This is a genomic window from Pseudomonas sp. ACN8 (genome assembly GCF_002303925.1).
Classification (GTDB): Bacteria; Pseudomonadota; Gammaproteobacteria; order Pseudomonadales; family Pseudomonadaceae; genus Aquipseudomonas.
Genome location: NZ_MRCS01000034.1, coordinates 1 through 56986, shown reverse-complemented (window position 1 = coordinate 56986; position 56986 = coordinate 1). Strand labels below are relative to the sequence as shown.

The following is a 56986-nucleotide window of genomic DNA, read 5'->3' as shown; positions in this document are numbered from 1 at the left end:
TCCTTAAGCGCAGGCCATCCAAAACAGGGGAGAGCCGGTACACCGGCGCGCGGGTCATCGGGAGTAGCTTTCGGAGTAGTCAGCTCCGGGAGAGTTCTGGGGGGTAAACAGCAATCGCCTGTTCGGTTGCTGCCAGCATCGACTGAGTGATCCGGCGTCGGCTCCACGTATCGAGCGAGGTGACGTCATGAGTATCTTTAGCCACTTCCAACAACGCTTCGAGTCCACACGCCAGGAAGAACTCTCTCTGCAGGAGTATCTGGAACTGTGCAAAAAAGACCGTAGCGCCTACGTTTCCGCCGCCGAGCGTCTACTGCTGGCCATCGGTGAACCGGAACTGCTCGACACCTCGACCAACTCGAGACTGTCGCGCATCTTCTCCAACAAGGTCATCCGCCGCTATCCGGCCTTTGAAGACTTCCACGGGATGGAAGAATGCATCGACCAGATCGTGTCGTATTTCCGCCATGCCGCTCAGGGCCTGGAAGAGAAGAAACAGATCCTTTACCTGCTCGGCCCTGTCGGTGGCGGTAAATCGTCCCTGGCCGAGAAGCTCAAGCAATTGATGGAAAAAGTGCCCTTCTATGCCATCAAGGGCTCGCCGGTTTTCGAGTCGCCCCTGGGCCTGTTCAACTCCACTGAAGATGGAGCGATCCTGGAGGAAGACTTCGGCATTCCACGGCGCTACCTCAACACCATCATGTCGCCATGGGCAACCAAGCGCCTGGCCGAATTCGGCGGCGACATCAGTCAGTTCCGCGTGGTGAAACTCTTCCCGTCGATCCTCAACCAGATCGCCGTGGCCAAGACCGAACCTGGCGACGAAAACAACCAGGACATCTCGGCGCTGGTGGGCAAGGTCGATATCCGCAAACTGGAGGAGTTCCCGCAGAACGACGCTGATGCATACAGCTACTCGGGCGCACTGTGCCGGTCCAACCAGGGCCTGATGGAGTTCGTCGAAATGTTCAAGGCACCAATCAAGGTGCTGCACCCACTGCTGACCGCCACCCAGGAAGGCAACTACAACAGTACCGAAGGTCTCGGCGCGATTCCGTTCACCGGGATCCTGCTGGCGCACTCCAACGAATCGGAGTGGCACACCTTCCGCAACAACAAGAACAACGAGGCCTTCATCGACCGGATCTACATCGTCAAAGTGCCGTATTGCTTGCGGGTCAGTGACGAAGTGAAGATCTACGACAAGCTGCTGTTCAACAGTTCGCTGGCCAAGGCGCATTGCGCGCCGGACACCCTGAAGATGCTGGCCCAGTTCACCGTACTCTCGCGCCTCAAGGAGCCGGAAAACTCCAACATCTACTCGAAGATGCGCGTGTACGACGGCGAGAACCTCAAGGACACCGATCCGAAAGCCAAGTCGATCCAGGAATACCGCGACAATGCGGGCGTCGACGAAGGCATGAACGGTCTTTCGACCCGGTTCGCCTTCAAGATCCTGTCGAAGGTGTTCAACTTCGATCCGCACGAAATCGCCGCCAACCCGGTGCACTTGCTCTACGTGCTGGAGCAACAGATCGAGCAGGAACAGTTCCAGGCCGAGACCCGCGAACGCTATCTGCGCTTCCTCAAGGAGTACCTGGCACCGCGCTACATCGAGTTCATCGGCAAGGAGATCCAGACCGCCTACCTCGAGTCCTACAGCGAGTACGGCCAGAACATCTTCGATCGTTACGTGCTGTACGCCGACTTCTGGATCCAGGACCAGGAATACCGCGACCCGGAAACCGGAGAGATCCTCAACCGCGTAGCGTTGAACGAAGAACTGGAGAAAATCGAAAAACCGGCCGGCATCAGCAATCCGAAGGATTTCCGCAACGAAATCGTCAACTTCGTCCTGCGTGCCCGGGCCAACAACAACGGCAAGAACCCGACCTGGCTCAGCTACGAAAAACTGCGGGTGGTCATCGAGAAGAAAATGTTCTCCAACACCGAGGACCTGCTGCCGGTCATCAGCTTCAATGCCAAGGCCAGCAAAGAGGACCAGCAGAAACACAACGACTTCGTCACACGGATGGTCGAGCGGGGCTACACCGACAAACAGGTACGACTGCTGTCCGAGTGGTACCTGCGGGTCAGAAAATCACAATAACCCGCTGCCGGTCAGACCGGTTGTCGTCAGCCAGAGGCCTGTGTATGCATTTTCTGTTACACAAGCCTCTGGAAGGTGTTCGAAAGTCGGTAGCGAGTTCAGGCAGCATCCAAAGCGCTTGGGGGAGCGTTCAACATCCCTCGGCTCTCGGTTCGATGCTGTATCACCGCTCGCCCCTTTCAGGACAGCTTCTAAGGAGCAGTCATGAGCTATGTGATCGACCGACGTCTCAATGGCAAGAACAAGAGCACGGTGAACCGCCAGCGGTTTCTGCGGCGGTACCGTGATCACATCAAAAAGGCTGTCGAAGAGGCGGTCAGCCGGCGCTCCATTACCGATATGGAACACGGCGAACAAATCAGCATTCCCGGCCGCGACATCGACGAGCCGGTGCTTCACCACGGTCGCGGTGGCAAGCAGACGGTCGTGCACCCGGGCAACAAGGAATTCACCAGCGGCGAACATATCGCCCGTCCACCGGGAGGCGGTGGCGGCCGGGGCCCTGGCAAGGCCGGTAATTCCGGCGAGGGGATGGACGAATTCGTCTTCCAGATCACTCAGGAAGAGTTCCTCGAATTCATGTTCGAGGATCTCGAGCTGCCCAACCTGGTCAAACGCAACCTGACCGGCACGGACACCTTCAAGACCGTGCGGGCCGGGATCAGCAACGAGGGCAACCCGTCGCGGATCAACATCATCCGCACCTTGCGCTCAGCCCACGCCCGGCGAATCGCCCTGTCCGGCAGCAGTCGGGCAAAACTGCGCGAAGCCAAGGAAGAACTCCTGCGACTCAAGCAGGAAGAACCAGACAACTTCGGCGATATTCAGGAAATTGAAGCGGAAATCGAAAAACTCAGCGCGCGCATTCACCGCGTGCCGTTTCTCGACACATTCGACCTCAAGTACAACCTGCTGATCAAACAACCCAACCCCAGCTCCAAGGCCGTGATGTTCTGCCTGATGGACGTGTCCGGCTCGATGACCCAGGCGACCAAGGACATCGCCAAGCGCTTCTTTATCCTGCTGTACCTGTTTCTCAAGCGTAACTACGAAAAGATCGACGTCGTATTCATCCGCCATCACACCAGCGCCCGCGAAGTGGATGAAGAGGAGTTTTTCTACTCCCGGGAAACCGGCGGCACCATCGTCTCCAGCGCCTTGAAACTGATGCAGGAGATCATGGCCGAGCGCTATCCGAGCAACGAGTGGAACATCTACGCCGCCCAGGCCTCCGACGGTGACAACTGGAACGACGACTCCCCGATCTGCCGCGACATCCTGATCAACCAGATCATGCCATTCGTGCAGTACTACACTTACGTTGAGATCACCCCGCGCGAACACCAGGCCCTGTGGTTCGAGTACGAGCGCATCGCCGAAGCCTTTTCCGACACATTTGCCCAGCAACAACTGGTCTCGGCCGGGGATATCTATCCGGTCTTCCGTGAACTCTTCCAGCGCAGGTTAGTGACATGACCGCCAAAGAGCAGAAACGCCAACCCATTTCCACCGGCTCCGAATGGACGTTCGAGCTGATCCAGGCCTACGACCGTGAAATCAGTCGTATTGCGGCCGGTTACGCCCTCGATACGTATCCCAATCAGATCGAAGTGATCACCGCCGAACAGATGATGGACGCCTACGCCTCGGTCGGTATGCCACTGGGTTATCACCACTGGTCCTACGGCAAGCACTTCCTCAGCACAGAAAAGTCCTACACCCGCGGCCAGATGGGGCTGGCGTACGAGATCGTGATCAACTCCGACCCCTGCATCGCCTACCTGATGGAAGAAAACACCATCTGCATGCAGGCGCTGGTGGTGGCCCATGCGTGCTACGGGCACAACAGCTTTTTCAAAGGCAACTACCTGTTCCGCACCTGGACCGACGCCAGTTCGATCATCGATTACCTGGTGTTTGCCAAGCAGTACATCATGCAGTGCGAAGAACGCCACGGCATCGACGCGGTCGAGGACCTGCTCGACTCCTGCCATGCACTGATGAACTATGGTGTCGACCGTTACAAACGCCCTTATCCGATCTCTGCGGAAGAAGAACGTCGCCGGCAAAAGGACCGGGAAGAACATTTACAGAAACAGATCAACGATCTGTGGCGCACCATTCCCAAGGGCGCGGACAAATACAGCGACAAGGACAACGCACGCTTCCCCGCCGAACCTCAGGAAAACATCCTGTACTTCATCGAAAAACACGCGCCGCTGCTGGAACCATGGCAGCGGGAAATCGTACGTATCGTGCGCAAGATCGCCCAGTACTTTTATCCACAGCGTCAGACCCAAGTGATGAACGAGGGTTGGGCCACGTTCTGGCACTACACCCTGATGAACGACCTGTACGACGAAGGCCTGGTCACCGACGGCTTCATGATGGAGTTCCTGACGTCCCACACCAGCGTGGTGTTCCAGCCTGGCTTCGATAGCCCCTACTACAGCGGCATCAACCCCTACGCCCTGGGGTTTGCCATGTACCGCGACATCCGTCGCATGTGTGAAGAACCCACGGAAGAAGATCGCCGCTGGTTCCCGGACATTGCCGGTACCGATTGGCTGGCAGCCATCAAGTTCGCCATGAGCAGCTTCAAGGATGAAAGCTTCATCCTGCAGTACCTGTCGCCCAAGGTGATCCGCGACCTGAAGCTGTTCAGCATTCTCGATGACGACCAGAAGGACGACCTGCTGGTGCCCGCCATTCACGACGAAGGTGGCTACCGCATCATCCGTGAAACCCTCGCGGCACAGTACAACCTGGGCAATCGCGAGCCCAACGTGCAGATCTACAGCATCGACCGCCGTGGCGACCGCTCCCTGACCCTGCGCCACCAGCAGCACGACCGCAAACCACTGGGGGACTCGACTGAAGAAGTGCTCAAACACCTGCACCGCCTCTGGGGCTTCGACATTCACCTGGAAACCCTGCAAGGCGATCAGGTCATGAAAACCCACCATGTGCCGCCCAGAAGCGAGCACAGCGAAGGTGATTACGGACGCCTGGACTTGGCCGTCATCCATCTTTGATACCGTTTGTGCCTCCGAAAGCTCGATGCAACGGTTATCCTGTCGAGCTAACGGAGGTTTTTTATGCGTATTTATAAAGTCGGCGGCGCGGTACGTGATCGCCTGCTGGGCAAACCGGTTACCGATATCGACTGGGTCGTGGTTGGCGCCACCACCGAAGAGATGCTCGCCAAGGGCTTTCGCCCGGTGGGCGCGGATTTCCCGGTGTTCCTACACCCAAAAAGCGGTGAGGAATACGCCCTCGCCCGCACCGAGCGCAAAAGCGGACGCGGTTACGGCGGGTTCACTTTTCACGCCAGCCCCGAAGTCACCCTCGAAGAAGACCTGATCCGTCGCGACCTGACCATCAATGCCATGGCCGAGGACGATCAGCAGAACCTGACCGACCCGTACCACGGCCAGCGCGATCTCGAAGCGCGCCTGCTTCGCCACGTTTCCCCGGCATTTGCCGAAGATCCGCTCCGGGTCCTGCGTGTTGCCCGCTTCGCGGCGCGCTATGCGACCCTGGGCTTTACCGTTGCCCCGGAAACACTGGCACTGATGCGCCAACTCAGCGAGTCAGGCGAGCTTGAAGCACTGACGCCGGAGCGCAGCTGGAAGGAAATCTCCCGCGCCCTGATGGAAGATCAGCCACAGGTGTTTGTTGAGGTTCTACGCGCATGCGACGCACTCAAGGTGCTGATGCCCGAAGTCGACGCGCTGTTTGGCGTACCGCAACCACCCGCCCACCACCCGGAAATCGATACAGGCGCACATACCCTGAGCGTGCTGCAGCAAGCCGCAATACATAAACAGCCACTGACCGTGCGCTGGGCGTGCCTGCTGCACGACCTGGGCAAGGGCCTGACGCCAGAGGAAGAATGGCCGCGACACATTGCCCACGAGTTCAAGGGCCTGAAGCTGATCAAAGCAGTCAATGAACGCTTCAAGGTGCCGAGGGACTGCCAGGAACTGGCGCTGCTGGTGGGCGAATATCACACCCATGGGCATCGCGCCCTTGAGCTGAAGCCATCGACATTGCTGGAACTGCTGCAAAGCTTCGACATTTACCGTCGGCCACAGCGGTTCGAGGAGTTCATCGCGGCATGTGAGATGGATGCGCGTGGGCGCAAAGGGCTGGAAGAACGAAGTTATCCACAGGCGGATTATTTGCGCGGTGCAGCGACTGCCGCTCGTAGTGTGGTGGTCCAGCCATTGCTGGAGAAAGGCTTCAAGGGGCCGGATCTGGGGGAGGCGATCAAGCGTGAGCGGCTAAAAGCCTTGAAAGCCTACAAAGAGACCGCGTCGACCTGAAAAGCTTCGCGAGCAGGTTCGCTCCCACAGACTTACGCTAACCCTGTGGGAGCAAGCCCGCTCGCGAAGACGTCAGTAAGGTCACAACAAATCTGAAGGCGTCAGCTGCTCACCGCGCCATTCGAAAGCCACTGGCGCCAACACTTGATCAATTTGCGCTTGAGCCCACAAGGTCGCAAAACTCTTGCCTGCGCCCGGGTGCACGCGATCCGGCGCTATCAACGACAACGGCCACAGAACGAACGCATTTTTCAGAATTTCTGCCCGCGGCAAGATCAGGCCATCGAAGTTGCCCATCAGGTCACCGAACAACAACACGTCGATATCCAGTGGCAAACCTCGGCGATCCGGTGCGTAACGACCGTTATCAGCCTCAATGAACTTCAGACGACGATCAAGCTCAATCAGTGGCAGATCGGTATACGCCGACACCACGAAATTGAAAAACGGCCCGCTCTTGATGCCCACCGGCTGGCTTTCGAACACCGCCGAACAGCGGATATCGACCAGGAACGCCGCCAAAGCATCGAGCCCCGCCCGCAAATGGGTTTCACGCTCGATATTGCTACCGAGCCCGAGGTACACCTGAGTCAGCGACATCCGCGCTCGATCTCCACGCCCACACCGCCGGTGGCAGCCGGCACGGCGCCGGGCTTGGTCAGCTTCAGGCGCATCCAGGTGATCTTGAATTCGCTCATCAGCACTTCAACCAGGCGCTCTGCAAAGGTTTCCACCAGCTGGAATTGCGCCTGCTCGGCAAACGCCTGGATGCGTGAGGAAACACTGGCGTAGTCGAGCGCCAGGGTCAGGTCATCACCGGCTGCGGCCGGGCGATTATCCCAGGCGAAGCTCAGATCAAGACGCAAGCACTGTCGGATGCCTCGTTCCCAGTCGTAGGCACCAATCACCGTGTCGACTTCCAGGCCCTCGATAAACACTCTGTCCAAGCACTTCTCTCCGCTACACGACAAGGGCGCAATGCGCCGTTAGAATCAGGGCGTCCTCGCCCGGAATAGTTAGCATGTTTTGGTTATTGGCGATCCTCGCCTACCTGCTCGGCTCTCTGTCCTTTGCCATTTTGCTCAGCCGCCTGACCGGTAACCCCGATCCGCGAATGAGTGGCTCGGGCAATGCCGGTGCCACCAACATGTTGCGCCTGGCCGGCAAGAAACTCGCTATCCTGACCCTGCTCGGCGACCTTTGCAAAGGCCTGCTGCCGGTACTGATTGCGCGTCTTGCGGGCCTTTCGCAGCAGGAACAGGCCTGGATCGGCGTTTATGCCGTCATCGGCCATCTGTTTCCGTTGTACTTTCGCTTTCGCGGCGGCAAGGGTGTCGCCACCGCTGCCGGCATGTTGCTGGGACTCTACCCGCCCGCAGCCCTTCTGGCGGTCTGCGCCTGGCTCTTGACGTTCTACCTGACCCGCACCAGCTCCCTGGCCGCCCTCATCGCCACACCGCTGACCCTGCCGTTGCTGGCCTGGCAAGAACCGGCCGCCCTGCTACCCATGAGCGCGCTCACCGGGCTGATCGTCTGGCGTCATCGCGGCAATCTACGCGACCTGTTTGCCGGCCGCGAACGGCATTTTTAGCGGCCGGACACAAGCACCACTCATCAAAGCGCCGACAACTGCTCCATCGGCCAACGCGCCTGCACGCTGATTGCCAGGCTTTCCTGCTGACCGGCCTGCAAGCGCTGGCAACCGGCGAACGCGATCATTGCGCCATTATCGGTGCAGAACTCAGGACGCGCATAAAACACGTCGCCCTTCATGTCGCCGAGCATTTTTTCGAGGGACGCGCGCAACGCCTTGTTGGCACTGACGCCTCCAGCAATCACCAGGCGCTTCATGCCGGCGGCCTTCAGGGCACGCTTGCACTTGATGGTCAAAGTCTCCACCACGGCCTGCTGGAACGCCAGCGAGATGTCGCAACGGGCTTGCTCGCCGTCGTCTCCGGCGCTGACGCACTGCTGCCAGGTGTTCAACGCAAAGGTTTTCAGGCCACTGAAGCTGAAATCCAGGCCCGGGCGGTCGCACATCGGCCGCGGGAAGACGAAACGCCCTGCAACGCCCTGCTCTGCAAGGCGAGCAATCTCAGGCCCACCCGGATAATTGAGCCCCATCATCTTGGCCGTTTTGTCGAAGGCCTCGCCGGCGGCGTCATCCAGGGTCTCACCCAGAAGCGTGTACTGGCCGATTCCGTCGACCTGAACCAGTTGCGTATGACCACCCGACACCAACAAAGCGACGAACGGAAACTCCGGCGGTTGCGACTCCAGCATCGGCGCCAGCAAGTGGCCTTCCATGTGATGCACGCCGAGGGCCGCAATACCCCAGGCAAAGGCCAGCGCCTGAGCGCAGGAAGCCCCTACCAACAAGGCACCGACCAGGCCAGGACCCGCGGTGTAGGCGATCGCGTCGATCTCGGTCGGCACGCAGTCGGCCTCGGCCAACACCTGACGAATCAAGGGCAGCATGCGTTTGACGTGATCGCGCGAAGCCAGCTCCGGCACCACGCCACCATAGGCGCGGTGCAGGTCGATCTGACTGAACAGCGCATCGGCCAGCAGACCGCGCTCACTGTCATACAATGCGACACCGGTTTCGTCGCAGGAGGTTTCTAATCCCAGTACTAGCATGGGTTTGCGCCTTGTTTAGGCTGAATTCGAAGGCGCGCATAATAGTCGTCGCGTGATGCCCCGACCAGCGGTTTTCGATCAGAGGCTTTGCATTCCGAGCGATGAGGGGTTAACATCCGCAACCCTTAAAAACCGACGTCTTCAAGTGCTCTTTTGCCGCGAGGATGTTGACCCCGGTAATGAATGAAGGTAGCTCTGGATGCCAGCCGTCAAAGTAAAAGAGAACGAACCCTTCGACGTAGCTCTGCGTCGTTTCAAGCGCTCCTGCGAAAAAGCCGGTGTACTGGCTGAAGTTCGTAGCCGCGAATTTTACGAGAAGCCAACTTCTGAGCGTAAGCGCAAAGCAGCAGCCGCTGTTAAGCGTCACGCCAAGAAAGTTCAGCGCGAACAGCGCCGCGCCGTTCGTCTGTACTAATACACAGACGATCGTAGCAAGCTTCTGCCAAGCCCGGCCCTCAGCCGGGCTTATGGCATTTGCGTAAAACGCTTGATGCTTCACTGTCAAAGCCGCAGACGCGACCGAGACAAATCTGCTTCATCGCGTCAGACCTGGCTCTTTTGCCAGCGGTGCACGTCTTTTCTGACGAGCCTTTCAAGGCTACTGACGAGCACACCCACTGATTCCTCTCACGACGATCAGCCCAAGGCACCTGCTTGCGTGCCAGATGATGAGCTATCCGGGGCCGATGATTGGCCGCTGCGGATTCAGCGCAACACATTCAAACAGTCGAATACTGATTGGCATTAACGTCAGTGGATTTTCGGCAGATACACTTCCCGACAGCGATTACGCAGACGACACCGGTCGAGCCGCACACTTTGCGCGCCTCAAACAATGACCGCGTTCGGCCGCCGTACGTTTCGGACCCCTTTTCAGCGCAGATGACGAGAACGCCATGGCCGGGCTAATTCCCCAGAGCTTCATTGACGACCTTCTGAACCGCACCGACATCGTCGATGTGGTCAGCTCGCGCCTGCAATTGAAAAAGGCCGGCAAGAACCACACTGCCTGCTGCCCGTTCCACAAGGAAAAGACTCCGTCGTTCAGCGTCAGCCCCGACAAGCAGTTCTATTACTGCTTCGGCTGCGGCGCTGGCGGCAACGCCCTCGGCTTCATCATGGACCACGACAACCTGGATTTCGTCCAGGCTGTCGAAGAACTGGCCAAAGCCGCCGGCATGGAAATCCCCCGCGAAGAAAGCGGTCGCCCGCACAAACCGCGCCAGCCGACCGATTCGCCGCTGTATCCGCTACTGAGCGCCGCTGCCGACTTTTATCGCCAGGCCCTGAAAAGCCATCCATCGCGCAAGGCCGCGGTGGAATACCTGAAAGGTCGCGGGCTGACCGGCGAAATCGCCCGGGACTTCGGCCTGGGTTTTGCCCCACCTGGCTGGGACAACCTGTTCAAGCACCTGAGCAGCGATACCCTGCAACAAAAAGCCATGATCGATGCCGGCCTGCTGATCGAAAACGCCGAAAGCGGTAAACGTTACGACCGCTTCCGCGACCGCGTGATGTTTCCGATCCGCGACAGTCGCGGGCGCGTCATCGCCTTCGGCGGCCGGGTATTGGGCGACGACAAGCCGAAGTACCTGAACTCCCCGGAAACCCCGGTTTTCCATAAAGGCCAGGAACTCTACGGCCTGTACGAAGCGCGCAAGACCAACCGCAACCTCGACGAGATCATCGTCGTCGAGGGCTACATGGACGTCATTGCCCTGGCCCAGCAAGGCCTGCGCAATGCCGTCGCGACCCTGGGCACCGCCACCAGCGAGGAACACCTCAAGCGACTGTTTCGCGTCGTTCCCAGCGTACTATTCTGCTTCGACGGCGACCAGGCCGGCCGCAATGCGGCATGGCGGGCACTGGAGGCGACACTTTCGAGCCTGCAGGACGGTCGTCGCGCACGCTTCCTGTTCTTGCCCGAAGGCGAGGACCCGGACACCCTGGTCCGCTCCGAAGGCACCGATGCCTTCCGCGCACGGATCAACCAGCACGCGCAGCCACTGGCCGATTACTTCTTCCAGCAACTGACGGAAGAAGCCGACCCACGGTCGCTTGAGGGCAAGGCCCACATGGCCACCCTCGCCGCGCCGTTGATCGACAAAGTCCCGGGCGCCAACCTGCGCACCCTGATGCGTCAGCGCCTGAGCGAAATCACCGGCCTGAGCGGCGAAGCGGTGAGTCAATTGGCACAAAGCGCCCCGCAAGAAGCGCCGCCGGCCTACGACCCGGGCATCGATTACGACGCGATGCCCGATTACAGCGACTATCATCAGCCGCAGGCACAGGAAATGTATGTGCCGCAGCAGGAATGGACGCCGAAGAAACCCGGTGCAGGAGGCAAGAAATGGGACAAGAAACCGTGGGACAAGAATGGCAAACGGGGCGGTGATCGCGATCAACCCCGCGCGCCACGGGTGCCCGCCGCCGTAGAACCGCCAACCCTCGCCGCCTTGCGCACGTTGCTGCATCACCCGCAACTGGCCGAAAAAGTCGAGGATGCCGGGCACTTCGCCGCCGAGGATCACACCAACACGCAATTGCTGGTGGCGCTGCTCGAAGCTGTGCAGAAGAATCCCAAGCTAAACTCAATTCAACTGATTGCGCGTTGGCACGGCACAGAACAAGGCCGCTTGCTCAAGGCCCTGGCGGAAAAGGAATGGCTGATTGATGGAGATAACCTTGAACAACAGTTTTTCGACACCATTACTAGCTTGTCAGCCCGCCAACGCGAGCGAAATCTGGAACAACTTCTGCGAAAAGCGCGTCAAAGCGAATTGACCAGCGAAGAGAAAAATCAACTGCGCGACCTCTTGAGTCGCAATGTTTCCGCATCAAACCCGACCTCAACTGGCGCGTGAGGTCATAGCTCAGGTATAATCCTCGGCTTGTTTTTTGCCCGCCAAGACCTTCAGTGGATAGGGTGTTATGTCCGGAAAAGCGCAACAGCAGTCTCGTATCAAAGAGTTGATCACCCTTGGTCGTGAGCAGGGCTACCTGACTTACGCGGAGGTCAACGACCACCTGCCGGAGGATATTTCAGATCCGGAACAGGTGGAAGACATCATCCGCATGATCAATGACATGGGGATCAACGTATTCGAGGTTGCGCCAGATAAGGATTCCCTTATGCTGGCCGACGCCGATACCGACGAAGCCGCAGCCGAAGAGGCCGCTGCAGCGTTGGCTGCGGTCGAGACCGACATTGGTCGCACTACCGACCCGGTGCGCATGTATATGCGCGAAATGGGTACGGTGGAGCTCCTCACGCGTGAAGGCGAAATCGAAATCGCCAAACGTATTGAAGAGGGCATCCGTGAGGTGATGAGCGCAATCGCGCACTTCCCAGGCACGGTTGATCATATTCTCTCCGAGTACACCCGCGTCACCACCGAAGGTGGCCGCCTGTCCGACGTCCTGAGCGGTTATATCGACCCGGACGACGGCATTGCGCCGCCTGCGGCAGAAGTGCCGCCGCCGATTGACGCGAAAGCCGTCAAGGCGGATGACGATTCCGACGACGACGAAGCCGAAGCCTCGGATGACGAGGAAGAAGCCGAAAGCGGTCCGGATCCAATCATCGCCGCACAGCGCTTTGGCGCTGTGGCCGATCAGATGGAAATCACCCGCAAGGCGCTGAAAAAGCACGGTCGCAACAATAAGGCAACGATTGCCGAGTTGTTGGCCCTGGCCGAACTGTTCATGCCGATCAAACTGGTGCCGAAGCAATTCGAAGGCCTGGTCGAGCGTGTTCGCAGTGCCCTGGATCGCCTGCGTCAGCAAGAGCGCGCAATCATGCAGCTCTGCGTTCGTGATGCACGCATGCCGCGTGCCGACTTCCTGCGCCAGTTCCCGGGCAACGAAGTCGACGAAAGCTGGAGTGACGCCCTGGCCAAAGGCAAAGGCAAGTACGCTGAAGCCATTGGTCGTCTGCAGCCGGACATCATCCGTTGCCAGCAGAAGCTGACCGCGCTGGAAACCGAAACCGGTTTGACCATCGCTGAAATCAAGGACATCAACCGTCGCATGTCGATCGGTGAGGCCAAGGCCCGCCGCGCGAAGAAAGAGATGGTTGAAGCCAACTTGCGTCTGGTGATCTCGATCGCCAAGAAGTACACCAACCGTGGCCTGCAATTCCTCGATCTGATCCAGGAAGGCAACATCGGCTTGATGAAAGCGGTAGACAAGTTCGAATACCGTCGCGGCTACAAGTTCTCGACTTATGCCACCTGGTGGATCCGTCAGGCGATCACTCGCTCGATCGCCGACCAGGCCCGCACCATCCGTATTCCGGTGCACATGATCGAGACGATCAACAAGCTCAACCGCATTTCCCGCCAGATGCTGCAGGAAATGGGTCGCGAACCGACCCCGGAAGAGCTGGGCGAACGCATGGAAATGCCTGAGGACAAGATCCGCAAGGTATTGAAGATCGCTAAAGAGCCGATCTCCATGGAAACCCCGATCGGTGATGACGAAGACTCCCATCTGGGTGACTTCATCGAAGACTCGACCATGCAGTCGCCAATCGATGTTGCAACCGTTGAGAGCCTTAAGGAAGCGACTCGCGAAGTGCTGTCCGGCCTCACTGCCCGTGAAGCCAAGGTACTGCGCATGCGCTTCGGTATCGACATGAATACCGACCACACTCTCGAAGAGGTTGGTAAGCAGTTCGACGTGACCCGTGAGCGGATTCGTCAGATCGAAGCCAAGGCGCTGCGCAAGCTGCGCCACCCGACGAGAAGCGAGCATCTGCGCTCCTTCCTCGACGAGTGATACCAGACCCCCCGGCCCAGGCCGGGGGTTTTGTTTTATGGCAGATTAATATCTCCGCACCCCACCCTCCGCCCCGTAGCCCGTCTACACTCGAAACATCCCCAGAGCCATAACGAGACCGTTATGCCCAGACTGCCGACCGTGCTTTTTTTGCTGTCGCTGATGACCTGGACCGCAACGGCTGGCGCGCTGACTCTAACCGACGAAGAACGTAGCTGGCTGGCGGCTCACCCGGAATTGCGCCTGGGTGTCGATGCGTCGTGGCCGCCCTTCGAGTTTCGTGACGATGAGGGCCGCTACCAGGGCCTTGCCGCGGATTACATCGAGGTCATCCGCAAAAGGCTGGCAACCCGACTCACGCCCATCGAGCCGGTGAGTTGGACCGCCGTCCTGGAACAGGCCAAAAAGGGCAAACTGGACCTGCTGCCGGGCATCATGTCGACCCCGGAACGCCAGAGATACCTGTCGTTCACCCGTCCTTATCTGGATTTTCCGATTGTCATCCTGGCCCATGTCGGGGGTCCCCAGCCACATAATCTGAAAGACCTGTACGGCCTGAAAATCGCCGTGGTGGAAAACTACGCCCCCCACGAACTGCTGCGCAGCCACCACCCCGACTTGAATCTGGTGGCGATGCCCAACGTCAGTTCGGCTCTGCAGGCGCTGGCCACCGACGAAGTGGACGCCGTGGTAGGCGATCTGGCTTCCAGCGTCTGGAGCCTGCGCCAACTCAAGCTCGATGGGTTGTATGTCAGCGGTGAAACGCCCTATCGCTATCAACTGGCCATGGGTGTGCCCCGCGACAACAAGGTGCTGGCCGGCATTCTCGATAAAGTCCTGGCGGACATGAGCCCCGCAGAAATCAGCGCCATCCAGGAGCATTGGGTCGGCAACGTCCTCGATCATCGAACTTTCTGGAACGACCTGCTGGTGTATGGCCTGCCCGGATTGCTGCTGCTGACTGTCGTGCTGGCGGTGGTTATCCGCATCAACCGCCGCTTGAGCTCGGAAATTGCCCGCCGGGTAGACCTTGAACAGGAACTGCGCAGCAGCGAATACCACTACCGTGGCCTGGTGGAGAGCCTGTCGGCCATCGCCTGGGAAGCAAAAGTCACCGACTTCACCTACAGCTACGTATCGCCCCACGCCGAAGACCTTCTCGGTTATCCCCTGTCCCATTGGCTGATTCCGGGCTTCTGGCGCAACATCATTCACCCCGCCGACCTGACCCGCGCCCAGACCTTCTGCGACCACGAAGTGCTGGCCGGGCGCGACCACCGCCTCGATTACCGGGTGATCACCGCCGACGGCCGCTGCCTGTGGGTGCGCGACATTGTCAGCCTGATCGAACACGGGCATGAACCGGTGTTGCGCGGGTTGATGATCGACATCACCGACGCCAAGCGCACCGAAGAAGCACTGCGCCTGTCGGAGCAGAAATTCGCTTCCGTGTTCCAGCAATGCCCGGACATTCTGGTAATCGCGCGCCTGAGCGACGGTTGCCTGCTGGAAGTCAACGAAGCGTTCGAAGAGCAGATCGGCCTCAAGGCCGAGGAGGTCATTGGCCAGACCGCCACCAACCTGAACATCTGGGGGATCCCCGGTGTCGGGCCGGGCCTGCTGCAACGCTTGCAGGCCGGCAGCATCCGCAACCTGGAAATGCCCTTTCGTCGCAGCAACGGCCAAGTGTTTACCGGCCTGATTTCTGCCGAACCGTTCGACCTCGACATGACACCGGCGCTGGTGGTCGTGGTGCGGGACATCACCCAACTCAAGGAAACCCAGCAACAGCTGCAAACGTCCGAAGAAAAATTCGCCAAGGCCTTCCATGCTTCCCCCGACGGCTTGCTGCTGTCGCGACAAAGCGATGGCTTGCTGTTGGAGGTCAACGACGGTTTCAGCCGCATCACCGGCTTCAACAGCGCCATGTCGGTGGATCGTTCGGCGCTGGACCTGGGGATCTGGGTCAACCTCAATGAACGCAAGCAAATGCTCGACCTGCTGCACCGCGACGGCTTTGTCCGCGACTTCAGCTGCCATATCCGCCGCAGCGACGGGCAGATCCGCCTCTGTGAAGTGTCCAGCCGTCCGCTGCCGATTGGCGATGAAGACTGCATGCTGACCATCGCCCGGGACATCACCGAGCGGCACCTGATGCAGGAAAAACTGCAACAGGCCGCCACCGTGTTCGAAAGCACCGCCGAAGGCGTATTGATCACCGACACCCAACAGCACATCAGCGCGGTCAACCGCGCGTTCACCGAAATCACCGGTTACAGCGAAAGTGAAGCCCTGGGCCACACGCCACGCCTGCTCGCCTCGGGCCTGCATGACAGCGCGTTCTATGCGGCCATGTGGCACCAATTGACCGCCGAAGGCCACTGGCAAGGCGAGATTTCCAACCGGCGCAAGAATGGCGAGCTGTACCCCAGTTGGCTGACCATCAGTGCCGTGCGCAACCGGGAGAAGTTCATCACCCACTTTGTCGCGGTGTTCGCCGACATTTCCAGCCTCAAGCATGCCCAGGCCAAACTCGACTACCAGGCGCACCACGACCCGCTGACCGGCCTGCCGAACCGCACGCTGTTCGAAAGCCGCCTGCTGACGGCGCTCAACAACCAACAGGAAAACGGCGGTCAGGGCGCGGTGCTGTTCCTCGACCTCGACCGCTTCAAGCACATCAACGACAGCCTCGGCCACCCGGTCGGCGACCTGCTGCTCAAGGGCATCGCCGTACGCCTCAAGGAGCAGCTGCGTGACATCGACACCGTGGCGCGCCTGGGGGGTGACGAGTTCATCATCCTGCTGCCGGGCCTGCAACAATCCAGCGATGCCGACCACATCGCCACCAAACTGCTCAATTGTTTCGCCGCACCGTTCCAGGCCGGCGAACACGAGTTCTTCATCAGCGCCAGCATCGGCACCAGCCTCTATCCGAAGGATGGCTGCGACGTTGCCACACTGATCAAGAACGCCGACGCCGCGATGTACCGCTCCAAGGCCAAGGGCCGCAACCGTGTCGAAAGCTACACCCGCGACCTCACCGCCCAGGCCAGCGAACGCGTCGCACTGGAACACGAACTGCGCCGCGCCATCGAACGCAACGAGTTGCACCTGTGCTACCAACCGAAAATCAGCCTCGAAGACTACAGCCTGGTCGGCGCCGAAGCCCTGATCCGCTGGCACCATCCGACCTTTGGCGACGTGCCCCGGGAACACTTCATCCCGCTGGCCGAAGAAAACGGCATGATCCTGCAAATCGGCGACTGGGTCCTGGAAACCGCCTGCCGGCAGATGGCCGAATGGCACCGGCTGTACGACAGTCCCGGCCCGCTGTCGGTCAACCTGGCCGGCGCCCAACTGCGCCAACCCAACCTGCTGGGCCGCATCGAACAGTTGCTCAAGGACAACGGCCTCAACCCCGGCTTCCTGCAACTGGAAATCACCGAAAACTTCATCATGAGCCAGGCCGAAGAAGCGCTGGCGGTGCTGCATCAACTCAAACAACTGGGCGTGCAACTGGCCATCGACGACTTCGGCACCGGCTACTCGTCCTTGAGTTACCTCAAGCGCCTGCCGCTGGACATCCTCAAGATCGACCAGTCCTTCGTCCGCGGTCTACCGGACGATCCCCACGACGCCGCCATCGTCCGCGCCATCATCGCCCTCGGACGCAGCATGCAATTCACCGTGATTGCCGAAGGGGTCGAGACCCGGGCACAACAGCAATTCCTCGCCGCCGAAGGCTGTGAACAAATCCAGGGCTACATCGTCAGCCTGCCCCTGCCCCCCGACGAATTTGCCGCGACATTTCTTCGTACAACCGTAAAGGCTTTTTCGGATAGCACAGTCGCCAAACCGTCGCTATAATCCGCGACCTACTGAGGGCCTATAGCTCAGTTGGTTAGAGCAGAGGACTCATAATCCTTTGGTCCACGGTTCAAGTCCGTGTGGGCCCACCAAACAAGAAAGCCGCGCAATGCGCGGCTTTCGTGTTTCTGCCAGTCAGAAAAATCTAAACAATCGAACCTGTAATTTTTTGAACCGTCCACAAATCGTCCACACCGGCCGAAGATCTTCAAATACCTATGGTGTTAGGACGGTACAGCCAGCCTTCGGTTTCCTCCTCGCAAACCTCAACAATCACATGAATCCATCTATCGTGGTCTGCCGAAAGCACTTCAACTCTTGTCCCAAGCTTCAAGCGCCCAAGCTCACGTGATCGTTTGTCTGGCTCACACCTCAGGATCGCACCCTCCCTGATTATGAAACGATGCTCCGACAGCAAATCTTTGTATTCATGAGGAAGCTCTTTAACTACCTGATGAACCTGACTTGAGTCTGTGACTCCGCTAAGCTTCGAGTCCACCCACTCTATTTTTTGACACACATCGATTGCGTAATATGTAAAAACAAGAATAGTCACCATCCACTTCCAGTATTTAACCAGGTACTCTTGGGCCTTACTGGACAAGTCAGATACGCGGCTACCCGCCTCTAAACTAGTTACAATTTCATTCTCAAGGGCCGGTTCAGTCCATTCACTTACACCGACACCCCCAGCGAAATCTACTATGTTTGCATCGAATTCCACACGAGAGAGATTCGACGCTTCAGCTTCATCGAGTGAACCTGCAGAAAGAAACTGAAATAGAACCGAACTCTTTTGTTGCTCCAGCCAGCCAGAGTTAAACCCTTGAAGCTCTTTTAGTTTTGACCAGTAACTGCCGCTTGAAAACGCTAGAAGCGCAGGATTCATGGCACTCTGCATTGCCTCAGCGACTTTCGCAGCCTCACCCTGCGACTGCGCTATCGACGCTGCAAGCTGGACAAGTGGTCCTTGAGCCTGCTTTACCGCTTCAGAGATCTGGCGAGCAGCTTCCAAGACGTGCTGATTCTGAGTGGACGAAATGCTCAACAATTGCTTTATCGATTCAGACGCAGTAACTGGAAAAAAAGCAGATATATGTTTAGATACGTCCATAGCTGAGTGCCAAGCTTCAAGTTCAGCCCTTCCAAACCTCGTAAAACCTGATGCACTTTCGACATAACGAAGCGCGTCATTAATTTTTTTCAAGCGATCTTCAGCGTCCGACATTCACACTACCCCGTCTAAAACTATTGATTTAGAATCAAGCTTGGCAAGTGGATTAAGACTTACAACCTCAACCATATGCCTCGGACTAAAATGCGCATATTTTTGGGTCATAGCTAATGTTGCATGCCCAAGTGCTCGCTGTAGCGTCAGAATATCCCCACCATTCATCATGTAATGACTGGCAAAAGTATGCCTAAGTACATGGGTCATTTGCCCTTCAGGCAATTCCAGACCGATCGTTTCAACTGAGCGCCGAAAGGTGTTGTACGCCGGTGTGAATGGCAGCTTCCCTTTAAGCCGTTTCTCAAGGTCCTCAGCGATAGGCACGGAGCGATTTTTGCTCGACTTCGTTTTGCTGTAGTGGATCAGGCCATGGCGTACCTGGCGAACCTGCAAACTCTCTGCTTCGCCCCATCTCGCTCCAGTCGCCAAACACACCTGAGCAATCAACCCCGCGTCAGATTCGCGCTGTGACAAATCCTCTAACAGGTCCTCGATCTGTTCGGCCAACAGGTAGACCATCTCGGTTTCATCGAATTTAAGCTTTCGGACCTTAGCCAGCGGGTTGTCTCCTTCCCACTCCCCCAGACGCCCCAGCTCATTGAACACTGCCCGCAAGTACGCCAGTTCGTGGTTCAACATATTTGCGCTGATGGGTTTGGAATCCTTCCCCTCCTTGGCGAAACCTCTACCCGGTGTTTTCCGCGAGTGTTTCCCTTCGGCACGTTCTGCACGGTACTGGGCAAAGTCAGCGGCGCTGAAGGTCGCAACCTTGGGATTACCCATGCGTTCAATCATGTTGCGCAGTAGGGCCAGACGTTGCTCCCCCGTTTTCAGACTTCGCCCATGAACTACATACCAACGCTCAGCCAAATCCAATAGCTTGCGCGTATCGTGTTTAGGGGCCTTCTCGAACACACCGGTAGCGCCCTCCCCCATCACACGGTTGTGATATTTCTGTGCTTCGTTTTTGGTCGGAAATATCTTGCGTGTACGAACGCCGTATCGCCCGTCGGGACGACAATCCACTTCGTAGCGACCGTCCCCCAGTTTCTTTATGGCCACAGGCTTACACAGGCCAGCTCTGCCCCGCCTCCGGAATCTTTTGGACTTTCACTGGATCGTTGTTTTTCAGCGAGCCTCATATGGCAATAACCGGGCTTATTTGACCAACCTCGGGTGCGACTTCATCAGTTACCAACCACAGCGCATAGCGCTTAAATCGAGGGTGTTTAGTGATCTTCAGCAGCTCTACGGAGCTGACCGACGCCCGCCGCCCGTACTCATATCCCTTCCATGTTTCGAGTTTGATTCCCGCGATCTCGCAGATTTCCGCCTGAGTTAGACGCTCAGTCAGCCGCACTTCCTTGAGTTTTTGACCTAATTCCAACGAACACCCTCCTCTTGACATGTGCGTATGCACATCACAATATGTGCATATGCCACTTTATTCGGCATATATACACACGGAGCTTAGCAAATGCAGATCACCATAGACACGCCCTACACAACCGTTCGCGAGCTGGCACGCCGATCCGGCCAATCAGAACGAGCGATTCGGAATGACATCGAGCGTGGGCGAATCCTGGTACGAGCAAAAACTGAAGGTTCGAAAGAAGCACTGCTGGTCAACATGGTTGCGCTGGCCATAGAAGCGGCCGAGCAGGCCGAACGCGTCTCCCAGCGCTGAGGGTCGGCAAATGCAATTCGAAGACATTTACCGCTTAGAAGTGGTCGCCGCTCTAGAGCATGACCACGAACTGGATTTTAAGGACATTGGCAGCACCTACTTCCAAAAGGGAGTCTGCCCAGGCTGTAGCGAACGCACGCTGTACATCGCCCGCAAACAGCCATATCAGCTCAAATGCAATCGTCTGAACCAGTGTCAGTACGAAGAGAAAACCCGCGAGCGTTACAGCTACCTATTCGAAAACCTCAGTGAGCGGTTTCCGCGTACCGAGGTCAACCCGAACGCCACTGCTGATGCCTACCTACAGCGCAATCGCGGTTTCGACATCAGCAAAATGAAGGGCTGGTACGAGCAAAGCCGACGCAAAATGAAGGATGGCCAATGGGCAGACACCGTTCGTTTCCCACTCTGCGATGGCTACTGGGAACGAATCATTGACGCGACGATGGTCACGGCCAATGGCGGGGACAAAGCCGGCATTAAGTACAAAATGTCATACAAGGGGGGCGGTTGGGTTCCGCCTGGTATGTCCATCGAGCAAGGAGACACCGTCTACGTTGTAGAGGGCATCTTCCATGCAATCGCTTTGATCTTGGCCGGCTACAAAGCTATCGCGGCCATCTCAGCCAACAACTTTCCTTGGGATACCGTAGAGGCACACAAGTGCCTGAAAGTACGCTGGATCATCGCCTTGGACGACGACAAGGCCGGCCACTCGGTTATTCCGAAGTACCGCAGCCAATTGCTTGCTCGTGATGAGCTGGCATGGGTGGCCCTTGCTGGCACCGACCGCGATTGGGACGACGTGTACAGCAGCGCGTCGACGCCGATGGCAACTGGCTGCGCCAGACCGATGGCCAGATCCATGATCAGGCCAGCGAGCGCCGTGTAGAGGCGCTGGAAAACACTGAGCACTACCAGCGCCACAGCGTGACCGTGGATGACCATAGCATCGAGTCAGTGGGTGGCATCAAAAAGATCGAGGCCCTGGGCTCACTCAAGCTGCTTTCGGGCGGCTCCGCCAGCCTGGCGGCCGTGGACGACCTGCATCAAGCCACCGGGCGCGACCTGAATCTGGTCGTGGGGCAGAAGCTCAATGCTTCGGTGGGTGGCGATATGGAAGAGCGCATCACCGGCCTACGGCGCAGCGTGGCGGAAAAGACCTGGATGGGATCGGAAGGGGTGAACGTGCTGCAGGTCCTGTGTGACCTGCTCGATCTGGTGACGGCGATGAACACGCAACTGGCCGGCCATACGCATGTACCTGGACCGGAGCCGAGCCCAAGTGATGCAGGAACATTCAATGCGAGCGCAGGAAAAGCCAGCACATTGGCTGAACAGATGAAGTCAATAACACAGCAGTGATTTAGGTTCAGGGGCAAGAAGACTTGCCCCCTCTGCCTCAGGAAAAAAATCGTTCTATAAGCCAGCATGCAAAAAACACGAGGACTCGTAGATCGATTTCCACCTGTACAGCCTTTGTGCTCAGCTTAAACATGGCAAAAGCCCTGTTAAGTGCTGGCAGCGCTGCCAACTTTTAAGGGTTGGCATTTATATAGCGCCTTGCCGGGCGCTTGCTCTTGGCTTACCGCGAATGGCCGTGAGCTTCAGCTCAAGTGCATTGGATTATCCGATTGGGCACAGCCCAGGAACGGGTCCGATACACCATCACCTTTAGCGGCTTGATAGGCCGCAATCAGGGGCATCACCCCCTGAAACCTCAATTCAATATCTCTTTGTAGCACACACTTCAGCAGGAGTCTGCGGACCCGCCGGGAGTGGCCCCAGTTCGACTTCGGCCCCCTGCGCCCGCATGGTGGCCACGACACGGGCCAATTCCTCTTCACTCAGCGTCAGCAATGCCGCCATGTAGAAGTGCATGTGCATACCCATTACGCGGTCCTCAGTGCGGCCCGTGTACTTACGCCACTGCGACCCTTTCCCCAATCCGGCCAGATCCGCCATCTGTGGACTGGTGAACCCCAGTTCGATTTTCAGGCGCGCCAAATCTTCCGCCGTGGGCGGTCCATAATGCTGAATTCGTTTCATTGAAAGTCCGAAAGCCCCAGCACACTGGGGCAAAATCTGGAAAAGGTCGGTTACAGGTGCGAGATATACGTGTAAGCCATGAACACCACACCGGCGCAGGCGGCACCGATTAAGAACGGCACGAAGCCGTAGGTGGGCTTTTTGCTCAGGAGCTTGTCCAGGGCGGCGATCTCATCGGCCATCGGCTTGATCGGCGTCTTGTGGCTGTGGTTCATCGTTCATCCTCGTAAGGGGCTGGCGGGCGCGCCTATCGCGGCCCTTTTGGGTAATTTGGACCGATTCCCGGTAAAGCTCAAGGCCGAGAGGGTTGGCCCCGATGTTCGGGGCCGGTGACTCAGGGTTTGTTTAGCAGGTTGATCAGGGAAACTACCGCGGTAATCAGGGCCGCTCCAACCAGTAGGGGGTAAAACATTCCCTCCCGTCTCAACTTCTGTTCTTCGGCGATTAGCTTGCGGGTCTCAGCGAATAACTTCCGATTTTCTAGCTGGAGCTTATCCAGTTCGAGGTAGGCTTTTTCATCTAGGTCCATTTGGCTTCCTTGGTCTGGGCGGCGCCTACTGCGTCCCCCTTGGAAGCTATATTGACCCTTTAAGGGTCACTGCACAAGGCCGTTTTCTGCCAATATTTCGCCGATTTTTTTGATTGGTCTGGTGACGGCGATGAACACCCAATAGGCCAGCCATACGCATGTACCAGGGCCGGCGCCGAGTTCGAGCGATGCGGGGCATTCACCGATAACGCGGCACAAGCCACCTCTCTGGTCGGTCAGTTAAAGCCCATAACCCGTTGACTCATAGGCTTTTGGCCGTAGCTCAAGCAGAGCTAGCGCTCCACGATGAACCGCCGGTCCGCTACGGAAGGCGGGGAACGATATCTCTAAAAAACCGTCTATCCTGTGAGTACCGGACCTTGGCGGAACGCAACGAGCCTCCGAGGAAGACAAAGGAGGCCCTGTTGACCGGCACGAAGCCAGTACTATATAAAGCGCACTCAAATTAGCGAATTCGCTAATAGAACAGAGATGAGGGATGAATATGAACGTATTGTCCGCACTAGCCTACGAAGAGTACGAAGGCTTCTAAACCGCTACTTACAGCTTCCAAATGGAGACCATCGGTCTCCATTTTTTATGGGTAGAATCAAAGAAATGGATATTTGTACGTCGGTTACCTCACAGCTTGCATCCGAGGCCTTTAGAAATTTGCTGCTCATGTCCGGCGTACTGGTCGCCATCATTTCGGTCATCAAAGTGCAGTCGACGGCCAAGAAGAAACAAACAGCCGACCTGATGTTTGGATGCCGCATGGATGACCAATTGCGCCTAGGCAATGAGATGGTCGCGACGATGCATGACCCCGCCGGATCAATCAAAGATCTACTCAAGCCTGACAGAGCGGATGGTGATGAGGCCCGTGCGGTGAAATACGTCCTGAACCATTGGGAGCGTATCTGCGTTGGAATCAACGAGGGCATTTATCATGAAGAAATGCTTCGCCAGGCGAACCGGACGAACGTCGTAAATCTGTACCGGAAGGCCAAGCCCTTTATCGAGGCTGTTCGACACCAGACCGGGAAAAAGACCTTTTACAAGGATTTTGAAAAACTGGCGCTGAAGTGGGAAAAGAAACCTCTCAAAGTTTGACAAAACCTTACTGAAAAGCCCCCACACCTACCGGAAGTGTGGGGGCTTTTTTTGAGCGGCATTCTGACTAAAAGCGCAATCAGCGGCTATTGGCCAAAGCCCGCCCCAACGATTCAGCGGCGGCACCGCGTTCCTCTGACGTCCGGCCCTCAGCTAATGTCGAACTCAACGCTACGACAGCTTCCTCACCACCGATAAATCCAAGACCGCGAGCAGCAGCAGCGCGTTCTTCAGCTGTTCTCCCATCCTTCAGCACACCAATCAACATCGCGATATACCCTTTTTCTTCAATCATCGTCACGTCCTCATGTGTGGTTCACAGATGCTACGGCATTCACCAGCTGCGCCGCAAAGACCACTGCGCACTGAAAAAATCACGCCCCGAGAAAATCGAGGGACAGAATGCACTTTTCCCCCTCCCGCCGACGGGCTTTGCACAGTTTTCTTGTGAAATACTCTGAGCGATGAAGATAACCTTCCAGCGTAGGCAGACCGTGCCCTTTGGCCGTTTTTAACGTTTTTCACCCTGGGAAAGGCATTGCAAAAAAACGAAAGGAATTTTGTACGTGAACAACACCGCGTGGTGACTTGGCGGACCGGTGAAACGCCCAACCCAGGGCGGCATATACAAAAAAACACGCCATTGGGCGTGTTTTCTTTTTGAATCCTCCATGATTTACGCTTTAGCATCGGCTCTCCTTCGGAGAGTGAAAGCGGCTCAGAAGGTTATAAAAGCTAGGTGATGATGCCTAAGACACGCTTCATTGATTTTCACGTAGGTTTTTTTACCAGGTCCAATATTTTCTTTAAATCTTCAATACTGATTTTTTCGAGCAACTGGTAGACAGGCGGTTTTTCCGCGTGCTTGCCGTCCAGTGTATTGGAGGCGTTGAAGGCGATCGCATCAATGGCTTTTGCAATCAGTTCTTTTTGCAGAACATCCTCGTCTACCTGAAGTGCCTCAAGCTGCTTTTTGTAGCTTTCATATGAAGAGGCAAAAGCCTCTTTATGGGCATACTCTTGTTGAAGCCGCTCATACTGGCTACGACGAGTTGCTGAGAATATCGCGACCCAAACCACTGGTAGGATAATCGGCATTCGCGTAAGAAGCGTGCGTAGCATTTCCTCCCAGCCGGCTGTTTTTACGAACTCAAGGCGGAATGGTTCCAGAGAAATGTGGTCTGTTACCAGAGCCAATCCGCCAAGAAATAAAATCAACATTGAGCCGTAAAAAGCACGGGTGTACCGAATGATAGGCGTTTTAAAGTGGTCCTTGAGTGTCGTATAGGCTGAGGCCAGACCTGCACTTGTCGCTCCAGGCAACAAGGATTCTATGCTTTTGAATAATGCTTCCTGACGAGTTTTTTGTTCCGTTTCGTGCTTGCCTAGCTGCTCAAGTCGAGCGTCGAGCTCCTGCTTTAATCCATCCTCAGGCACTTCGTCATCGTCACCCTTCCGATAACCAAAGATTCGCTCGTAGAAGCGCTCCAGTTCCTTGGTTCTTGATGTGGCTGAATCCAATAACTCGTCAAGTGCGTCGCGTTGCTGATGAATTTCTTTGGAAAAGGTCGAGATTTTCTCGGATGTTGATTCAGGTCCATCGAGAAGCTTCTGATGCAGAGCTGCCACCTCTTTTTGGCTAACCTCCACGTCGGAAACCATCTCTTGGATGTACGTCTCCGCTGGTTTGTTTCCTTCGACACCTACGTACAAATAGTTATCGAATTGCTGTGCACGCAGCTCTATGGCCCCGATTTCCTTCTGTTGCCTGACGGCCTCTGCTGCAACATTCTCAAGATCAACCTGAACGCTTTTGGCTTTCTTTTCGAAGGCACCCACGTACTGCGTGATCTGATCGGAAAATTTCCGTACAGCATCCCCGTACGCCTTCAGAGCATGTTCTGGAGCGACCATGTATGGACGGACGTACGTGAGGAGATTATCGGCGTGTTCGTTTGCCTGAACGAGATGCGCTGCGTTCCGGTTTGAGGTGTACGCTCGTACCTGTAGTAAACAGGCCTCGGTTTGGCCGTGGCAATTTTGCCAAATGGATTTTGGGGTAAGCTCGATATCCGAGTTAGCGATAATGCCATCGACGAACGCGAGCGCCTTTTTTAATCGAGCCAGCTCTTCCACCGTTGTCGATACTGTTTGGTCGTCGACATCTAGCGGTTCAACTTCCTCCAACAGGGTGGTCCAAGAGCTCTTAAACGGGAGCTGATCGAATTCCTGAATCCATCTCGTCATCTGGCTTTCCTTCTAATTTTTGCCACATGTTACCAGCGGCGTGAAGCAAGCACGAAAGCAAGCAGCCGACAGCCACGCACTTTCTTTTCAACAGAATTGAATGGGTCAGTACTGCCACCAATTGCCGTCCACATTGCGTCCACAGCATTCGCAAAAATATCCGGCATATAGGTACATAAAATCAGATAAAGCCAGTGATTTATGACCATACTCCCTATCTGCGGGACCATTTTTAGGGCTCATAATCCTTTGGTCCACGGTTCAAGTCCGTGTGGGCCCACCAAACAAGAAAGCCGCGCAATGCGCGGCTTTTGCGTATTTGAATAGCCCAAAACAGTTGAGCCATTTTTTAATCGTTCAGTTGGCAAAGTTTTCGATCTTTACCTGGCCCTCGGGGAAAGTGGCGATGATTTCCAACTCGCCACCCATGGCGCGGATGTAGTTGCGCAAAGTACTGATGTACATGTCCGTTCGCCGCTCCATCTTGGAGATCGCCGCCTGGTTGACATGCAGTGTCCTGGCCAGTGTGTCCTGACTCAACGCTTGCGCCTGGCGCAATTCGTGAAGCGGCATTTGTGCTCGTAGCTTCTGATGCAAGGCCTCAACACGCGCTTGAGACTCTGGAGAGCGACGTGCCACCAAATCAGCAAATTTTTTAGCCATTGTCATAGCCCTCTTTCTTCAATGCTTCCAAATGCTCGTCGTAGAGACGTTCGGCCAGTGGCACCTGTTCCGAATACCAACGCTCCTGGCCGGTTTTATCACCGCCAATCAGCAGAATCGCGCTGCGCCGTGGATCAAACGCGTACAGCACACGGTAAGGCCTGCCAGCGTGCTGCACCCTTAACTCACGAAGGTTGCCATGCCGTGAACCCTTGATATCGCTGGTATGTGGAAAACCCAAGTGTGGGCCATCCTCGCCCAGCAACATCACCGTGGCCTGAACCGAGTCCTGTTCGGCCTCGTTCAGGTGATCCCACCAGGCCTCAAATTCATCCGTGCATTCGACGTCCCATTTCATACAAATATGCCACCAAAGGAATATAACCTCAAAGGAATAAATGTATGAGTTTCAGAGGTGCCCAACCATCCTGATTTCTCTGTCAATTGTTAACGATGGTTGCTGGCAGAGAGTTTGCCGTTTTGCCAATTGCTTCAGTGCCCTCACGACAACACGGGAACCGGGCGTTTGGCTCAACTACTCAGAGGATGCACCGGCCTGGAAAGTCGCTCGTTGCGCCAGTCTTCGTTTACAGAGGGTGTCGCAATATCGGATGACGTCCGTAAACCTTGTAGGCAAACTCCGAACCTTGCTTTTGGGCACTTTGCCGCCTTGTTGCGCTTTTCTTCGACGGGATAGTCTCTGGACGTCGCTGACCAATCAGTGATCGGGCTTGGAAACCCGTCGAAATTGGACGCAACAGTTTGCCCACCTGAATTTTGAGTTATGGCAGCTGTGCGCGGGACGTCTTCGGGCGTGCCGGTTTCCTAATTTCCCGGTTTTCCAACCTGCGCGCAGCTGCCACCCATTCGCTTGGAAACGAATGTGACAGCGCCTTAAAAAATTAGGAGTTTGAATATGAACACATCCACACCTTCAGAACTAAAAACCGTCGGTTTCACCCCTTTCCTGTATCTCTCGGATCAACCTCTGTTCCACGTCTGTCGCAACGTCCCCATCGCCGACGCCCTGGCCCAAGCCTCCGACCTGCTATTCCTCGCCAAGTCCCTGACCGTCGATGCCGCCTACACCCAAGACTCCGACCGCCACGCCTGGGCCGCGCATTACCTGACGACGATGAGCAAAGCGGTGATTGATGATGTGGTGAAAGTGCTGACGCGAAGGCCTGTTCAATCAAGAGCGGATGCAGATCAATAGAACACTGTTCACAGGACCGGAAAACTCCCAAAAAGGGACTGGGCGTTCCCTTTTTGGAACTGATAGAGCCGGCCTCTTCGACCCTTCGTTATTTGCAGTGCTGGACGACATCACTGCAACTGTCAGTCCAAACACGTAACGAAGGGATGGTCTGCACTGCCCGCAACCGCTCCAGCATCGGCCCCGTCAACACAACCTCATACGTATCCGCCGCCCGCCCCCACTGCTCCACAATGACCATCCCGTCCACCAGCGCCCCGGCCAATTCGGCAATCGTCCCGGCCTGATCCTCGATGATTTGTTGCGTCCGATCCCACACGCGATCAGTCATCGCTTTGAGCTGCGCAGTTATGCGTTCAGACGACGCTGGATCGGTATCGGGGTAGAGGATATTACGCAGCAGGTGCTGTAGCTCCCTGACTTTTGCGTAATCCTGTTCCGCCCCCTGCTCGCCTTTGAGGATGGCTGTCGCTTGCCGCTTATCGACGCGTTTTGCGGCTGAAGGTTTTGAAGGCAGTGTTTGCGCCATTGCGCCAGCCAGGAGCACCATCATCCGGGCTTCCAGATGTTCCTTCATGGCTTCCATCGACGAAATTGGGCGCACCAGGGTAATGGAGGCCCCTCCCTGGTGCCGCAGATCCTTGGTCACTGTCAGGCTCACCCCACCCGTTTCAAATCCCAGGGCGCGGGCCACCACGTAGTGCCCCATTTCGTGATGGGCGATCTGCAATGCACGGTCCCGTACAGCGGCAGGCAGCTTCGTTGTCATATCCCTGGCCTCTCACCCTCGACAGCATCAATCTTAGTCGATTGCCTACTCTCTTTCGGCCACAAGCGTCGCGTCGAACGAGCCTGTAACATGCTGGACCATTGATTCACGCCTCTGGAGCCACGCCGTTGCCCGACACTCGCCCCCCTGTTCTCGATGAAATCGACCGCCAATTGATTGCCGCCCTGCAGATCAACGCCCGCGAAAGCGTGGCCATGCTCGCCCGGCAACTGGGCATCGCCCGCACCACGGTCACTTCGCGCCTGGCGCGGCTGGAAAAGGCCAAGGTGATCACCGGTTACGGCGTGCGCCTTGGACAGCGGGTGGTGGATGGCGGGTTGCAGGCGTATGTGGGGATCACCGTGCAACCGCGTTCCGGCAAGGAAGTGTTGCGACGCCTGAGCGCGATGGCGCAGGTGCAGCAGTTGTGTGCGGTGAGTGGCGAATTTGATTATGTGGCGTGGTTGCGCACCGATTCGCCGGAGCAACTCGATCAGTTGCTGGATCAGATTGGCAGTGTGGATGGGGTGGAGAAGACCACGACGTCGATCATCTTGAGCAGCAAGATTGATCGGGGGCAGCCGGTTTGACATTCCAATTCAGGTTTCATGGGTGTCTGAGCTGACGCTATCGCGAGCAGGCTCGCTCCTACAGTGGGCAGTGTGTATCGATAGATCGTCATATTGATCGTTGAATTGGCAAAACGACGACACTTTGCGTCTTATTAACGTGCTCCGTGCTCTCTAGAATGGCTGGCATCTTTTCCTATACTCAGATGCGCATTCCGCGTCGGGTCGCCAGCAAGGTCAGCCATGAACAAGAACAATCGCCATCCTGCAGACGGTAAAAAGCCAATTACCATTTTTGGCCCGGACTTTCCTTTCGCCTTCGACGACTGGATCGAACACCCGGCCGGGCTGGGCAGCATTCCCGAGCACAATCACGGTGCCGAAGTGGCGATTGTCGGCGGCGGGATTGCCGGCCTGGTGGCGGCGTATGAGCTGATGAAGCTGGGCCTGAAACCGGTCGTCTACGAAGCCTCGAAAATGGGCGGCCGCCTGCGCTCCCAGGCGTTCAATGGCGCCGAAGGCATCATTGCCGAACTGGGCGGGATGCGCTTCCCGGTGTCGTCCACCGCGTTCTATCACTACGTCGACAAACTGGGTCTGGAAACCAAACCTTTCCCTAACCCGCTGACACCCGCGTCGGGCAGCACAGTGATCGACCTCGAAGGTCAGACCCATTACGCACAGAAGCTGTCGGATCTTCCTGCATTGTTCCAGGAAGTGGCTGACGCCTGGGCCGATGCCCTGGAAGCCGGCTCGCAGTTCGCCGATATCCAGCAAGCCATTCGCGACCGCGACGTGCCGCGCCTCAAGGAACTGTGGAACACCCTGGTGCCGCTGTGGGACGACCGCACCTTCTACGATTTCGTCGCCACCTCCAAGGCCTTCGCCAAGCTCTCGTTCCATCACCGCGAAGTGTTCGGCCAGGTCGGTTTCGGCACCGGCGGCTGGGATTCGGACTTCCCGAACTCGATGCTGGAAATCTTCCGCGTCGTCATGACCAACTGCGACGATCACCAGCACCTGGTGGTTGGCGGTGTGGAGCAGGTGCCACAGGGCATCTGGCGCCATGTGCCGGAGCGTTGCGCGCACTGGCCGGCCGGCACCAGCCTCAGCTCGCTGCACAACGGCGCACCGCGCACCGGCGTGAAGAAAATTGCCCACGCGCCGGGCGGCCGTTTCGCCGTCACCGACAACTGGGGCGACACCCGCGAATACGCGGCCGTGCTGACCACCTGCCAGAGCTGGCTGCTGACCACCCAGATCGAATGCGACGAAAGCCTGTTCTCGCAAAAAATGTGGATGGCTTTGGACCGTACCCGCTACATGCAGTCGTCTAAAACTTTCGTGATGGTCGACCGCCCGTTCTGGAAGGACAAGGATCCGGAAACCGGCCGCGACCTGATGAGCATGACCCTCACCGATCGCCTGACCCGTGGCACTTATCTGTTCGACAACGGCGACGACAAGCCGGGAGTGATCTGCCTGTCGTACTCGTGGATGAGCGACGCGCTGAAAATGCTCCCGCAGCCGGTGGAAAAACGCGTGAAACTGGCCTTGGATGCGTTGAAGAAGATCTACCCGAAAGTCGACATCGCCGCGCGGATCATCGGCGATCCGATCACCGTTTCGTGGGAAGCCGACCCGCATTTCCTCGGCGCGTTCAAAGGTGCGCTACCCGGCCACTACCGCTACAACCAGCGCATGTATGCGCACTTCATGCAAGACGACATGCCAGTCGAGCAGCGCGGGATTTTCATCGCCGGTGACGACGTTTCGTGGACGCCGGCCTGGGTTGAGGGCGCGGTACAAACTTCGCTCAACGCGGTGTGGGGCATCATGAAACACTTCGGCGGTGCAACTCACGCCGAGAATCCGGGTCCAGGAGATGTATTCAACGAGATCGGACCGATCGCCCTGCCCGAGTAAGAGGATTCCGAAATGCGCGTAGCCCTTTACCAATGTCCACCGCTGCCCCTGGATGTCGCCGGCAACCTGCAACGCCTGCATCAGTTGGCGCTGGAAGCCAAAGGCGCCGATCTGCTGGTGCTGCCGGAGATGTTCCTGACCGGCTATAACATCGGTGTCGATGCCGTCAGCGTGCTGGCGGAGGTGCATAACGGTGAATCGGCGCAGCAGATTGCGCGCATTGCCAAGGCTGCCGGGATCGCCATTTTGTATGGCTATCCCGAGCGCACCGAGGACGGGCAGATCTACAACGCCGTGCAGTTGATCGACGCTACTGGCGAGCGCATCTGCAACTATCGCAAGACCCATCTGTTCGGCGATCTGGATCACTCGATGTTCAGCGCAGGTGCCGATGAGTTTCCCGTCGTTGAACTCAACGGCTGGAAACTCGGTTTCCTGATCTGCTACGACCTGGAGTTTCCGGAGAACGCCCGACGTCTGGCCTTGGCCGGTGCCGAGCTGATTCTGGTGCCGACCGCGAACATGATTCCGTTCGATTTCGTCGCCGATGTCACCGTGCGCTCCCGCGCCTTCGAAAACCAATGCTATGTGGCCTACGCCAACTACTGCGGCCATGAAGGCGACATCCACTACTGCGGCCAGAGCAGCATCGCCGCACCGGATGGCAGCCGTATCGCCCAGGCAGGCCTGGATGAAGCATTGATCGTCGGTGAGCTGGATCGTCAGTTGATGGTTGATTCCCGCGCCGCCAATCGCTACCTGATCGATCGTCGTCCCGAGCTTTACGGCGACTTGAACAAGCGCTGACTCACTCTAATCCGCTAGCATTGGCACTTCACTGTTCTGGAAGTGCCCATGCCCGCGCTGAATCCCCTTCACCCCCACACTGAAACCCTGGCCAACGGCTTGCGGGTGACGCTGCGTCACGTCCCGAATTTGAAGCGCTGCGCAGCAGCGTTGCGGGTCGCCGCGGGCAGCCATGATGTGCCGCTGGCGTGGCCTGGCCTTGCGCATTTTCTTGAGCATCTGCTGTTTCTGGGGACTGAGCGTTTTCCTGCCGAGAAAGGGTTGATGGCCTACGTCCAGAGTCATGGCGGCCAGGTAAACGCGCGGACCAGCGAACGCACCACGGACTACTTTTTCGAATTGCCGCCTCAAGCATTCGTTGGTGGAATGGAGCGTCTATCAGACATGCTCGCCCATCCGCGTATGAATCCGGACGATCAACTGCGGGAACGGGAAGTGCTGCACGCGGAATATGTCGCGTGGTCGCAGGATCCGACAGCGCAGCAGCAGTTTGCGTTGTTCAATGGCCTGGCTGAGGCTCATCCGCTACGAGGTTTTCATGCCGGCAATCGCGACAGCCTGCCGGTAGAGCAAACTGAGTTTCAGCAGGCGTTGCAGGATTTTCATCAGCACTTTTACCAGACCGGGCAAATGGCCCTGAGCCTGGTCGGACCGCAGAGCCTCAATGAGTTGAAGGCAATCGCCGAAGCCTTTGGCAGCGTCATCGCCACAGGCGAAACAGTCACGCAACAAGCGCCGATATCGCTGATGGATACGCCGGATAAAAGTTATCAACTGGCTGGCGAACGACGTCTGGAGCTGCTGTTTGCTCTCGAAGCACTGCCCGACCGTTCTGCAGAAGCGTTGGCGTTCCTGTGCCACTGGCTGAACCAGGCTAAACCCGGGGGCTTGCTGGTGGACCTGCGCGAGCGCGGGCTGGCCGATCACTTGAAAGCCCAACCGCTGTACCAGTTCGCCGGGCAAGCTTTGCTGCATATCGAATTCACCCTGCCCGCCGCCGACTCGGCAACAGGCATCCGCGAACGCCTGCTGGACTGGCTCAGGTTCTTTGCCAAGCAAGACTGGGACCGATTGCGCGCAGAGTACGCCTCCCTGCTCCAGCGCCAGCAGCAAGTCAGCAGCGCCATGCAACTGGCTCGACTGGACAGCGAACAACGCGAAGTCGGGTTATCCGAGCCGGGTGTTACAGCCCTCACGCAAATTCTCCAACAAATCGGCACGGTGGATAACTTCAGCGGCCCATGGCAATTGCCGGCACTCAACCCTTTCCTGCACTCCGAAGCACCAACAGCCAACGCCGGATTGATTCGCGGCCAGACCAGCGCCCACCGCGGCCTGCGCACTTTTGCCCAGGATCGCTCGCGCAGCCGTCGTGAACGTTCGCCAATGCACTTCAGCCAGGCATGGCCGGACAACGGTGCTGAAGGTGCGATTTATCTGCGCTGGCGTCTGGACTCGACTCCCGGCAGCCACCTTCAATCACGGCTGGAAAACCACCTGCAACCGTTGCGCGAAGACGCGCGTCAGGCCGGTGTGGATTTTTCCTTCAGTGCGTCGGGCAACGAATGGCTGCTCAAACTGAACGGGCTACAGGAGCCGATGCCCAGCGTCCTCGAGCATGTGCTGAAAGAACTGACAAAACCTGATGCCGCCGTCTCACAAGCCGAATCGACCAGCGTTGCGTTGATACCGATTCGACAACTGCTCAAGGCATTGCCCGATCACTGCCTCGGGCACGCCGCGAACTCGGACGATGTGCAGCAACTCTGGTCGAGTGCGCGATGGGATGGGCTGGCCATCGGGTTATCGGCTCAGACTCAAGCAGCCATGGGCCTGGCCTTGAGCCGCATACCCGGCGCGCCGGACAATCAACTGACGCCGCCCTCGTCGATCCTTACACAGCATCTATGGAGCACTGTCGATACCGCTTCCAGCGAACACGCCTTGCTGCTGTTCTGTCCGACAGCCACCCAGGAAATGGCCGACGAAGCCGCGTGGCGTTTGCTCGCGCATGTCTGCCAGCCCCCCTTCTACCAACGCCTGCGGGTGGAACTGCAACTCGGCTATGCGGTGTTCAGCGCCCTACGGCAGATTCACGGGCAAACCGGGCTGCTGTTCGGTGTGCAATCGCCAAACATTGCGCCGGTGGAGTTGCTGCAACACATCGAGCAATTCCTGAATCGATTGCCGGAACTGATCAACGCACTCGACGACACCGCTTTCAACGTTCAACGCCAAGCCCTGGCGGATCAGTTTTCCAGCGCTGCGCTCACCACGGGTCAAGCGGCCGAATTGCTCTGGCAGGGCAAGCTGGCCGGCCGTTCGTCGGATTATCTGACGCAATTGCCCGAGGCCATTTTGTGCATTGACCGGACCGCTCTACTGGCTGCGGCCCGACGCCTGAATCAGGCCGAGGGTGGCTGGCTGTGTCTTGCCAACAGCGCAGCCCCAGGCGCGCCATGGCAAGCGGCAAAATGATCATTACCGAGGCTGCAAGGAGCTTTCTCAAAGTTTCACGGGCAACTTCTTTGAAATTTTGAGTAACATAGCCGCCTAACTAGCCTAACTATCTGGAACATCTCTGATTTGAGGTGGACTATACCTATAGATAGCGCTGTCCCACCCCACTTGAAGGAGTTCAACTTATGGCCTGGACCAAACCTGCCTACACCGACCTGCGTATCGGCTTTGAAGTCACCATGTACTTCGCCAGCCGCTAATCTGCTTAGGCAGACTGCAGCTAACGCCTCGGTTATCCGAGGCGTTTTATTTTCAGCGTTGAAATGATGGAGCGTCCATGTTTGTCCAGATTCTAGGTTCCGCTGCCGGCGGCGGCTTCCCCCAGTGGAACTGCAACTGCGTGAACTGCGCGGGCTTTCGCAACGGCAGCCTGCGGGCCAAGGCACGGACGCAATCGTCCATCGCGATTTCCGACGATGGCGTGAACTGGGTGCTGTGCAACACCTCCCCGGACATCCGCGCCCAACTCCAGAGCTTCGCCCCGATGCAACCGGGCCGCGCCCTGCGCGATACCGGGATCGGCGCGATCATCCTGATGGACAGCCAGATCGACCACACCACCGGCCTGCTCATGCTGCGCGAAGGCTGCCCGCATCAGGTCTGGTGCACCGACATGGTCCACGAAGACCTGAGCACCGGTTTTCCGCTGTTCACCATGCTCAACCACTGGAATGGCGGGCTGACCTGGAATCGCATCGAACTCGACCAGAGCTTCAGCGTACCGACATGCCCGAACCTGCGCTTCACCCCGCTGCCTTTGCGCAGTGCCGCGCCGCCCTACTCACCGCATCGCTTCGACCCGCATCCGGGCGACAACATCGGCCTGATCGTCGAAGACCTCAACACCGGCGGCAAACTGTTCTACGCACCGGGCCTGGGCAAGGTGGATGATGCGCTTCTGGAAATCATGGCCGGCAGCGATTGCCTGCTGGTGGATGGAACCTTGTGGGATGACGATGAAATGCGGCGGCGCGGCGTCGGTACTCGTACTGGGCGCGAGATGGGACACCTGGCGCAGAACGGTCTCGGTGGGATGCTTGAAGTGCTGGAGCAACTGCCCAACCAGCGCAAAGTACTTATCCACATCAACAACACCAACCCGATTCTTGATGAGGATTCGCCGGAGCGCGCAGAACTGGATCGGCGCCAGGTGGAAGTTGCGTATGACGGCATGAGTATTGTGTTGTAAGTAGCCGAGACCGCTGTGCGGTCTATCGCTAGCAGGCTAGCTCCCACAGAGGTATGCGTTTCAACTGTGGGAGCTAGCCTGCTAGCGATAAGGCCAGCTCAGGCACCAAAGACTTCAACGGTTGTACACCGGAGAACCGCCATGACCGACACCCCGATGTCCCCCGCCGAATTCGAAGCGGCCCTGCGCGCCAAGGGCGCCTACTACCATATCCATCACCCCTATCACGTGGCGATGTACGAAGGCCGGGCCACCCGCGAACAGATCCAGGGTTGGGTCGCCAACCGCTTTTACTATCAGGTGAACATCCCCCTGAAGGACGCGGCGATCCTCGCTAACTGCCCGGACCGCGAGATCCGCCGCGAGTGGATTCAGCGCCTGCTCGACCACGACGGTGCGCCCGGTGAAGATGGCGGCATCGAAGCCTGGCTGCGCCTGGGCCAGGCCGTGGGCCTCGACCCGGATCAATTGCGTTCCCAGGAGCTGGTGCTGCCCGGCGTACGCTTCGCCGTGGACGCCTATGTAAATTTCGCCCGCCGCGCCAGTTGGCAGGAAGCCGCGAGCAGCTCGCTGACCGAACTGTTTGCCCCGCAGATCCACCAATCGCGCCTGGACAGTTGGCCCCAGCATTACGCGTGGATCGACCCGGCCGGCTACGAGTATTTCCGCACGCGCCTGGGCCAGGCACGGCGTGATGTCGAGCACGGTCTGGCGATCACGTTACAGCACTACACCACCCGTGAAGGCCAGGAACGCATGCTGGAAATTCTCCAGTTCAAACTGGACATTCTTTGGAGCATGCTCGATGCCATGAGCATGGCCTACGAACTGAAACGCCCGCCGTATCACAGCGTGACCGGGGAACGGGTCTGGCACAAAGGAATCACCTTATGAGTTTCGATCGCAGCAAGACCCCGACCTGGCGTCCCGGCTACCGCTTCCAGTACGAACCGGTGCAGAAAGGCCACGTGCTGCTGTATCCGGAAGGCATGATTAAACTGAATGAAAGCGCTGCATTGATCGGTGGCTTGATTGACGGTGAGCGGGATGTCGCGGCCATCATCAATGAGCTCGACCGACAGTTCCCCGGCGTGCCCGAGCTCGGTGACGACATCGAGCAATTCATGGAGGTTGCCCGTGCGCAGCACTGGATCGAACTTGCCTGATTCATCGGTGCAAGTACCGCCCAAACCCGAGGTCGGCCTGCCGCTGTGGCTGCTCGCCGAGCTGACCTATCGCTGTCCGCTGCAATGCCCGTACTGCTCCAATCCGCTGGATTTCGCCGAGCAAGGCAAAGAGCTGAGCACCGAACAGTGGATCAAGGTGTTTCGCGAAGCACGAGAGATGGGCGCGGCGCAGCTCGGCTTTTCCGGTGGCGAGCCGCTGGTGCGCCAGGACCTCGCCGAACTGATTGCCGAGGCCCGCAAACTGGGTTTCTATACCAACCTGATCACCTCCGGCATCGGCCTCACCGAGCAGAAAATCAGCGACTTCAAGAAGGCCGGTCTCGATCACATCCAGATCAGTTTCCAGGCCAGCGACGAGCAGGTGAACAACCTGCTGGCCGGTTCGAAAAAGGCCTTTGCGCAGAAACTGGAAATGGCCCGGGCAGTGAAGGACCACGGTTATCCGATGGTGCTGAACTTCGTCACCCATCGGCACAATATCGACCAGATCGACCGCATCATCGAGCTGTGCATCGCCCTGGAGGCGGACTTCGTCGAACTCGCTACGTGCCAGTTCTACGGCTGGGCACAACTCAATCGCATCGGGCTTTTGCCAACCAAAGAGCAACTGGTGCGCGCCGAACGCATCACCAATGAATACCGAGCCAAACTGGAAGCCGAAGGGCATCCGTGCAAGCTGATTTTCGTCACGCCGGACTATTACGAAGAACGCCCGAAAGCCTGCATGAACGGCTGGGGCAGTATTTTTCTGACGGTCACGCCAGACGGAACCGCCCTGCCCTGTCACGGTGCCCGACAGATGCCGGTGCAGTTTCCCAACGTGCGCGATCACAGCATGCAGCACATCTGGTATGACTCGTTCGGCTTCAACCGCTTTCGTGGCTACGACTGGATGCCCGAGCCGTGCCGCTCCTGTGACGAGAAAGAAAAAGACTTCGGTGGCTGCCGCTGCCAGGCGTTCATGCTCACCGGTGATGCCAGCAACGCCGACCCGGTGTGCAGCAAGTCGCCACAACACGGCGTGATCCTCAAGGCCCGCGAAGAAGCCGAGAACGCCACTCAGACCATCGACCAACTGGCCTTTCGCAATGAACGAAACTCACGCCTCATCGCCAAAAGCTGAACCTTTCAGCGCTGCCAAAGCCGTGGCCGCCGGTATCGACTTTGCCGAACTGCAGGTCGGTCGGCAGGGCCTGTTCTGGAACGAGTACCGCCCCGAAGACGCGGCGTGCCGGATCTGGCATTGGCGCGACGGTGCAGCGAAATGCCTGACGCCATCGGGGTTCAGCGTGCGCAGTCGGGTGTACGAATATGGCGGCGGCGCGTTTTGTCTGACGGATGACGGCATCGTTTTCGTCAACGAGGCCGACCAGCAGTTGTATCGACAATCCTTGCAAGGCGAAGCGCCCGAAAGGCTGACGTCCGGGGCATGCCGTTTTGGCGATCTGCAGTTCGCCAACGGCCAGGTGCTGGCGGTCGAGGAACATCGCGATCAACACCGACTGGTGGCGATCGATCTGTTCGATGGCGCACGTCACCTGCTGGTCGAAGGTGCTGATTTCTACGCGGCACCGACACTGAGCCCTGATGCCCGGCGTCTGGCCTGGATCGAATGGAGTCGCCCGGATCAGCCATGGACAGCGACCCGCTTGATGGTTGCCGAACGCCTCGCCAACGGCGGCTTTGCCGAGGCTCGTTGTGTGGCGGGCGACGGCGTTCAAGAGTCAGTGCAACAACCGCGGTTTGATGCCAGCGGGTGCTTGTATTGCCTGACGGATCGCGCGGGTTACTGGCAGCCATGGAAAGAATCTGAAAAAGGCTTGAGCCCATTGCCAAGTGCGACCGCCGACCATGGCCCCGCGCCCTGGCAACTCGGCGGCAGCACCTGGTTGCCGCTGAGCGACGACAATTATCTGGCCAGTTGGACCGAAGGCGGGTTTGGCCGATTGGGCATCGGCGGCGATTCCAGCGCCGACTTCACCGGCGACTACAGCCGCTTCCGCCATCTCGCCGTGGATGAGCGGTTCATCTATTGCATCGCGGTATCGCCCGTCAGTTCAACCGCCGTGATCGCCATCGACCGCCAGAGCCGGCAAGTACAAGTGCTGGCCGGCGGCATCGTGCCGCTTGCTCCCGAACAGATCAGCCGCCCGCAAACCTTGTGCTACCCAAGCGGCTCCGGCGAAGCCCACGGCTTCTTCTACTCGGCGATGACCGGCGAGGCGAAACCACCATTGGTGGTGTTCGTCCATGGTGGCCCGACTTCTGCGTGTTACCCGATATTAGATCCGCGTATCCAGTACTGGGCACAGCGGGGCTTCGCCGTGGCCGACCTCAACTATCGCGGCAGCAGCGGTTATGGCCGGGCCTATCGTCAGGCATTGCATTTGAGCTGGGGTGATGTGGATGTCGAAGACGCTTGTGCGGTGGTCAGCCATCTCGCCGAGCGTGGTTTGATCGATGGCACTAAAGCGTTCATCCGCGGCGGCAGCGCCGGCGGCTACACCACCCTCTGCGCCTTGGCCTTTCACAACGTGTTCCGCGCCGGCGCCAGTCTGTATGGGGTCAGCGACCCGGTGGCGCTGGGCCGCGCGACCCACAAATTCGAAAGCGACTATCTGGACTGGCTGATCGGCGATCCGCAGCTGGATGCCGAACGCTACGCCGCCCGCACACCACTGTTGCATGCCGGCAACATCCGCGTGCCGATGATCTTCTTTCAAGGAGAACTGGATGCCGTGGTCGTCCCGCAACAGACCCGCGACATGGTCACGGCATTGCAGGACAACGGCATCCTGGTCGAAGCGCATTACTACGCCGATGAACGCCATGGCTTTCGCAAGGCCGGCAATCAGGCCCATGCGCTGGAACAGGAGTGGTTGTTTTATCGGCGGGTGATGGATTCAATGGACTGAAGCCCGCGCTCATTGCCGAAACGGTGGCGCCTCAATCGCGAGCAGGCTCGCTCCCACAATTAATCGCGTTCCTTTGGGAGAACTCGGTCGAATGTGGGAGTGACGGTGCGGCGATCCGACCTGCTCGCGAAGACGATCTACCTGCCGACACTCCTCTCAGCGCTTGGCGATGATGTACACCGCATGCACGATCCCCGGAATGTAACCGCACAACGTCAGCAGAATATTCAGCCAGAACGCCCCGCCGAATCCTACTTGCAGAAACACACCCAGTGGCGGCAACAGGATGGCGATGATGATGCGAATAAAGTCCATGGAGCAGCTCCTGATTGGGGTGAATTCGTTCGAGCCTACAGCTAATCGACCTGCGCCGTTTGTCAGGGTTCAGCCCGATTCCTCAGGCCAGTATCTCCAGGCCGTGTTTGCGCACGATACTCAGCAATTTCAACGCCATGCCACTGGGGTGCTTATCCCCGGCTTCCCATTGTTTGACCGTGGAAGCGCTGGTGTTCAGGTAGCGTGCGAACACCGGTTGGCTGACATTGTTGCGCTCACGCAATGCCTTGATCTCTTGCGCGGGAATTGCATCCGGTACCGTTGCAAGACAAGACTCATCGAACTCACGCATGGTCGCCTTGCTGATTGCACCGATGGCGTACAAGGCACTGGCCGATTCGTGGATCGATTCCGATAGCTCACTTTTGAATTTTTTACTCATTTGGTATCTCCACAAACTCCTTTGCATCCAGCAAGCGCTGAATTTCCATTTCGGTCAGTCCACCATATGTCTTGGCCAACTCTCGCAAGTCGAGCAAATGCCTGGGACTGATATTGCTCTGATCTTTCTTTGCGTACAGGAACTGATAGACCCAATGAGCACCGCCCTTCGCCAGGATAATCGAGCGATGGCGGTTGGCATTCAAACGCTTCTTCCAGACCCCACCGCCCAAATTGTCAGCCTGACCATTGAGCATTTCGGTGAATGCCTCCCGGAGTTCGTCATCACCGATCCAGGCCTTGGCAGCCTGCATTGCGAAGCGCTTTGTCTTGAACAGCCTTGGTGACATCGGCATCCCTTCCATAAAACATACCACTCAGTGGTACAGAAATCAAAACCAACGCGACAGCAATACCGTTTCGCTGGCACCGGCACTCCCTGCCGATGCACGCTAGAAAGCCATTGATGTGCTAACCGCTCAAGCCGAAATTGCCTTTGGAAAAGACCAGCCACAAAAAAACGCCCCACGCCAAAAGTGTCGGGCGTGAGGCGTGCGTATTACCGCGAGACGGTTCTGGAATGTGTGCAGGGCGCGTCTGATCAGACGGCAATCCCTTTGCGGCACTGCAACTGCGCGGTGCGTACTCGGGAGAAGGCCCGCGTCAGGCGCAGGAGCATTTCATCGATGTTGGCGTTGCTGACATTGAGCGCAGGGGTAAAGCGCAGGCAGTCGGGTTGTGGGGCATTGAGCAGCAACCCTTCGTACTGAGCGGCCTTGACCACCGCGTCAGCGGAGTCGTCCGACAGCGTCAGCCCCCAAAGCAGCCCTTGTCCGCGCAACTCGCCGTGACCGTAACGATGGGCCAAACGCCCCAAGCCTTCACGCAGGTGTTGCCCGGCTTGTGCGACGTGTTTGAGGAAAGCCTTGTCCTGCACGGTATCGAGCACCGAAAGTCCCGCCGCGGTCATCAACGCATTACCGTGATGAGTGCCTGTCACCTCGCCAATATCGAAACAGCAAGCCTTGCCCCGCGCCAGCAGCGCGGCCAATGGCACGCCGCCGCCCAAGCCTTTGCCGAGCACGACGATATCCGCCGTGACGGCGCAAGACTGTTCCGCGAGCAAGGTGCCACAACGGCCGATGCCGGTTTGCACTTCGTCGAGGATCAGCAAAATGCCGAGTTCACGGCACAAGCGTTCGACGCCCTTGAGGTAGTGCGCGGTGGCCGGAATCACGCCGGCTTCGCTCTGGATCGGCTCGAGCATGATCGCCACGGTCCGTTCATCCACGGCCGCATGCAACGCTGGCAGGTCATTGAACGGAACACGACTGAAGCCTGGCAGTTGCGGCTCGAATCGGTTGATCAATGTCGAACTGTCCGACGCTGAAATCGTCCCCAGGCTCCGGCCGTGGCAACTGTTGTTGGCCACAATGATTCGCGACGCACCGCCACGATGCCGTTGACCCCATTTGCGCGCCAGTTTGATCGCCGCCTCACAGGCTTCGCTGCCGGTATTGAGCAGGTAGGCCTGATCACTGCCGGTGCTGGCACACAGATGTTCGGCGAGGCTGAGCATGCCGCGGTTGTGCAGGCTGAAACCCGGGTTGATCAGCGATTGAGCCTGGGCAGTGATTGCGTTGACCAGAACCGAAGGGCTATGACCAAGGCTATTGGTCCCGCCGCCCTGGGAAAAATCCAGGTACGCACGGTCATCGCTGTCCCACAACCATGAACCCTGGCCACGCACAAACACCTGTTTCGGCCGTTCGACACTGGGCATCAAGTACTCGCTGGAAAGGTTAACGCCTTGGGATGGCCGGGAGGCGTCCATGACCAGATCATCAAGACTGGGAGGACTGCGGCGCAGACTGAACAGACTCATCTGACAAAACCTCTGATGAGGTTTTTTGCCTTACCTATGTAAATACCATCGAAGCAAAGGGTATTCATCGCGCTCTGTGGCCCTGTAAGCCCTGTGAATGCGGTTAGACTAGGCTCAGGCGAGGCGTTCAGCCATTTCGATTTCCCAGCAATTTCGATAAGCATTACTTATGGATTTCAAGCAACTGCGTTATTTCGTCGCGGTCTATGAAGAAGGTCACGTGGGCCGGGCCGCCGAGCGCCTGTCCATCTCCCAGCCGGCGCTGTCCCAGCAAATCCGCCACCTCGAACAAAACCTCGATGTGCGCCTGTTCGAGCGCAGCAGCAAACGCCTGTTGCCGACCCTCGCGGCTCATACGCTGTACAACCACGCTCTGCCATTGCTCGATGGCCTGCAGCGGGCACGGGAAGCGCTCGGCAACTTCAAGGGTCAGGCGCTGCGCACCCTGGCCATCGGTGTATTGCAGACCGTGCACACCAGCCTCGTCCCGCAGATGCTCGAACGAGTGCGCAAGGCGCAGCCGCATCTGGTGGTGCAGATCTACGAACTGACCGGGCTGGAAATCGAGCGGCGACTGCTCAACGGTTCTCTGGATATCGGCATCGGCTACCTGCCGCCCCGCCAGCCTGGCTTGCATGGTGTGATGCTGTACGAAGATGAACTGACCCTGGTCATCCCCGCAGAGCATCCGCTGCGTGAATTCAAGAAAGTGTCCATGAGTCAGGCCGCCGAACTGCCGATGTTGCTGCTGGGCGAGGAATTTCAGATCAGGCAGATCTGGCAGGCACAGCTGACAAGCCTGGGACGTCGCCCACAGGTGCAAGCCGAAGTGAACAACATGGCCGGCATCCTCGACAGCCTGCCCCACACGCGCCTGGCAACGGTATTGCCCGGTCGCTCGCAAAAGACCCATGGCAACCACGAACTGCTGTGGAAACCCCTGAGCGAACCCCGAGTGCCGCTGAAAGTCGGTTTGGTGTGTCGGGATGTGCAGCGGCAGCAGGCCTCGCTGGCATTGCTGCGGACATTGCTGGAGGAAGTGATAAACGGCCCGGATGAACGCTTGAACAGCGCGCAGACTTTGGATGGGCTGGGCTAGCAACTTTTCTTTGGGCAAAAGAAAACCCCGCCGAAGCGGGGCTTTGCAGACTGTTTCCCTGACATCCATTTCACTCCGCCGTCCTGGCAGAATCCTACGTGTCCCTGTTGTTGCTTTGCGCTTCCTGCGCTACGTCCATGTAAAGTAGATTAGCTGTGGATCCAATTTGCATCTATGGGAGAACAGCAGCACGTTATGTAAGAGAATGCTTACAAAATGCTACTTCATCAGAATTGTCCCGCATCCAGCAGGAACAACGATTCGCTACCGGCCTTCACTGACGCGCTCAACGAGTGAATGCGCGGCAGCAGACGGGCAAAATAGAACCGCGCCGTGCCCAGTTTGCTGGCGTAGAAATCGTCTTGCGCTTCCTTGCCAAAAGCCGCCTTGGCCATCAGGGCCCACATGTAGGCGTAGGCCACATAGCCGAATACTTGCAGATACTCGACCGACGCCGCGCCGATTTCGTTCGGATTGCTCTTCGCACGGTCCAGCAACCACGCGGTCAATTCATCGAGGGTGGTCACTGCGTCGTTCAGTGGCTTGGTGAATTCGGCGAGGTCCGCGCTGGCAGTCGCCGTGAAGTGGCGAATCTCGTCGGCGAACAGGTTGTAGAACGCCCCGCCGCTACCCACGATCTTGCGCCCGACCAGGTCCAGCGCCTGAATACCGTTGGTGCCTTCGTAGATCTGGGTGATGCGCACGTCACGCACCAGTTGCTCCTGGCCCCACTCACGGATGTAACCGTGGCCGCCGAAAACCTGTTGGCCGTGTACGGTGGTTTCCAGGCCGAGGTCGGTCAGGAACGCCTTGGCCACCGGGGTCAGCAACGCCACCAGGTCTTCCGCGCGCTTGCGGGTGACGGCGTCTTCGCTGAACTTGGCGGTGTCCAGTTGCATCGCCACGTAGGTGGAGAACGCACGGCCACCTTCGTTCGAGGCTTTCATGGTCAGCAGCATGCGACGCACGTCCGGGTGGACGATGATCGGATCAGCCACTTTGTCCTTGTACTGCGCGCCGGTCGGCGAACGGCTTTGCAGACGGTCACGGGCGTATTCCACAGCGTTCTGGTACGAGCGCTCGCCCGTGGCCAGGCCCTGGATACCAACACCCAGGCGCTCGTAGTTCATCATGGTGAACATGGCCGCCAGGCCTTTGTTCGGCTCACCGACCAGGTAACCCACGGCTTCATCGAAGTTCATCACGCAGGTCGCGGACGCCTGGATGCCCATCTTGTGTTCGATCGAGCCGCAGTTGGCCGGGTTGCGTGCGCCCAGGCTGCCATCGGCATTGACCATGAACTTCGGCACCAGGAACAGCGAAATGCCTTTCGGCCCCGCCGGTGCATCTGGCAGCTTGGCCAGCACCAGGTGGATGATGTTTTCGGTCAGGTCGTGTTCGCCACCGGTGATGAAGATCTTGGTGCCACTGACCTTGTAGGAACCGTCGGCCTGAGGCTCGGCCTTGGTGCGGATGATCCCCAGGTCCGTACCGGCGTGTGGCTCGGTCAGGCACATGGAACCGGCCCAGATGCCGGCATACATGTTCGGCAGGTACGCGGCTTTCAGCTCTTCGCTGGCGTGGGCGTTGATCGACAGGCAAGCGCCGGCGGTAAGCATCGGGTACAGGCCGAACGACAGGCTGGCGGAGTTGACCATTTCTTCGACCTGGGCCGAAACGGCTTTGGGCATGCCCATGCCGCCGTAGGACGGATCGCCACCGACACCGACCCAACCGCCTTCAGCGTAGGTCTGATAAGCCTGTGGGAAACCTGCTGGAGTGGTGACGGCACCGTCCGCCCAATGGCAACCTTCTTCGTCAGCGGCACGGCTCAGCGGTGCGATGCTTTTGCTGGTGACTTTGCCGGCTTCTTCCAGGATGGCTTCGACCGTTTCTGCATCCACAGTCTCGGCCAGTGCAGGCAGTTCGGCCCAGAGTTTGGCGACCTCGAAAACTTCATTGAGGACGAAGCGCATATCGCGCAGGGGCGCTTTGTAGTCAGCCATGGCAAACCTCGCAAGATCTATACAGGTGATTCACAGGAAGAGTGTTTTCGTTGGGTCGGAGTGTACCCCAACAACTTTTGCGACACATAGGGTCAGCTCATGACCATTTTGTTATTTTTAGTCACCAACAAAAAGCCCGCACAAGGCGAGCTTCTTTGTAACGGACTTTTATGACTAAAGCGCAAACAACTCCGCCGGCAGTTGCATCAGGCAATCGCTACCCGCTTCAATGGCCGCCCGATGAGCGGCAGTGCGTGGCAACAGACGCTTGAAGTAAAACTCGTTGGTCGCCAGCTTGCCCCGGCAGAAGTCGCCTTCGCCGCTGCCGGCATCGAGCTGCGCCTGAGCCACCAGCGCCATGCGCAACCACAGGTAGCCGAGGATGATGTAACCGCTGTACATCAGGTAATCCACCGACGCGGCACCGACTTCATCCGGATTTTTCATCGCAGCCATGCCGACCCTGGTGGTCAATTCACCCCACTGCTGGTTCAGTTGATTGAGCTGTGCCACATACCCGGCCAGTTGTGGATGCTCGGCGTTCGCCGCGCAGAACTTGTGGACGATTTTGGTGAAGCCGCGCAGCAGCTTGCCCTGGCTGCCGAGTACCTTGCGCCCGAGCAAGTCCAGCGCCTGAATGCCGTTGGTGCCCTCATAGATCGGCGCGATCCGGCAGTCACGGACCAGCTGCTCCATGCCCCACTCGCGAATGAAGCCGTGACCGCCAAACACCTGCATGCCGTGGTTGGTCACCTCCAGCCCGGTGTCGGTCATGAAGGCTTTGCAGATCGGCGTGAGGAACGCCAACAAGTCTTCGGCGTCCTGGCGCGCCGTTTCATCCGGGCTCAGGTGGGCAACGTCGAGCAACTGCGCGGTGAAGTAGGTCAGCGCGCGGTTGCCTTCGTTGAAGGCTTTCATGGTCAGCAACATCCGCCGCACATCAGGGTGCACGATGATCGGGTCGGCGGCTTTTTCCGGCGCTTTCGGGCCGGTCAGCGAGCGCATCTGCAAACGGTCGTTGGCGTATTTGATCGCGCCCTGGAAGCTCGCCTCCCCCAGACACAGCCCTTGCATGCCGGTGCCCAGCCGCGCGTGGTTCATCATGGTGAACATGCAGTTGAGGCCCTTGTTCGGCTCGCCGATCAGAAAACCCTTGGCCTCGTCGAAGTTCAGCACGCAGGTGGCCGAGGCCTTGATGCCCATTTTGTGTTCGATCGAGCCGCAGGACACGCCATTGCGCTCGCCCGCTTCGCCCGTCGCATCGGGCAGGAACTTAGGCACGATGAACAGCGAAATGCCCTTGGTCCCGGCCGGTGCGTCCGGCAATTTGGCCAGCACCAGGTGAATGATGTTGGCGCTCATGTCGTGCTCACCGGCCGAGATGAAGATCTTGCTGCCGGAGATCGCGTAGCTGCCATCGGCCGCAGGTACGGCGCGGGTCTTGATGATGCCCAGGTCGGTGCCGCAATGGGCTTCGGTCAGGCACATGGTGCCGGTCCATTGGCCAGCGGTAAGCTTCTTCAAATAGGTCTGCTTCTGCGCCTCGGTGCCATGGGCGTGGATCGCCGACATGGCTCCGTGGGTCAGGCCGGGGTACATGCCCCATGAGGTGTTGCTGGAGCCCACCATCTCGCTGATCACCAGGCCCAGAGAGATCGGCAACCCTTGACCGCCGTAAACCGGATCCGCCGCCAGGCCATGCCAGCCGCCCTCGACATATTGGGCGAATGCCTGCTTGAAGCCCGCGGGCGTGGTGACCACGCCGTTGTCGAAATGGCAGCCTTCTTCATCGCCACTGCGGTTGAGCGGCGACAGCACGTTTTCGCAGAATTTCGCCCCTTCTTCAAGGATCGCATTGACCATGTCCGGGCTGGCATCGGTGGCCCCCAGCGCGGCGTAGTTGCGGTGAAAGTCGAAGACGTGGTCGATCAGAAAGCGCATGTCGCGCAAGGGAGCTTTGTACTCGGGCATGGTCATTCTCCGTCGGCAGATTTCTCCAACCTACTGCTGCCGACCACGCCTCACAATCACTTTGCGCTCGCTGAATGCGCCATCATCACTCAACCGTAGCGGCGTCCATGCGCACGGCGCCACGGCGGTTCTGCCCGAACGCCATCACGCAGTTGCGCCCCGCGCCCTTGGCGCTGTAGAGCGCCTGGTCGGCGGACTTGAGCACTTCTTCCGGGGTGCGTTGATCGACCCGTTCGGCAACGCCGATACTGACCGTCACCGACACACTCGACGCTGCGGAACCGGCACGCCGCTGGCGCCCCTGACTATCGTCCTGCGGGCGGTTTTCCTGATTGCGCAATTGAATATTGTAAGTGGCGATGGACTCGCGGATGACTTCCAGGTGCGGCATGCATTCCTCGAGGGTCTTGCCTGCAAACACCAGGGCAAATTCCTCGCCGCCATAGCGATACGCCTTACCGCCACCGCCGATTTTCGACAGCTTGCTGGCCACCAGCCGCAGCACCTGGTCGCCGACGTCGTGGCCGTGGGTATCGTTGAATTTCTTGAAGTGGTCGACGTCGCTCATGGCCAACACATAGTTGCGTCCCAAGCGCTGCATGCGTTCATTCAGCGCACGACGCCCCGGCAGCCCGGTCAGCTCGTCGCGGAAGGCCATTTGATAGGCTTCGTGGGCAACGGCAGCGGCGATCATCAGCATCGCCTGGCTGCACATGATGTTCAGCGTGAACGGCAGGATGAAGGTTTTCGGCAACATCCAGAACAACCCGAGCAGCCCCACCAGTTGCGCGGCATGCAGCGGTCGCGGGTTGCGCCAGTACTGCCAGGCCAGCAGCAAAAACGCGGCAATGAACACCGGATAGGACAACTGGATCAGGCTCATCCAGGCGCCATGCAAGGCAGGCCACCGAATCTCCGACAGCCAGATCAGCAGCGCATGTGGATAACTTTGCTCAAGCCCCAGCGCCACGCTGCCGACTGCGAGCAAGACCGCGAAACGCGCCACCATGTCCTGGAACAGATGGGTACGTTCCTGCCACGCCGCGAACACGCCAAACAGCAGCGGCAGCAGCAGGCAACACAAATGAAAGACCACCGCGGCATCGTCACGCACCTTACCGTTGTCGCGGTAATAGTCGGTCTGGGTGTCGAGCAGGAAATAGGCGATGTACACCGTGACCATCAGAAACAGTTCACGCTGGCGTCGGTACACCGCGCAATAGGCGCCACCGAGCAACAACACCAGGGTGGGCAGCACGTTGAACAGCGACGTGAAAAAGACGTTCAGATCCTTGATGTAAGCAGCCGCAAGCCCCGCCACCAACAGCACTAATGACGGCAGGAAATGACTGAAACGTACAGCAGATGAGCGCGGCAAGGGTAAAGCTCCGACCCGTCAGATCAATAGATGGCAATGTGCCCACTACTGTAACGGCAGGAAGCCCGAGTTACTGAGTGAATTACTGAGGTATTTTTCAAAGGGCGTTACAGACATTTTTCCGCCGGTAATCTTCAAAGCAAAAAAGCCGCTGGTCCCGAAGGAGCAGCGGCTTTTTCAAGTGCTTCGTTAAGGCTTAGTAGCCCAGGTCGAAGTTCTCTTCTTTCATGTCCATCAGGTTGTTGGCGCCCGACAGCATGGTTACGACGTGAGTGCGGGTACGCGGCAGGATACGCTGGAAGTAGAAGCGCGCAGTCTGCAGCTTGGCGGTGTAGAACGCCTCTTCGGAAGTGCCGGCAGCCAGTTTCTCGGCAGCCAGGCGCGCCATGTCAGCCCAGAAGTAGGCCAGGCAGGCGTAACCGGAATACATCAGGTAGTCCACGGAGGCCGCGCCGACTTCTTCGCGATCTTTCATGGCAGCCATACCGACCTTCATGGTCAGCTCGCCCCATTCCTTGTTCAGTGCAGCCAGCGGAGCGACGAACTCTTGAACCGCTTCGTTGCCTTCGTTGGTCTGGCAGAACTTGTGGACGATCTTGGTGAAGCCTTTCAGAGCCTCGCCTTGGGTCATCAACACTTTGCGGCCCAGCAGGTCGAGCGCCTGGATACCGGTGGTGCCTTCGTACAGCATCGAGATGCGGCTGTCGCGGACGTTCTGCTCCATGCCCCACTCAGCGATGAAGCCGTGGCCGCCGTAGATCTGCACGCCGTGGTTGGCCGATTCGAAACCGACTTCGGTCATGAAGGCTTTGGCGATCGGAGTCATGAAGGCCAGCAGTGCGTCGGCTTTCTTCTTCTCCTCTTCGTCCACGCCGTATTTGACGATGTCGACTTGCTTGGCAGTGAAGTAAACCATCGCACGGTTGCCTTCGGCGAATGCCTTCATGGTCAACAGCATGCGGCGTACGTCAGGGTGCACGATGATCGGGTCAGCGGCTTTGTCCGGCGCTTTCGGGCCAGTCAACGAACGCATTTGCAGACGGTCACGAGCGTATTTCAGGCCGCCCTGGAAGCCGACCTCGGCGTGGGCCAGGCCTTGCAGCGCGGTACCCAGGCGTGCGGTGTTCATGAAGGTGAACATGCAGTTCAGGCCTTTGTTCGCCGGGCCGATCAGGAAACCGGTGGCACCGTCGAAGTTCATCACGCAGGTGGCGTTGCCGTGGATGCCCATCTTGTGTTCCAGGGAACCGCAAGACACAGCGTTACGCGCGCCAACCGAGCCATCGGCGTTCGGCATGAACTTCGGCACGATGAACAGGGAGATGCCTTTGGTGCCAGCCGGTGCATCCGGCAGGCGGGCCAGTACGATGTGGACGATGTTGTCGGCCATGTCGTGTTCACCGGCCGAGATGAAGATCTTGGTGCCGGAAACCTTGTAGGAACCGTCGGCCTGAGGCTCGGCCTTGGTGCGCAGCATGCCAAGGTCGGTGCCGCAGTGCGGTTCGGTCAGGCACATGGTGCCGGTCCACTCGCCGGAAACCAGCTTGGTCAGGTAAGCCTCTTGCTGCTCAGGGGTGCCGTGCTCGGAGATGGTGTTCATCGCACCGTGCGACAGGCCTGGGTACATGCCCCACGACCAGTTGGACTCGCCAACCATTTCGCTGATGGCCAGACCCAGGGACTCCGGCAGGCCTTGGCCGCCGTGCTCTACGTCGTGAGCCAGACTCGGCCAGCCACCTTCAACGAATTGCTTGTAGGCTTCCTTGAAGCCGGTCGGGGTCTTAACGCCAGACTCGCTCCAGGTGCAGCCTTCGAGATCGCCCACGCGGTTCAGCGGAGCCAGTACCTGCTCACAAAACTTGGCGCCTTCCTCAAGAATGGCGTCAACCATGTCCGGAGTTGCGTCGGCACAAGCCGGAAGGCTCTGATAGTGCGCTTCGTAGCCGAGCAGCTCGTCACGAACGAAGCGAATATCACGCAAGGGGGCCTTGTAGTCAGGCATAGCGATAAACCTCTGCTGATGTAACCGGGAATGAACGACCGCATGGATTCGTTGTTGCGATCAAACAGTTGTTTGAAACATACGTTTACGCCCAAATCTTGTCAAGCGTCGATCTTTTGCCGTTCGTCATCGCTAAAACCGGCAATGAACAGGGCCACAGGAAACTGGCCTGATTGACACTGAAAATGGCCAATAAAGCCTATCGTTCTGGTAGTTCTTACAGGTTCACGAAACAGCGAAAAGACGCCTACTGACTATAGGCTCTCGTGGGGTCAATGGTGACCTTCCCGAGGATCGTCTATGGAGGGGATTTGAGATGGACAATCAACCAGATACTGACTTGCGACTACCCGGTAATCTTGACCCGAATTTTGGCAGCAATGGCGTGGTACGCCCCAGTGAAGCACCTGGAGTGACACATACCATCGTCTCTGATGAGCATGGACGCTTGACCCACGCATCAAGAATCGGGAAAGAGTTTCTTCTCGCTCGTCTGCTGATGGATGGTCAGGTAGACGAGGGGTTCACGCCCACCAAGAGTCAGTTCGACGCAGGCGACCAATCCATTCCGATGCGACTGCTAATGCAAAAAGACGGAAAAACCGTCCTGATCGGTGAATCGCAAAAAGACAACGTTCGCCGACCTGGCGTACGACGCTTTAACGCCAATGGCAGCCCTGACCTTGTTTTTGGCAACCGGATCGTCACGGGACCGGTTAATTCATATGCGCCAGCGGTTCCCCACAAGTTCGTTGACGGCTGCCTGCAAGACGATCAAAAGATACTCATCGTCGCTTACTATCACGTCAACTACCCCATCGGAACGCTCGTGAGTCGCCTGTCCCGCCTGCAAAGCAACGGAGAACCGGATACCGGGTTCGGCAATGGCCAAGGCTTCATTGATATCAAGTTCAAGCAAATGGACAGCTTTGCCCAAATGGTTCACGTACAGAGCGACGGCAAGATTATCGTCACAGGCCTCTACTTTGATGCGCAAAGAAAAAGAACCGGGGCGGTCGCGCGTTACGACGAACAAGGAAAGCTGGATGAAACTTTCGGAACGGATGGCTTCAGCGATATTCCGCTGGAGGTGGCAGGTTCGTCCATCGCCAGCGACTTTATCTTTAGCGATGCACTCAGTCGCCTGCAGTCGGACGACAAGATCATTTTCGCAACCTGGACGAAAGGGGCTGACGACAGGGTTCGGGGTCTACTGACCAGACTCAATGCTGACGGCAGCAACGACAAACAATTCAATACAGGCTCGCCAGTAATCACCTCTCGCGATGATGGCGATGTGCACTGGCGTGCAGCGGCAGTGCAAGCGGACGGAAAAGTTGTCCTCGTGGGCTACGTACGCTGGGCGACTCCAGGCAGCGAATTTTTCATAGCCAAACAACGATTTTCTCCAGAGGGACAACCGGAGGATTTCACCTGGGATAACAGCCCCGGCGACTACTGGGATGTGGTAATCCAATCAAGTCAACGGATCGTCGTGTCGGGTAGTAGCGGGGGATATTCGACAGGAGAGCCCAGGGTAATCGGATTATTGGCCGAATGAGCGCGTTTTTCATTTCCAGCAAAGGATGTTTGCCCGACTTTTTTCAGTCAGGCAAACAGAATCAGGCGTAGGTATCGATCAACGTCCCGAGCACTCCGTCGGCTGCCTTGGCGACTTTCACACCCAGCTCCGCCTGAATCTTGCCTTGGGCCATTTCGACCACGTTGCTGGCCAGGTCCGATTGCCGGCTGCGGTCGACCGAACGCAAGCGATCGACCTGCGCCTCGGAGGACTGGCTGGTAACCGAACGCTCAATAGTGGTGTTGGCGATCTGCCCGGCGGCTTGATCGACACGGCTCTGCCCTGTCTGAAGAGTGCTCCAACCTGCATAAAAAGCGGTGCTTCCTGATATTTCCATGGGAGAACTCGTCCTTTCAAAGGATCAACAGCGGCCATTGAAGCAGAGTGACCGGCAAAACACTCGACAAAAACACTAATGGCACAGTGCCTTGTCATAGGCAAAGCCCGCATGCGACAAACCTCAGTCCAACAGGTCCAGTTGCAAGTGCTCCGCCACTGCCTCGGCCGTAACGGCCTTGAGTTTAGGCACACGCCCCAGGCACGGTGCCGGGATGCGCTCGGCAAGAGTGGCCAGGTTTTCTTCCAGCCGCGAGGTCTTGGGGTCGATGATGTTGGCCACCCAGCCCGCCAGTTGCAAACCGTCCCGGGCAATCGCCTCAGCGGTCAGCAAGGCATGGCTGATACACCCCAGGCGTACACCGACCACCAGGATCACCGGCAGCTTCAATGCGATGGCCAGGTCCGACAGATTGTCCTGATCCGCCAAGGGTACGCGCCAGCCGCCAGCGCCCTCGATCAGGGTGAAGTCCGCCTGCATGCCCAGAATCTGCCGCATCGGCGTCAGCAACGACTGCACCGTCAGCGCCACGCCCGCCTCTCGCGCCGCCAGATGCGGGGCAATGGCCGGTTCAAACGCCATCGGATTGACCTGTGTATAGGTCAGCGGCAGTGAACACTCCGCCAGCAAGGCCAGCGCATCGGCATTACGCAAGCCTTTGGGCGTCACGTCGCAACCTGACGCGACCGGCTTACCCGCCGCCGTACTCAAACCCGCCGAACGCGCCGCATGCAGCAACCCGGCAGCGACCGTGGTTTTACCGACATCGGTATCCGTGCCGGCGATGAAATAGGCTGCGCTCATAAGGGTTTCTCCAAAACGGCGTACACCACTTGATAAGTCGCCGGCAGTCCCTGGGCCTGACGAAACTGTTCGTAAGCCTCGATCAGCCCCAGAATCCGCGCCCGGCCGGTCAAGCCACCCGGCCGCCCGGGATTGAGATTGTGCGCACCCAACGCCTTGAGTTCATGGGTCAGGCTGCGCACATCCGGGTAATGCAGCACGTGCGCAAGGTTTTGCAGACTGACCGTTCTCAAGCCGCTCGCCGCACACAACTGCTGATAAACACCAAACTCCCGGAAACGATTGACGTGCACCATGCCGTCAACTTCGCGCCAGCTGTCACGCAATTCAAACAACGTTCCTACACACAGACTAGCAAACGCGAAGATGCCGCCCGGTTTCAGCACCCGAAAGGCTTCACTGAGCACCGAGTCGAAGTCTGCGCACCACTGCACCGCCAGGCTGGAGAAGATCAGGTCGCAGGTCGAATCCTGCAGTGGCAAACGCTCGGCATCGCCGGCCACGAAGTGTGTGGCACCGCCCAATGGCCGGGCGTGGTTGAGCATGCCTTCGGCGATGTCCAGCGCCACCCCGTGACTGCCCGGAAACTGCTCATCCAGGGCGCGACTGAAATGCCCGGTGCCACAGCCCAGGTCTAGCCAACGCTGCGGTACGAAGTCCTGCGGCAGACGCCCGAGCAATTGGCTGCCGACATCGCGCTGCAACTCGGCCACGCTGTCATAGCTGGCCGCCGCGCGGGAGAATGAAGCGGCTACCTGGCGCTTGTCGGGCAAGGTGCCGGGCAGGTTGGGAAGGGATAAATCAGTCATCGCCGGACTCATGCAAAAAGGCCTGGATCGCCCCCGCCACACCATGGGGATCCTCCAGGAGAAACCCGTGGCTGGCCTGTTCAATCAGACCGATTTCGACATCCGGCAGCAATGCCAGCAACTCGCCCGCCGCTTGCGCCGGCACCAGCCCGTCGAGGCCGGCGAACAGATGCAGTTGCGGACCGCGGAACGATTGCAGCGCCTGTCGTGTATCCAGTTGCGCGAGCACTTGCAGACCACTGAGCAGCACTGGCGCGGAGGTATTCGGGGCGCCACCGAGCAACAACCGCGACAATCCGCGTGGGTCTTCGGCGCCTTGGGCGCAGAGCAGTGAAAAGCGTTTCAAGGTCGCGCGCGGATCGGCTTCACAGCCCGCCAGAAACGCATCGAAGGTTTCCCCAGGCATGGCGCTTGACCATTGATCATGGGCGACAAAAGAAGCGTTGCTGGCCAAGGTGAACACGCCACAGCAGCGATCGCCACGCCGGGCCGCCAACTCGCAGGCGAGCATGCCGCCCAATGACCAACCGCCTAGCCAGACGTCTTGCGGCAAGGTCGAATCAAGCTCTTCGAGCCACTCTTCAAGATCGCTCGACTCCAGCTCCGGCAACGGTTCGATCTCGACGTGCAGGTGCTCATCCAGGCCTCGCAAGGCCGCCGCCAGAGGCTCCAGCGGTGAAACGCCAAGACCCCAGCCAGGCAGCAGAATCAGACGATCACGCATGGCTTGGCTCCGGCTTCAGTAGCTGAAAACAATCGGCCAGTCCACTTAACAATAGCTGTACCTGGGCCTCACTGTGGGCAGCCGTCAGCGTGACCCGCAGTCGGGCGCTGCCGGCGGGTACGGTCGGCGGGCGAATCGCGGTCACCATCAACCCGCGATCACGCAGCATCTGCGAAAGACGCACCGCGCGCCCCGCGTCACCGATCATGATCGGCTGGATTGGCGTGAAGCTGTCCATGAGCTCCAGGCCAATCTGTTCGGCACCCTGGCGAAACTGGCGGATCAGCACCTGCAAATGCTCGCGGCGCCAGTGTTCGCTGCGCAGCAGTTCCAGGCTTTTCAACGTGGCGCAGGCCAGCGCAGGCGGCTGGCTGGTGGTGTAGATATAGGGGCGGGCGAACTGGATCAGGCTTTCGATCAGCTCTTCGCTGCCAGCCACAAAGGCACCCGCCGTGCCGAACGCCTTGCCGAGGGTGCCGACCAGCACCGGAACGTCATCCTGGCTCAAGCCGAAGTGTTCGACGATGCCGCCACCGTTGGCTCCCAGCGGTCCGAAACCATGGGCATCGTCGACCATCAACCAGGCACCTTTGGCCTTGGCTTCCCGGGCCAGCGCCGGCAGGTCGGCGATATCACCGTCCATGCTGAACACGCCATCGGTGACCACCAGCGTATTGCCGGTGGCTTTTTCCAGGCGTTTGGCGAGGCTCGCCGGGTCGTTGTGCAGGTAGCGATTGAACCGCGCGCCGGACAGCAGCCCCGCGTCGAGCAGCGACGCATGATTGAGACGGTCTTCGAGCACCGTATCACCCTGCCCCACCAGCGCCGTGACCGCGCCGAGGTTGGCCATATAACCGGTGGTGAACAGCAACGCGCGCGGACGACCGGTCAGGTCGGCCAACGCTTCTTCCAGGGCATGGTGCGGGGAACTATGACCGATGACCAGATGGGATGCCCCTCCGCCCACCCCCCACTTCGACGCGCCGGCACGCCAGGCTTCGATCACTTGCGGATGATTGGCCAGGCCCAGGTAGTCGTTGTTACAGAACGCCAGCAACGGCTGGCCATCGACCACCACTTGCGGCCCCTGCGGGCTTTCGAGCAGCGGGCGCTGGCGGTAGAGGTTTTCGGCACGACGGGCGGCAAGGCGTGCGGCGAGATCGAAAGACATGCAGGCCTCGACTATCAAATGACACATGTCCCCTGTGGGAGCGAGCCTGCTCGCGAATGCGGACTGACATTCAACATTGATGTTGGCTGACACGACGCCTTCGCGAGCAGGCTCGCTCCCACAGGGGACATGTGTCATTTGATAGTCGAGGCCTGCA

At 58.3% G+C, this 56986-nt stretch carries 52 protein-coding genes, 1 tRNA gene and 1 pseudogene; 27 read left to right on the top strand and 27 right to left on the bottom strand.

Annotated elements, in window-relative coordinates; translation table 11 throughout:
- Positions 1–187 precede the first annotated feature (187 nt).
- From BSF44_RS19240 to BSF44_RS19225, 4 genes are all read left to right on the top strand, one after another.
- Positions 188–2110, top strand: coding sequence for a PrkA family serine protein kinase (locus BSF44_RS19240; protein ID WP_095944858.1), 1923 nt, complete (start codon positions 188–190; stop codon positions 2108–2110).
- A 204-nt stretch (positions 2111–2314) separates the two neighbouring features.
- On the top strand, positions 2315–3586 hold the full coding sequence (locus BSF44_RS19235; RefSeq protein WP_008051610.1) for a YeaH/YhbH family protein: 1272 nt from the start codon (positions 2315–2317) through the stop codon (positions 3584–3586).
- Positions 3583–5145 (top strand): SpoVR family protein, encoded by a 1563-nt coding sequence (locus BSF44_RS19230; RefSeq protein WP_057713067.1) that lies wholly within the window; start codon positions 3583–3585, stop codon positions 5143–5145. The genes BSF44_RS19235 and BSF44_RS19230 overlap by 4 nt, the downstream gene beginning before the upstream one ends.
- A 63-nt stretch (positions 5146–5208) precedes the next feature.
- Positions 5209–6438, top strand: a complete 1230-nt coding sequence (locus tag BSF44_RS19225; RefSeq protein WP_095944857.1) for a multifunctional CCA addition/repair protein — start codon at positions 5209–5211, stop codon at positions 6436–6438.
- Positions 6439–6519: 81 nt separating this feature from the next.
- Here the strand turns inward: BSF44_RS19225 and folK are convergent, their stop codons facing one another.
- Together folK and folB are read right to left on the bottom strand one after the other, a co-directional pair.
- Complete coding sequence (gene folK, locus BSF44_RS19220) at positions 6520–7038, bottom strand: 2-amino-4-hydroxy-6-hydroxymethyldihydropteridine diphosphokinase (protein WP_095944856.1); 519 nt, start codon at positions 7036–7038, stop codon at positions 6520–6522.
- Positions 7029–7385 (bottom strand): dihydroneopterin aldolase, encoded by a 357-nt coding sequence (gene folB / locus BSF44_RS19215; protein WP_008051601.1) that lies wholly within the window; start codon positions 7383–7385, stop codon positions 7029–7031. Before folB ends, folK begins: the two co-directional genes overlap by 10 nt.
- Before the next feature lie 74 nt (positions 7386–7459).
- Here folB and plsY point away from each other — a divergent pair, with 74 nt between their 5' ends.
- Positions 7460–8029: a glycerol-3-phosphate 1-O-acyltransferase PlsY gene (gene plsY / locus BSF44_RS19210; protein WP_008051600.1), complete on the top strand. Its 570-nt coding sequence runs from the start codon at positions 7460–7462 to the stop codon at positions 8027–8029.
- A 23-nt stretch (positions 8030–8052) separates the two neighbouring features.
- On the opposite strand, the gene tsaD is transcribed toward plsY, so the two are convergent.
- The gene (tsaD, locus tag BSF44_RS19205) at positions 8053–9078 is read right to left on the bottom strand and encodes a tRNA (adenosine(37)-N6)-threonylcarbamoyltransferase complex transferase subunit TsaD (RefSeq protein ID WP_095944855.1); all 1026 of its coding nucleotides are present in this window, start codon (positions 9076–9078) and stop codon (positions 8053–8055) included.
- Between the two features lie 199 nt (positions 9079–9277).
- On the opposite strand from tsaD, the gene rpsU reads away from it, so the two are divergent.
- The 5 genes from rpsU (at position 9278) to BSF44_RS19180 (ending at position 17819) form a co-directional block, all read left to right on the top strand.
- The gene (gene rpsU / locus BSF44_RS19200) at positions 9278–9493 is read left to right on the top strand and encodes a 30S ribosomal protein S21 (protein ID WP_002551877.1); all 216 of its coding nucleotides are present in this window, start codon (positions 9278–9280) and stop codon (positions 9491–9493) included.
- Positions 9494–9974: 481 nt separating this feature from the next.
- Positions 9975–11942: a DNA primase gene (gene dnaG, locus BSF44_RS19195; RefSeq protein ID WP_008051597.1), complete on the top strand. Its 1968-nt coding sequence runs from the start codon at positions 9975–9977 to the stop codon at positions 11940–11942.
- Between the two features lie 67 nt (positions 11943–12009).
- Positions 12010–13857: an RNA polymerase sigma factor RpoD gene (rpoD, locus tag BSF44_RS19190; RefSeq protein ID WP_095944854.1), complete on the top strand. Its 1848-nt coding sequence runs from the start codon at positions 12010–12012 to the stop codon at positions 13855–13857.
- 123 nt (positions 13858–13980) lie between these two features.
- Entirely contained in the window at positions 13981–17727 is a 3747-nt protein-coding gene (locus BSF44_RS19185) for a bifunctional diguanylate cyclase/phosphodiesterase (protein WP_095944853.1), read from the top strand.
- Positions 17728–17742: 15 nt separating this feature from the next.
- Positions 17743–17819, top strand: a tRNA-Ile gene (locus tag BSF44_RS19180).
- Between the two features lie 116 nt (positions 17820–17935).
- On the opposite strand, the gene BSF44_RS19175 is transcribed toward BSF44_RS19180, so the two are convergent.
- From BSF44_RS19175 to BSF44_RS19165, 3 genes are all read right to left on the bottom strand, one after another.
- On the bottom strand, positions 17936–18955 hold the full coding sequence (locus BSF44_RS19175; RefSeq protein WP_095944852.1) for an SH3 domain-containing protein: 1020 nt from the start codon (positions 18953–18955) through the stop codon (positions 17936–17938).
- A complete protein-coding gene (locus BSF44_RS19170; RefSeq protein WP_095944851.1) occupies positions 18956–20020 on the bottom strand; it encodes a tyrosine-type recombinase/integrase in 1065 nt (354 codons plus the stop codon).
- 76 nt (positions 20021–20096) lie between these two features.
- Positions 20097–20345, bottom strand: coding sequence for a helix-turn-helix transcriptional regulator (locus BSF44_RS19165; protein WP_095944850.1), 249 nt, complete (start codon positions 20343–20345; stop codon positions 20097–20099).
- 90 nt (positions 20346–20435) lie between these two features.
- Between BSF44_RS19165 and BSF44_RS19160 the strand changes: the two genes are divergently transcribed.
- The 3 genes and pseudogenes from BSF44_RS19160 to BSF44_RS19150 all read left to right on the top strand — a co-directional run.
- The gene (locus tag BSF44_RS19160; protein ID WP_095944849.1) at positions 20436–20645 is read left to right on the top strand and encodes a hypothetical protein; all 210 of its coding nucleotides are present in this window, start codon (positions 20436–20438) and stop codon (positions 20643–20645) included.
- A 10-nt stretch (positions 20646–20655) separates the two neighbouring features.
- Complete coding sequence (locus BSF44_RS31165) at positions 20656–21537, top strand: toprim domain-containing protein (RefSeq protein ID WP_141250057.1); 882 nt, start codon at positions 20656–20658, stop codon at positions 21535–21537.
- Positions 21453–22010, top strand: a pseudogene (locus BSF44_RS19150) (hypothetical protein); the annotation flags it as partial. The gene BSF44_RS31165 and the pseudogene BSF44_RS19150, both read left to right, overlap by 85 nt.
- Before the next feature lie 360 nt (positions 22011–22370).
- On the opposite strand, the gene BSF44_RS19145 reads toward BSF44_RS19150, so the two are convergent.
- The 3 genes from BSF44_RS19145 to BSF44_RS19140 form a co-directional block, all read right to left on the bottom strand.
- On the bottom strand, positions 22371–22694 hold the full coding sequence (locus BSF44_RS19145) for a transcriptional regulator (protein WP_095944848.1): 324 nt from the start codon (positions 22692–22694) through the stop codon (positions 22371–22373).
- Between the two features lie 50 nt (positions 22695–22744).
- Positions 22745–22909: a hypothetical protein gene (locus BSF44_RS30385; RefSeq protein ID WP_172435375.1), complete on the bottom strand. Its 165-nt coding sequence runs from the start codon at positions 22907–22909 to the stop codon at positions 22745–22747.
- A 119-nt stretch (positions 22910–23028) separates the two neighbouring features.
- Positions 23029–23223 (bottom strand): hypothetical protein, encoded by a 195-nt coding sequence (locus BSF44_RS19140; RefSeq protein WP_095944847.1) that lies wholly within the window; start codon positions 23221–23223, stop codon positions 23029–23031.
- 618 nt (positions 23224–23841) lie between these two features.
- On the opposite strand from BSF44_RS19140, the gene BSF44_RS19135 reads away from it, so the two are divergent.
- On the top strand, positions 23842–24336 hold the full coding sequence (locus BSF44_RS19135; RefSeq protein ID WP_095944870.1) for a DUF4760 domain-containing protein: 495 nt from the start codon (positions 23842–23844) through the stop codon (positions 24334–24336).
- A 79-nt stretch (positions 24337–24415) separates the two neighbouring features.
- Here the strand turns inward: BSF44_RS19135 and BSF44_RS19130 are convergent, their stop codons facing one another.
- The 4 genes from BSF44_RS19130 to BSF44_RS19115 all read right to left on the bottom strand — a co-directional run bounded on the left by BSF44_RS19130 (position 24416) and on the right by BSF44_RS19115 (position 27604).
- Positions 24416–24631, bottom strand: a complete 216-nt coding sequence (locus BSF44_RS19130) for a HEAT repeat domain-containing protein (protein ID WP_095944846.1) — start codon at positions 24629–24631, stop codon at positions 24416–24418.
- Between the two features lie 476 nt (positions 24632–25107).
- The gene (locus BSF44_RS19125) at positions 25108–26583 is read right to left on the bottom strand and encodes a hypothetical protein (RefSeq protein WP_095944845.1); all 1476 of its coding nucleotides are present in this window, start codon (positions 26581–26583) and stop codon (positions 25108–25110) included.
- A 357-nt stretch (positions 26584–26940) separates the two neighbouring features.
- Positions 26941–27246, bottom strand: coding sequence for an XRE family transcriptional regulator (locus BSF44_RS19120; protein WP_008051594.1), 306 nt, complete (start codon positions 27244–27246; stop codon positions 26941–26943).
- Entirely contained in the window at positions 27239–27604 is a 366-nt protein-coding gene (locus BSF44_RS19115; RefSeq protein WP_095944844.1) for a type II toxin-antitoxin system RelE/ParE family toxin, read from the bottom strand. The genes BSF44_RS19120 and BSF44_RS19115 overlap by 8 nt, the downstream gene beginning before the upstream one ends.
- 558 nt (positions 27605–28162) lie before the next feature.
- On the opposite strand from BSF44_RS19115, the gene BSF44_RS19110 reads away from it, so the two are divergent.
- Positions 28163–28462 (top strand): DUF3077 domain-containing protein, encoded by a 300-nt coding sequence (locus tag BSF44_RS19110; RefSeq protein ID WP_095944843.1) that lies wholly within the window; start codon positions 28163–28165, stop codon positions 28460–28462.
- An 88-nt stretch (positions 28463–28550) separates the two neighbouring features.
- Here BSF44_RS19110 and BSF44_RS19105 read toward each other — a convergent pair whose 3' ends face one another.
- Positions 28551–29231: a peptidase M41 gene (locus BSF44_RS19105; protein WP_095944842.1), complete on the bottom strand. Its 681-nt coding sequence runs from the start codon at positions 29229–29231 to the stop codon at positions 28551–28553.
- A gap of 128 nt (positions 29232–29359) precedes the next feature.
- Between BSF44_RS19105 and BSF44_RS19100 the strand changes: the two genes are divergently transcribed.
- The 10 genes from BSF44_RS19100 to BSF44_RS19055 all read left to right on the top strand — a co-directional run bounded on the left by BSF44_RS19100 (position 29360) and on the right by BSF44_RS19055 (position 40344).
- Positions 29360–29821 carry an Lrp/AsnC family transcriptional regulator gene (locus tag BSF44_RS19100; RefSeq protein ID WP_007980298.1) on the top strand — a complete coding sequence of 154 codons (462 nt, stop codon included), beginning with the start codon at positions 29360–29362 and terminating at the stop codon, positions 29819–29821.
- Positions 29822–30043: 222 nt separating this feature from the next.
- Entirely contained in the window at positions 30044–31726 is a 1683-nt protein-coding gene (locus BSF44_RS19095) for an NAD(P)/FAD-dependent oxidoreductase (RefSeq protein ID WP_095944841.1), read from the top strand.
- Between the two features lie 12 nt (positions 31727–31738).
- On the top strand, positions 31739–32533 hold the full coding sequence (locus BSF44_RS19090; protein ID WP_095944840.1) for a carbon-nitrogen hydrolase family protein: 795 nt from the start codon (positions 31739–31741) through the stop codon (positions 32531–32533).
- Between the two features lie 48 nt (positions 32534–32581).
- Entirely contained in the window at positions 32582–35011 is a 2430-nt protein-coding gene (pqqF, locus tag BSF44_RS19085; RefSeq protein WP_095944839.1) for a pyrroloquinoline quinone biosynthesis protein PqqF, read from the top strand.
- A 167-nt stretch (positions 35012–35178) separates the two neighbouring features.
- Positions 35179–35253 carry a pyrroloquinoline quinone precursor peptide PqqA gene (gene pqqA, locus BSF44_RS19080; RefSeq protein WP_003444522.1) on the top strand — a complete coding sequence of 25 codons (75 nt, stop codon included), beginning with the start codon at positions 35179–35181 and terminating at the stop codon, positions 35251–35253.
- A 77-nt stretch (positions 35254–35330) separates the two neighbouring features.
- On the top strand, positions 35331–36242 hold the full coding sequence (gene pqqB / locus BSF44_RS19075; protein WP_095944838.1) for a pyrroloquinoline quinone biosynthesis protein PqqB: 912 nt from the start codon (positions 35331–35333) through the stop codon (positions 36240–36242).
- Positions 36243–36383: 141 nt separating this feature from the next.
- A complete protein-coding gene (gene pqqC, locus BSF44_RS19070) occupies positions 36384–37136 on the top strand; it encodes a pyrroloquinoline-quinone synthase PqqC (protein ID WP_095944837.1) in 753 nt (250 codons plus the stop codon).
- Entirely contained in the window at positions 37133–37408 is a 276-nt protein-coding gene (pqqD, locus tag BSF44_RS19065; RefSeq protein ID WP_095944836.1) for a pyrroloquinoline quinone biosynthesis peptide chaperone PqqD, read from the top strand. Before pqqC ends, pqqD begins: the two co-directional genes overlap by 4 nt.
- A complete protein-coding gene (gene pqqE / locus BSF44_RS19060) occupies positions 37380–38552 on the top strand; it encodes a pyrroloquinoline quinone biosynthesis protein PqqE (protein WP_095944835.1) in 1173 nt (390 codons plus the stop codon). Before pqqD ends, pqqE begins: the two co-directional genes overlap by 29 nt.
- On the top strand, positions 38518–40344 hold the full coding sequence (locus BSF44_RS19055) for a S9 family peptidase (RefSeq protein ID WP_095944834.1): 1827 nt from the start codon (positions 38518–38520) through the stop codon (positions 40342–40344). Before pqqE ends, BSF44_RS19055 begins: the two co-directional genes overlap by 35 nt.
- 156 nt (positions 40345–40500) lie before the next feature.
- On the opposite strand, the gene BSF44_RS19050 is transcribed toward BSF44_RS19055, so the two are convergent.
- The 4 genes from BSF44_RS19050 to BSF44_RS19035 form a co-directional block, all read right to left on the bottom strand.
- Positions 40501–40659 carry a YqaE/Pmp3 family membrane protein gene (locus BSF44_RS19050; protein WP_003228885.1) on the bottom strand — a complete coding sequence of 53 codons (159 nt, stop codon included), beginning with the start codon at positions 40657–40659 and terminating at the stop codon, positions 40501–40503.
- Between the two features lie 82 nt (positions 40660–40741).
- A complete protein-coding gene (locus BSF44_RS19045; protein ID WP_095944833.1) occupies positions 40742–41062 on the bottom strand; it encodes a DNA-binding transcriptional regulator in 321 nt (106 codons plus the stop codon).
- Positions 41055–41411 carry a type II toxin-antitoxin system RelE/ParE family toxin gene (locus BSF44_RS19040; protein ID WP_095944832.1) on the bottom strand — a complete coding sequence of 119 codons (357 nt, stop codon included), beginning with the start codon at positions 41409–41411 and terminating at the stop codon, positions 41055–41057. Before BSF44_RS19040 ends, BSF44_RS19045 begins: the two co-directional genes overlap by 8 nt.
- A 251-nt stretch (positions 41412–41662) precedes the next feature.
- Positions 41663–42946 (bottom strand): aspartate aminotransferase family protein, encoded by a 1284-nt coding sequence (locus BSF44_RS19035; RefSeq protein WP_095944831.1) that lies wholly within the window; start codon positions 42944–42946, stop codon positions 41663–41665.
- Positions 42947–43115: 169 nt separating this feature from the next.
- Between BSF44_RS19035 and BSF44_RS19030 the strand changes: the two genes are divergently transcribed.
- Positions 43116–44045, top strand: coding sequence for a LysR family transcriptional regulator (locus BSF44_RS19030; RefSeq protein ID WP_095944830.1), 930 nt, complete (start codon positions 43116–43118; stop codon positions 44043–44045).
- A 227-nt stretch (positions 44046–44272) separates the two neighbouring features.
- Here the strand turns inward: BSF44_RS19030 and BSF44_RS19025 are convergent, their stop codons facing one another.
- The 4 genes from BSF44_RS19025 to BSF44_RS19010 form a co-directional block, all read right to left on the bottom strand.
- Positions 44273–46051 (bottom strand): acyl-CoA dehydrogenase C-terminal domain-containing protein, encoded by a 1779-nt coding sequence (locus BSF44_RS19025; RefSeq protein ID WP_095944829.1) that lies wholly within the window; start codon positions 46049–46051, stop codon positions 44273–44275.
- A 174-nt stretch (positions 46052–46225) separates the two neighbouring features.
- Positions 46226–48022, bottom strand: coding sequence for an acyl-CoA dehydrogenase C-terminal domain-containing protein (locus tag BSF44_RS19020; RefSeq protein ID WP_095944828.1), 1797 nt, complete (start codon positions 48020–48022; stop codon positions 46226–46228).
- An 85-nt stretch (positions 48023–48107) separates the two neighbouring features.
- The gene (locus tag BSF44_RS19015; protein ID WP_095944827.1) at positions 48108–49400 is read right to left on the bottom strand and encodes a GGDEF domain-containing protein; all 1293 of its coding nucleotides are present in this window, start codon (positions 49398–49400) and stop codon (positions 48108–48110) included.
- A gap of 196 nt (positions 49401–49596) precedes the next feature.
- Positions 49597–51402 (bottom strand): phenylacyl-CoA dehydrogenase, encoded by a 1806-nt coding sequence (locus tag BSF44_RS19010; protein WP_095944826.1) that lies wholly within the window; start codon positions 51400–51402, stop codon positions 49597–49599.
- A 316-nt stretch (positions 51403–51718) separates the two neighbouring features.
- Here BSF44_RS19010 and BSF44_RS19005 point away from each other — a divergent pair, with 316 nt between their 5' ends.
- Entirely contained in the window at positions 51719–52963 is a 1245-nt protein-coding gene (locus BSF44_RS19005; protein WP_095944825.1) for a hypothetical protein, read from the top strand.
- A gap of 61 nt (positions 52964–53024) precedes the next feature.
- On the opposite strand, the gene BSF44_RS19000 is transcribed toward BSF44_RS19005, so the two are convergent.
- The 5 genes from BSF44_RS19000 to bioF form a co-directional block, all read right to left on the bottom strand.
- Positions 53025–53321, bottom strand: coding sequence for a pyrroloquinoline quinone biosynthesis protein PqqE (locus BSF44_RS19000; protein ID WP_095944824.1), 297 nt, complete (start codon positions 53319–53321; stop codon positions 53025–53027).
- 123 nt (positions 53322–53444) lie between these two features.
- A complete protein-coding gene (gene bioD / locus BSF44_RS18995; protein ID WP_095944823.1) occupies positions 53445–54125 on the bottom strand; it encodes a dethiobiotin synthase in 681 nt (226 codons plus the stop codon).
- Positions 54122–54934 carry a malonyl-ACP O-methyltransferase BioC gene (bioC, locus tag BSF44_RS18990; RefSeq protein WP_095944822.1) on the bottom strand — a complete coding sequence of 271 codons (813 nt, stop codon included), beginning with the start codon at positions 54932–54934 and terminating at the stop codon, positions 54122–54124. Before bioC ends, bioD begins: the two co-directional genes overlap by 4 nt.
- Positions 54927–55658: an alpha/beta fold hydrolase gene (locus BSF44_RS18985; protein ID WP_095944821.1), complete on the bottom strand. Its 732-nt coding sequence runs from the start codon at positions 55656–55658 to the stop codon at positions 54927–54929. Before BSF44_RS18985 ends, bioC begins: the two co-directional genes overlap by 8 nt.
- Positions 55651–56829 (bottom strand): 8-amino-7-oxononanoate synthase, encoded by a 1179-nt coding sequence (gene bioF / locus BSF44_RS18980; protein ID WP_095944820.1) that lies wholly within the window; start codon positions 56827–56829, stop codon positions 55651–55653. Before bioF ends, BSF44_RS18985 begins: the two co-directional genes overlap by 8 nt.
- Between the last annotated feature and the right edge of the window lie 157 nt (positions 56830–56986).

Bases quoted from the DNA above. Each gene is read 5' to 3' on its own strand.
- BSF44_RS19240 (WP_095944858.1), top strand. From the start codon at position 188: ATGAGTATCTTTAGCCACTTCCAACAACGCTTCGAGTCCACACGCCAG.
- BSF44_RS19235 (WP_008051610.1), top strand. From the start codon at position 2,315: ATGAGCTATGTGATCGACCGACGTCTCAATGGCAAGAACAAGAGCACG.
- BSF44_RS19230 (WP_057713067.1), top strand. From the start codon at position 3,583: ATGACCGCCAAAGAGCAGAAACGCCAACCCATTTCCACCGGCTCCGAA.
- BSF44_RS19225 (WP_095944857.1), top strand. From the start codon at position 5,209: ATGCGTATTTATAAAGTCGGCGGCGCGGTACGTGATCGCCTGCTGGGC.
- folK (WP_095944856.1), bottom strand. From the start codon at position 7,038: ATGTCGCTGACTCAGGTGTACCTCGGGCTCGGTAGCAATATCGAGCGT.
- plsY (WP_008051600.1), top strand. From the start codon at position 7,460: ATGTTTTGGTTATTGGCGATCCTCGCCTACCTGCTCGGCTCTCTGTCC.
- tsaD (WP_095944855.1), bottom strand. From the start codon at position 9,078: ATGCTAGTACTGGGATTAGAAACCTCCTGCGACGAAACCGGTGTCGCA.
- rpsU (WP_002551877.1), top strand. From the start codon at position 9,278: ATGCCAGCCGTCAAAGTAAAAGAGAACGAACCCTTCGACGTAGCTCTG.
- dnaG (WP_008051597.1), top strand. From the start codon at position 9,975: ATGGCCGGGCTAATTCCCCAGAGCTTCATTGACGACCTTCTGAACCGC.
- rpoD (WP_095944854.1), top strand. From the start codon at position 12,010: ATGTCCGGAAAAGCGCAACAGCAGTCTCGTATCAAAGAGTTGATCACC.
- BSF44_RS19185 (WP_095944853.1), top strand. From the start codon at position 13,981: ATGCCCAGACTGCCGACCGTGCTTTTTTTGCTGTCGCTGATGACCTGG.
- BSF44_RS19175 (WP_095944852.1), bottom strand. From the start codon at position 18,955: ATGTCGGACGCTGAAGATCGCTTGAAAAAAATTAATGACGCGCTTCGT.
- BSF44_RS19160 (WP_095944849.1), top strand. From the start codon at position 20,436: ATGCAGATCACCATAGACACGCCCTACACAACCGTTCGCGAGCTGGCA.
- BSF44_RS31165 (WP_141250057.1), top strand. From the start codon at position 20,656: ATGCAATTCGAAGACATTTACCGCTTAGAAGTGGTCGCCGCTCTAGAG.
- BSF44_RS19145 (WP_095944848.1), bottom strand. From the start codon at position 22,694: ATGAAACGAATTCAGCATTATGGACCGCCCACGGCGGAAGATTTGGCG.
- BSF44_RS30385 (WP_172435375.1), bottom strand. From the start codon at position 22,909: ATGAACCACAGCCACAAGACGCCGATCAAGCCGATGGCCGATGAGATC.
- BSF44_RS19140 (WP_095944847.1), bottom strand. From the start codon at position 23,223: ATGGACCTAGATGAAAAAGCCTACCTCGAACTGGATAAGCTCCAGCTA.
- BSF44_RS19135 (WP_095944870.1), top strand. From the start codon at position 23,842: ATGGATATTTGTACGTCGGTTACCTCACAGCTTGCATCCGAGGCCTTT.
- BSF44_RS19130 (WP_095944846.1), bottom strand. From the start codon at position 24,631: ATGATTGAAGAAAAAGGGTATATCGCGATGTTGATTGGTGTGCTGAAG.
- BSF44_RS19125 (WP_095944845.1), bottom strand. From the start codon at position 26,583: ATGACGAGATGGATTCAGGAATTCGATCAGCTCCCGTTTAAGAGCTCT.
- BSF44_RS19120 (WP_008051594.1), bottom strand. From the start codon at position 27,246: ATGGCTAAAAAATTTGCTGATTTGGTGGCACGTCGCTCTCCAGAGTCT.
- BSF44_RS19115 (WP_095944844.1), bottom strand. From the start codon at position 27,604: ATGAAATGGGACGTCGAATGCACGGATGAATTTGAGGCCTGGTGGGAT.
- BSF44_RS19110 (WP_095944843.1), top strand. From the start codon at position 28,163: ATGAACACATCCACACCTTCAGAACTAAAAACCGTCGGTTTCACCCCT.
- BSF44_RS19105 (WP_095944842.1), bottom strand. From the start codon at position 29,231: ATGACAACGAAGCTGCCTGCCGCTGTACGGGACCGTGCATTGCAGATC.
- BSF44_RS19095 (WP_095944841.1), top strand. From the start codon at position 30,044: ATGAACAAGAACAATCGCCATCCTGCAGACGGTAAAAAGCCAATTACC.
- BSF44_RS19090 (WP_095944840.1), top strand. From the start codon at position 31,739: ATGCGCGTAGCCCTTTACCAATGTCCACCGCTGCCCCTGGATGTCGCC.
- pqqF (WP_095944839.1), top strand. From the start codon at position 32,582: ATGCCCGCGCTGAATCCCCTTCACCCCCACACTGAAACCCTGGCCAAC.
- pqqB (WP_095944838.1), top strand. From the start codon at position 35,331: ATGTTTGTCCAGATTCTAGGTTCCGCTGCCGGCGGCGGCTTCCCCCAG.
- pqqC (WP_095944837.1), top strand. From the start codon at position 36,384: ATGACCGACACCCCGATGTCCCCCGCCGAATTCGAAGCGGCCCTGCGC.
- pqqD (WP_095944836.1), top strand. From the start codon at position 37,133: ATGAGTTTCGATCGCAGCAAGACCCCGACCTGGCGTCCCGGCTACCGC.
- BSF44_RS19055 (WP_095944834.1), top strand. From the start codon at position 38,518: ATGAACGAAACTCACGCCTCATCGCCAAAAGCTGAACCTTTCAGCGCT.
- BSF44_RS19050 (WP_003228885.1), bottom strand. From the start codon at position 40,659: ATGGACTTTATTCGCATCATCATCGCCATCCTGTTGCCGCCACTGGGT.
- BSF44_RS19045 (WP_095944833.1), bottom strand. From the start codon at position 41,062: ATGAGTAAAAAATTCAAAAGTGAGCTATCGGAATCGATCCACGAATCG.
- BSF44_RS19040 (WP_095944832.1), bottom strand. From the start codon at position 41,411: ATGTCACCAAGGCTGTTCAAGACAAAGCGCTTCGCAATGCAGGCTGCC.
- BSF44_RS19035 (WP_095944831.1), bottom strand. From the start codon at position 42,946: ATGAGTCTGTTCAGTCTGCGCCGCAGTCCTCCCAGTCTTGATGATCTG.
- BSF44_RS19030 (WP_095944830.1), top strand. From the start codon at position 43,116: ATGGATTTCAAGCAACTGCGTTATTTCGTCGCGGTCTATGAAGAAGGT.
- BSF44_RS19025 (WP_095944829.1), bottom strand. From the start codon at position 46,051: ATGGCTGACTACAAAGCGCCCCTGCGCGATATGCGCTTCGTCCTCAAT.
- BSF44_RS19020 (WP_095944828.1), bottom strand. From the start codon at position 48,022: ATGCCCGAGTACAAAGCTCCCTTGCGCGACATGCGCTTTCTGATCGAC.
- BSF44_RS19010 (WP_095944826.1), bottom strand. From the start codon at position 51,402: ATGCCTGACTACAAGGCCCCCTTGCGTGATATTCGCTTCGTTCGTGAC.
- BSF44_RS19005 (WP_095944825.1), top strand. From the start codon at position 51,719: ATGGACAATCAACCAGATACTGACTTGCGACTACCCGGTAATCTTGAC.
- BSF44_RS19000 (WP_095944824.1), bottom strand. From the start codon at position 53,321: ATGGAAATATCAGGAAGCACCGCTTTTTATGCAGGTTGGAGCACTCTT.
- bioD (WP_095944823.1), bottom strand. From the start codon at position 54,125: ATGAGCGCAGCCTATTTCATCGCCGGCACGGATACCGATGTCGGTAAA.
- bioC (WP_095944822.1), bottom strand. From the start codon at position 54,934: ATGACTGATTTATCCCTTCCCAACCTGCCCGGCACCTTGCCCGACAAG.
- BSF44_RS18985 (WP_095944821.1), bottom strand. From the start codon at position 55,658: ATGCGTGATCGTCTGATTCTGCTGCCTGGCTGGGGTCTTGGCGTTTCA.
- bioF (WP_095944820.1), bottom strand. From the start codon at position 56,829: ATGTCTTTCGATCTCGCCGCACGCCTTGCCGCCCGTCGTGCCGAAAAC.